This is a genomic window from Bradyrhizobium sp. UFLA05-112 (assembly GCF_053572325.1).
Genome location: NZ_JBANBK010000001.1, coordinates 56,131 through 113,256 on the forward strand (window position 1 = coordinate 56,131; position 57,126 = coordinate 113,256).

At 63.7% G+C, this 57,126-nt stretch carries 52 protein-coding genes (1 of these 52 only partly in view); 17 read left to right on the top strand and 35 right to left on the bottom strand.

Going from position 1 to position 57,126, the window contains the following annotated elements:
- Positions 1-224 precede the first annotated feature (224 nt).
- From SO180_RS00275 to SO180_RS00285, 3 genes are all read left to right on the top strand, one after another.
- Positions 225-431 carry a YdcH family protein gene (locus tag SO180_RS00275; RefSeq protein ID WP_027553252.1) on the top strand — a complete coding sequence of 69 codons (207 nt, stop codon included), beginning with the start codon at positions 225-227 and terminating at the stop codon, positions 429-431.
- A 102-nt stretch (positions 432-533) separates the two neighbouring features.
- Positions 534-749, top strand: coding sequence for a hypothetical protein (locus tag SO180_RS00280; RefSeq protein ID WP_254099836.1), 216 nt, complete (start codon positions 534-536; stop codon positions 747-749).
- A gap of 24 nt (positions 750-773) precedes the next feature.
- Positions 774-1,025: a hypothetical protein gene (locus SO180_RS00285; RefSeq protein WP_449376848.1), complete on the top strand. Its 252-nt coding sequence runs from the start codon at positions 774-776 to the stop codon at positions 1,023-1,025.
- Between the two features lie 110 nt (positions 1,026-1,135).
- Here SO180_RS00285 and SO180_RS00290 read toward each other — a convergent pair whose 3' ends face one another.
- On the bottom strand, positions 1,136-1,870 hold the full coding sequence (locus SO180_RS00290; RefSeq protein ID WP_449376849.1) for a GGDEF domain-containing protein: 735 nt from the start codon (positions 1,868-1,870) through the stop codon (positions 1,136-1,138).
- 142 nt (positions 1,871-2,012) lie between these two features.
- Between SO180_RS00290 and purE the strand changes: the two genes are divergently transcribed.
- Positions 2,013-2,501 (top strand): 5-(carboxyamino)imidazole ribonucleotide mutase, encoded by a 489-nt coding sequence (purE, locus tag SO180_RS00295; protein ID WP_449376850.1) that lies wholly within the window; start codon positions 2,013-2,015, stop codon positions 2,499-2,501.
- A complete protein-coding gene (locus tag SO180_RS00300; RefSeq protein WP_449376851.1) occupies positions 2,498-3,604 on the top strand; it encodes a 5-(carboxyamino)imidazole ribonucleotide synthase in 1,107 nt (368 codons plus the stop codon). Before purE ends, SO180_RS00300 begins: the two co-directional genes overlap by 4 nt.
- A 124-nt stretch (positions 3,605-3,728) precedes the next feature.
- On the opposite strand, the gene aqpZ is transcribed toward SO180_RS00300, so the two are convergent.
- Complete coding sequence (aqpZ, locus tag SO180_RS00305) at positions 3,729-4,451, bottom strand: aquaporin Z (RefSeq protein ID WP_449376852.1); 723 nt, start codon at positions 4,449-4,451, stop codon at positions 3,729-3,731.
- A 264-nt stretch (positions 4,452-4,715) separates the two neighbouring features.
- On the opposite strand from aqpZ, the gene rpsU reads away from it, so the two are divergent.
- Entirely contained in the window at positions 4,716-5,018 is a 303-nt protein-coding gene (rpsU, locus tag SO180_RS00310) for a 30S ribosomal protein S21 (RefSeq protein ID WP_027525171.1), read from the top strand.
- A 126-nt stretch (positions 5,019-5,144) separates the two neighbouring features.
- Positions 5,145-5,813: a tetratricopeptide repeat protein gene (locus SO180_RS00315; protein ID WP_449376853.1), complete on the top strand. Its 669-nt coding sequence runs from the start codon at positions 5,145-5,147 to the stop codon at positions 5,811-5,813.
- Between the two features lie 29 nt (positions 5,814-5,842).
- On the opposite strand, the gene SO180_RS00320 is transcribed toward SO180_RS00315, so the two are convergent.
- The 4 genes from SO180_RS00320 to SO180_RS00335 all read right to left on the bottom strand — a co-directional run bounded on the left by SO180_RS00320 (position 5,843) and on the right by SO180_RS00335 (position 9,235).
- Entirely contained in the window at positions 5,843-6,790 is a 948-nt protein-coding gene (locus SO180_RS00320; RefSeq protein WP_449376854.1) for a hypothetical protein, read from the bottom strand.
- Positions 6,791-6,883: 93 nt separating this feature from the next.
- Complete coding sequence (locus SO180_RS00325; protein WP_449377018.1) at positions 6,884-7,168, bottom strand: cupin domain-containing protein; 285 nt, start codon at positions 7,166-7,168, stop codon at positions 6,884-6,886.
- Between the two features lie 102 nt (positions 7,169-7,270).
- Positions 7,271-8,368 carry a calcium:cation antiporter gene (locus SO180_RS00330; RefSeq protein ID WP_449376855.1) on the bottom strand — a complete coding sequence of 366 codons (1,098 nt, stop codon included), beginning with the start codon at positions 8,366-8,368 and terminating at the stop codon, positions 7,271-7,273.
- 63 nt (positions 8,369-8,431) lie between these two features.
- The gene (locus SO180_RS00335) at positions 8,432-9,235 is read right to left on the bottom strand and encodes an alpha/beta hydrolase (protein WP_449376856.1); all 804 of its coding nucleotides are present in this window, start codon (positions 9,233-9,235) and stop codon (positions 8,432-8,434) included.
- A 129-nt stretch (positions 9,236-9,364) separates the two neighbouring features.
- Between SO180_RS00335 and SO180_RS00340 the strand changes: the two genes are divergently transcribed.
- Complete coding sequence (locus tag SO180_RS00340) at positions 9,365-10,285, top strand: hypothetical protein (protein ID WP_449376857.1); 921 nt, start codon at positions 9,365-9,367, stop codon at positions 10,283-10,285.
- Here the strand turns inward: SO180_RS00340 and SO180_RS00345 are convergent.
- The 6 genes from SO180_RS00345 to SO180_RS00370 form a co-directional block, all read right to left on the bottom strand.
- Positions 10,272-11,669: an NAD(P)(+) transhydrogenase (Re/Si-specific) subunit beta gene (locus SO180_RS00345; RefSeq protein ID WP_449376858.1), complete on the bottom strand. Its 1,398-nt coding sequence runs from the start codon at positions 11,667-11,669 to the stop codon at positions 10,272-10,274. The genes SO180_RS00340 and SO180_RS00345 overlap by 14 nt on opposite strands.
- 39 nt (positions 11,670-11,708) lie before the next feature.
- Complete coding sequence (locus SO180_RS00350) at positions 11,709-12,026, bottom strand: proton-translocating transhydrogenase family protein (protein WP_254099863.1); 318 nt, start codon at positions 12,024-12,026, stop codon at positions 11,709-11,711.
- 12 nt (positions 12,027-12,038) lie between these two features.
- Entirely contained in the window at positions 12,039-13,166 is a 1,128-nt protein-coding gene (locus SO180_RS00355) for a Re/Si-specific NAD(P)(+) transhydrogenase subunit alpha (RefSeq protein ID WP_449376859.1), read from the bottom strand.
- 136 nt (positions 13,167-13,302) lie between these two features.
- Positions 13,303-13,455, bottom strand: coding sequence for an aa3-type cytochrome c oxidase subunit IV (locus SO180_RS00360; RefSeq protein ID WP_449376860.1), 153 nt, complete (start codon positions 13,453-13,455; stop codon positions 13,303-13,305).
- A 152-nt stretch (positions 13,456-13,607) separates the two neighbouring features.
- A complete protein-coding gene (locus SO180_RS00365) occupies positions 13,608-16,607 on the bottom strand; it encodes a patatin-like phospholipase domain-containing protein (protein ID WP_449376861.1) in 3,000 nt (999 codons plus the stop codon).
- A 350-nt stretch (positions 16,608-16,957) separates the two neighbouring features.
- Positions 16,958-18,853 (bottom strand): M3 family oligoendopeptidase, encoded by a 1,896-nt coding sequence (locus SO180_RS00370; protein WP_449376862.1) that lies wholly within the window; start codon positions 18,851-18,853, stop codon positions 16,958-16,960.
- Positions 18,854-18,977: 124 nt separating this feature from the next.
- On the opposite strand from SO180_RS00370, the gene SO180_RS00375 reads away from it, so the two are divergent.
- Entirely contained in the window at positions 18,978-20,480 is a 1,503-nt protein-coding gene (locus SO180_RS00375) for a sigma-54-dependent transcriptional regulator (protein ID WP_449376863.1), read from the top strand.
- Between the two features lie 153 nt (positions 20,481-20,633).
- On the opposite strand, the gene SO180_RS00380 is transcribed toward SO180_RS00375, so the two are convergent.
- Entirely contained in the window at positions 20,634-21,383 is a 750-nt protein-coding gene (locus SO180_RS00380) for a pentapeptide repeat-containing protein (RefSeq protein ID WP_449376864.1), read from the bottom strand.
- Between SO180_RS00380 and SO180_RS00385 the strand changes: the two genes are divergently transcribed.
- Together SO180_RS00385 and SO180_RS00390 are read left to right on the top strand one after the other, a co-directional pair.
- A complete protein-coding gene (locus SO180_RS00385; protein ID WP_449376865.1) occupies positions 21,367-23,109 on the top strand; it encodes a L,D-transpeptidase family protein in 1,743 nt (580 codons plus the stop codon). The two genes, SO180_RS00380 and SO180_RS00385, sit on opposite strands and share 17 nt — an antisense overlap.
- A gap of 325 nt (positions 23,110-23,434) precedes the next feature.
- Positions 23,435-25,084: a peptidoglycan L,D-endopeptidase MepK gene (locus tag SO180_RS00390; protein ID WP_449376866.1), complete on the top strand. Its 1,650-nt coding sequence runs from the start codon at positions 23,435-23,437 to the stop codon at positions 25,082-25,084.
- 109 nt (positions 25,085-25,193) lie between these two features.
- Here SO180_RS00390 and SO180_RS00395 read toward each other — a convergent pair whose 3' ends face one another.
- From SO180_RS00395 to SO180_RS00415, 5 genes are all read right to left on the bottom strand, one after another.
- Positions 25,194-25,613: a DUF1801 domain-containing protein gene (locus SO180_RS00395; protein ID WP_449376867.1), complete on the bottom strand. Its 420-nt coding sequence runs from the start codon at positions 25,611-25,613 to the stop codon at positions 25,194-25,196.
- Positions 25,613-26,473, bottom strand: a complete 861-nt coding sequence (locus tag SO180_RS00400) for an AraC family transcriptional regulator (protein WP_449376868.1) — start codon at positions 26,471-26,473, stop codon at positions 25,613-25,615. Before SO180_RS00400 ends, SO180_RS00395 begins: the two co-directional genes overlap by 1 nt.
- A gap of 108 nt (positions 26,474-26,581) precedes the next feature.
- Positions 26,582-28,348, bottom strand: a complete 1,767-nt coding sequence (locus SO180_RS00405; protein ID WP_449376869.1) for an adenylate/guanylate cyclase domain-containing protein — start codon at positions 28,346-28,348, stop codon at positions 26,582-26,584.
- 86 nt (positions 28,349-28,434) lie between these two features.
- Positions 28,435-28,707: a DUF2312 domain-containing protein gene (locus SO180_RS00410; RefSeq protein WP_254099882.1), complete on the bottom strand. Its 273-nt coding sequence runs from the start codon at positions 28,705-28,707 to the stop codon at positions 28,435-28,437.
- 195 nt (positions 28,708-28,902) lie between these two features.
- Positions 28,903-29,205, bottom strand: coding sequence for a DUF1244 domain-containing protein (locus tag SO180_RS00415; protein ID WP_449376870.1), 303 nt, complete (start codon positions 29,203-29,205; stop codon positions 28,903-28,905).
- A gap of 160 nt (positions 29,206-29,365) precedes the next feature.
- Between SO180_RS00415 and SO180_RS00420 the strand changes: the two genes are divergently transcribed.
- Both SO180_RS00420 and pyk read left to right on the top strand, forming a co-directional pair.
- On the top strand, positions 29,366-29,968 hold the full coding sequence (locus SO180_RS00420) for a DUF1036 domain-containing protein (protein WP_449376871.1): 603 nt from the start codon (positions 29,366-29,368) through the stop codon (positions 29,966-29,968).
- Complete coding sequence (pyk, locus tag SO180_RS00425) at positions 29,965-31,401, top strand: pyruvate kinase (RefSeq protein ID WP_449376872.1); 1,437 nt, start codon at positions 29,965-29,967, stop codon at positions 31,399-31,401. The genes SO180_RS00420 and pyk overlap by 4 nt, the downstream gene beginning before the upstream one ends.
- A 6-nt stretch (positions 31,402-31,407) precedes the next feature.
- On the opposite strand, the gene SO180_RS00430 is transcribed toward pyk, so the two are convergent.
- The 3 genes from SO180_RS00430 to SO180_RS00440 form a co-directional block, all read right to left on the bottom strand.
- Positions 31,408-32,085, bottom strand: a complete 678-nt coding sequence (locus SO180_RS00430) for a TetR/AcrR family transcriptional regulator (protein ID WP_027521917.1) — start codon at positions 32,083-32,085, stop codon at positions 31,408-31,410.
- A gap of 144 nt (positions 32,086-32,229) precedes the next feature.
- Positions 32,230-33,465, bottom strand: a complete 1,236-nt coding sequence (locus tag SO180_RS00435) for a glycosyltransferase family 87 protein (RefSeq protein ID WP_449376873.1) — start codon at positions 33,463-33,465, stop codon at positions 32,230-32,232.
- Positions 33,466-33,557: 92 nt separating this feature from the next.
- Entirely contained in the window at positions 33,558-33,722 is a 165-nt protein-coding gene (locus tag SO180_RS00440; RefSeq protein ID WP_027521915.1) for a Flp family type IVb pilin, read from the bottom strand.
- A 333-nt stretch (positions 33,723-34,055) separates the two neighbouring features.
- On the opposite strand from SO180_RS00440, the gene SO180_RS00445 reads away from it, so the two are divergent.
- Both SO180_RS00445 and SO180_RS00450 read left to right on the top strand, forming a co-directional pair.
- Positions 34,056-35,573 (top strand): hypothetical protein, encoded by a 1,518-nt coding sequence (locus tag SO180_RS00445; RefSeq protein ID WP_449376874.1) that lies wholly within the window; start codon positions 34,056-34,058, stop codon positions 35,571-35,573.
- A gap of 103 nt (positions 35,574-35,676) precedes the next feature.
- Complete coding sequence (locus SO180_RS00450) at positions 35,677-37,179, top strand: hypothetical protein (protein ID WP_449376875.1); 1,503 nt, start codon at positions 35,677-35,679, stop codon at positions 37,177-37,179.
- A 15-nt stretch (positions 37,180-37,194) separates the two neighbouring features.
- Here SO180_RS00450 and SO180_RS00455 read toward each other — a convergent pair whose 3' ends face one another.
- From SO180_RS00455 to tolQ, 11 genes are all read right to left on the bottom strand, one after another.
- A complete protein-coding gene (locus SO180_RS00455) occupies positions 37,195-38,400 on the bottom strand; it encodes an ABC transporter substrate-binding protein (protein ID WP_449376876.1) in 1,206 nt (401 codons plus the stop codon).
- 440 nt (positions 38,401-38,840) lie between these two features.
- Positions 38,841-40,763 (bottom strand): ATP-dependent zinc metalloprotease FtsH, encoded by a 1,923-nt coding sequence (gene ftsH / locus SO180_RS00460; RefSeq protein WP_284268825.1) that lies wholly within the window; start codon positions 40,761-40,763, stop codon positions 38,841-38,843.
- A gap of 242 nt (positions 40,764-41,005) precedes the next feature.
- Positions 41,006-42,076 carry a tRNA lysidine(34) synthetase TilS gene (gene tilS / locus SO180_RS00465; protein WP_449376877.1) on the bottom strand — a complete coding sequence of 357 codons (1,071 nt, stop codon included), beginning with the start codon at positions 42,074-42,076 and terminating at the stop codon, positions 41,006-41,008.
- A 75-nt stretch (positions 42,077-42,151) separates the two neighbouring features.
- Complete coding sequence (gene ybgF, locus SO180_RS00470; RefSeq protein WP_449376878.1) at positions 42,152-43,180, bottom strand: tol-pal system protein YbgF; 1,029 nt, start codon at positions 43,178-43,180, stop codon at positions 42,152-42,154.
- Between the two features lie 200 nt (positions 43,181-43,380).
- The gene (gene pal, locus SO180_RS00475) at positions 43,381-43,869 is read right to left on the bottom strand and encodes a peptidoglycan-associated lipoprotein Pal (RefSeq protein WP_449376879.1); all 489 of its coding nucleotides are present in this window, start codon (positions 43,867-43,869) and stop codon (positions 43,381-43,383) included.
- A gap of 288 nt (positions 43,870-44,157) precedes the next feature.
- On the bottom strand, positions 44,158-44,883 hold the full coding sequence (locus SO180_RS00480; RefSeq protein ID WP_449376880.1) for an N-acyl amino acid synthase FeeM domain-containing protein: 726 nt from the start codon (positions 44,881-44,883) through the stop codon (positions 44,158-44,160).
- Positions 44,884-45,057: 174 nt separating this feature from the next.
- Positions 45,058-47,388: a putative bifunctional diguanylate cyclase/phosphodiesterase gene (locus SO180_RS00485; protein ID WP_449376881.1), complete on the bottom strand. Its 2,331-nt coding sequence runs from the start codon at positions 47,386-47,388 to the stop codon at positions 45,058-45,060.
- A 237-nt stretch (positions 47,389-47,625) separates the two neighbouring features.
- Positions 47,626-48,993, bottom strand: a complete 1,368-nt coding sequence (tolB, locus tag SO180_RS00490) for a Tol-Pal system beta propeller repeat protein TolB (RefSeq protein ID WP_449376882.1) — start codon at positions 48,991-48,993, stop codon at positions 47,626-47,628.
- Positions 48,994-49,012: 19 nt separating this feature from the next.
- Positions 49,013-49,960, bottom strand: coding sequence for a cell envelope integrity TolA family protein (locus tag SO180_RS00495; RefSeq protein WP_449376883.1), 948 nt, complete (start codon positions 49,958-49,960; stop codon positions 49,013-49,015).
- Positions 49,957-50,424 carry a biopolymer transporter ExbD gene (locus SO180_RS00500; RefSeq protein ID WP_449376884.1) on the bottom strand — a complete coding sequence of 156 codons (468 nt, stop codon included), beginning with the start codon at positions 50,422-50,424 and terminating at the stop codon, positions 49,957-49,959. The genes SO180_RS00495 and SO180_RS00500 overlap by 4 nt, the downstream gene beginning before the upstream one ends.
- Before the next feature lie 37 nt (positions 50,425-50,461).
- Positions 50,462-51,178, bottom strand: coding sequence for a protein TolQ (gene tolQ / locus SO180_RS00505; RefSeq protein ID WP_449376885.1), 717 nt, complete (start codon positions 51,176-51,178; stop codon positions 50,462-50,464).
- 643 nt (positions 51,179-51,821) lie between these two features.
- Between tolQ and ggt the strand changes: the two genes are divergently transcribed.
- Together ggt and SO180_RS00515 are read left to right on the top strand one after the other, a co-directional pair.
- A complete protein-coding gene (gene ggt, locus SO180_RS00510) occupies positions 51,822-53,537 on the top strand; it encodes a gamma-glutamyltransferase (RefSeq protein ID WP_449377019.1) in 1,716 nt (571 codons plus the stop codon).
- Between the two features lie 341 nt (positions 53,538-53,878).
- Positions 53,879-54,166 carry a hypothetical protein gene (locus SO180_RS00515; RefSeq protein ID WP_449376886.1) on the top strand — a complete coding sequence of 96 codons (288 nt, stop codon included), beginning with the start codon at positions 53,879-53,881 and terminating at the stop codon, positions 54,164-54,166.
- 23 nt (positions 54,167-54,189) lie between these two features.
- On the opposite strand, the gene SO180_RS00520 is transcribed toward SO180_RS00515, so the two are convergent.
- The 3 genes in view from SO180_RS00520 to SO180_RS00530 are tightly spaced (at most 46 nt apart) and all read right to left on the bottom strand, a layout consistent with a single transcriptional unit that may run on beyond the window.
- Entirely contained in the window at positions 54,190-54,900 is a 711-nt protein-coding gene (locus tag SO180_RS00520; RefSeq protein WP_449376887.1) for an SDR family NAD(P)-dependent oxidoreductase, read from the bottom strand.
- A gap of 35 nt (positions 54,901-54,935) precedes the next feature.
- On the bottom strand, positions 54,936-56,132 hold the full coding sequence (locus SO180_RS00525) for an ABC transporter substrate-binding protein (protein WP_449376888.1): 1,197 nt from the start codon (positions 56,130-56,132) through the stop codon (positions 54,936-54,938).
- Between the two features lie 46 nt (positions 56,133-56,178).
- On the bottom strand, positions 56,179-57,126 hold the 3' portion of the coding sequence (locus SO180_RS00530; protein ID WP_449376889.1) for a class I adenylate-forming enzyme family protein. 642 nt of this gene lie beyond the right edge of the window; only the last 948 of its 1,590 coding nucleotides appear in the window; its start codon lies off the right edge, out of view; the stop codon is at positions 56,179-56,181.

Below are 57,126 nucleotides of genomic sequence, written 5' to 3' on the forward strand. Positions count from 1 at the left end.
TGAAACTTCATATGTAATGAACAGTGAGTAAGGAACCCCGGCAGGAATCATCCATGATTTCAATGCGCCTGCGCGCGGTCGCCGCGATCCACTGAAATATCTTTGCGAGAGAACGTTGATAGGGACCCCAGATCGCTTGCGATCACGTCGCGCAAGGACGATACTTTCCACAGGCCTTCCACAGGCTTTCGTAACCTCATCGGGTTTTCCGGCTACCGCACATCATGACCAATGAAGACGAGCGCGAACTCGAAGCCGAGCTCGCCCGGTTGCAGCAGGAACACCGAGATCTCGATGCGGCGATCGATGCATTGCATCAATCGCCCGCCCCCGACCTATTGCGGTTACAGCGCCTGAAGAAACGCAAGCTGTTGTTGCGCGACCGTATCGCCTTCATCGAAGACCAGATCACGCCCGACATCATCGCCTGATCGCGGCCGCATGCCCGATGCGTTTTCCGCGATCGGATTTCTCTTGACTCAAAAAGAACAAAATAAGAACATTCAGACCTCAACCGCTTCCGGGGAAATGTCATGTCCGCAGCCGCCTTCGACAACAGCCATTATGAACAAGCCTGCGATCAGGCGATCGCGATGTGTGACGGCAATCTGCGCAGCACCATCAAGGCGCTGATCATGGCCAACGAATATCTGGAAGCGGAGCTCGAGGAATTGCAGGCGGCAATTTCGGCCGGCTGCATTCCCGAGACGTCGCGCAACAAGATGCGGAGCACCTCCAGCGCCGCGTGAGCCAACGAGCACTCGGAGCCGACCATGTCCGATGTCACCTACTATGTCGCACTGCCTTTCCTCACCGACGAAGATGGATCGCCGGTCGCAGGCGCCGCGGAGGAATGCCAGACTTCGGCCGCCGCACTGCGGCGCGCCGAGATCCTGGCGCACGGCGCCGGCCATATCGGCGCGATCGCGTTCAGCCGCAGCGGCGATCCCATGACCGGCGAGTTCGGCGACGCCAAGCTGCTGCGCAAATTCGGCAACGTGCCGGAAGACCTCAGCACGCTCTAAGAACGATACGAAGCTACACGATCGGTTGCCCTGGGGTTCACCTCTCCCCAGCAGGGAGAGGTGAAGTTCACGCCTCGACTCGCACCGATTGAGCCAAAACTCATCATCCTCTAGGTGCTGATCAGCCTGATCCGCGGCTCGTGCCGGCGCTGAGCCTTGCGCACGTACATGGCCGCGTCAGCTTCCTCCAGCGCGCGGCCCGCCTCGGCGTGAGATCCGAGCAGCGCGACGCCGGCGGAGGCGCCTGCATTCACGCGCTGGCCGCGAAACACAAAGGACAAATCGTCGATCGCCTGCTCGAAGCCTGCGGCCTTCGCCTTGGCGTCGGTCTCGCTGAGGTTCCACAACAGCAGCGCAAACTCGTCGCCGCCAAGACGGCCGACCACGTCAGAGGCACGCACCTGCCGCGTCAGCGTGGCGGCGATCGCCTTGAGGACCTCGTCACCGGCGGCGTGACCGAAGGAGTCGTTGATGGGCTTCAGGCGGTCGACGTCGAGCACGATCAACGCGCCGCGGGCGGCGTAGCGCGTCATGTAGGCGATCGCACGATGGAGCTCGCGCTCGAAGCCGCGCCGGTTCGGGATGCCGAGCAGGAAGTCGGTGTCGGCAGCAGCCTCGAGCTCGTCGATGCGCCGCTGGGCCTGGGCGAGCTTGGTGCGCAGGTTGCGGATGATCGCCTTGGCGTTCTTTGCATCGTTCTTTGCATCGTTCTTGGCCTTGCCGGTCGTCGCAGCGGGCCGGCCCGCAGGCCGGGCCGCGCGTCTGGCCGCGGGTTTGGATCGGCTCCCGCTGCTTTTCCGGCCCTTTTGCGCCTTCGCAGCGATCGCCCTTTTTGGTTTCTTCATGGGCGTCCTGCTCAATGAAGGCTTGCGGGGATTCACCAAGACAGGATAGTGCATTCCCTTCTCCTTGCCACCGCCTTGCGAGCCGCCGGCCGGAACCGTTAGTCTGGCCTATGTTTCTGCATTCCCGAGCACAATTGACGTCATGACCGCGCCGATCGCCATCATCATGGGAAGCCAGTCGGATTGGGACACCATGCGGCATGCCGCCGATACGCTCACAGCGCTCGGCGTCGCCTGCGAAAGCCGCATCGTCTCGGCCCACCGCACTCCGGAACGGTTGTTTACCTTTGCCAAGGGCGCCAAGGCCGAAGGCTTCAAGGTCATTATTGCCGGTGCCGGCGGCGCCGCGCATCTGCCCGGCATGACGGCGTCGCTGACGGAACTGCCGGTGTTCGGCGTCCCCGTCGAATCCAAGGCGCTGCGGGGCATCGATTCGCTTCACTCGATCGTCCAGATGCCCGCCGGCATCCCGGTCGGGACGCTCGCCATCGGCAAGGCGGGCGCGATCAACGCGGCGCTCCTCGCGGCGGCCGTCCTGGCCCTGTCCGATCCCGCGCTGTCGAAACGCCTCGTGGCCTGGCGCAAGGCACAGACCGACGCCGTGGCCGAGCGCCCGGAGGACAAGGCGTGACTGGCACCAAACGGGTAAAGCTGAAGCCCGGCGACACCATCGGAATCCTCGGCGGCGGACAATTGGGACGGATGCTTGCGATGGCCGCGGCGCGGCTCGGCCTGCGCTCCCAGGTGTTCTCGCCCGATCCGGACTCGCCGGCCTTCGACGTCGTGCTGAACGCGACCTGCGCCGAATATGCCGACGTCGAGGCGCTCGAGCTGTTCGCGAACGACGTCGACGTCATCACCTACGAGTTCGAGAACGTGCCGGCCGCAGCCGCGCTGGTGCTGGATGCGCGCCGCCCCGTGCTGCCCAACCGCAAGATCCTCGAGACCACCCAGGACCGACTCGCCGAGAAGGATTTCATCACCCGGCTCGGGATCGGCACCGCCGCCTATGCCGATGTCACCTCGGTCGCATCGTTGCGCGAGGCAATCGTCAGGATCGGGCTTCCGGCCGTGCTGAAGACGCGCCGCTTCGGCTATGACGGCAAGGGCCAGGCGATCATCCGCGAGGGCGATGACATCGCGAAAGTGTGGACCAACCTCGGCACCAAGTCGGCGATCCTGGAGGCTTTCGTGCCGTTCGAGCGCGAGATTTCCGTGATCGCCGCGCGCTCGGCCGAAGGCCAGGTCGAATGTTTCGACGTCACCGAGAACGAGCACCGCGATCACATTCTCAAGATCTCGCGCGCACCGGCCGCGATTCCGGACGCGCTTGCCGAAGAGGCGCGCAGCATCGCCGGCAAGATCGCCGACGCGCTCGACTATGTCGGCGTGCTGGCGGTCGAGATGTTCGTGCTCGCCAACGGCACGGGGCCAAAGGTGCTGGTGAACGAGATCGCGCCGCGCGTGCATAATTCTGGGCACTGGACGCTCGACGGCGCGTCCGTCTCGCAGTTCGAGCAGCATATCCGTGCCATCGCCGGCTGGCCGCTCGGCAAGCCCGTGCGGCACGGCGAGGTCGTCACCATGACCAACCTGATCGGCGATGAGATCAACCGCTACACGGACTGGCTCACGGTCCCCGGAGCCACCGTGCACATCTACGGCAAGGGCACGCCCAAGCCGGGCCGCAAGATGGGCCACGTCACCGAAGTGCTTCCGGCCCGCGACAAGTGAGGGGACCGCGGCGCTTCGCGATCCCCCTAAAGCGCGATGAGATTGGGATGAATCGTCATCGCGCTTTAGGTTGTTGTTCAAGCATGATCTCCACGCAAACGCGTTCGGCGTTTGTCGCGAGGGATCACGCGGTCTTCACGCCGGCGACGACGCCGGCCGGCTCTTCGCTGAGCCAGCGATAGATCACGCCGCCGAGCGCGCCGCCGATCAGCGGTGCGACCCAGAACATCCACAGTTGCGCCAGCGCCCAGCCGCCGACGAACAAGGCAGGCCCGGTGCTGCGCGCCGGGTTCACCGACGTGTTGGTGACGGGAATGCTGACGAGATGGATCATCACCAGCGTGAGCCCGATCGCGAGCGGCGCAAAACCCGCAGGCGCCCTCCCGTGCGTGGCGCCCATGATGACGAACAGGAACATCATGGTCATCACCACCTCGGTGATGAAGCACACCACCATGCCGTACTGGCCGGGCGAATGCGCACCATAGCCGTTCGACGCAAAGCCCTTGGTGACGTCGAAGCCCGGGGCGCCGCTGGCGATCACGTAGAGCAGCGTGGCCGCGACGATCGCGCCGATGACCTGCGCGACGATGTAGGGCAGGATCTGTCCGGTCGGGAACCGGCCGCCCGCGGCAAGACCGACCGTAACGGCGGGGTTGAGATGGCAGCCCGAGATGTGGCCGATGGCGTAGGCCATGGTGACGACGCTGAGGCCGAACGCCAGGGACACGCCGACCAGGCCGATACCGACCTGCGGGAAGCCGGCTGCGATCACCGCGCTCCCGCACCCCGCGAATGTGAGCCAAAAGGTGCCGATGGCCTCGGCGGCATATTTCTTCATATCCATGAGGGACTCCCCGTGATTTCCAAGACTTCCGGATCAAAGGTCCGGGAACGGCCCCGCCATTGGCGCCAAATCACCCCAATCGCGGCCGCACGGGGGCATTTTTGCCCCATTTAATGGCTTATCTTGGCCCAAATGCCCGCTTGGACGATGGACATCGCGGGTTTTGTCTGATACATCCGCGCGCTCAAGGTTAAGGGCTTGTGCTTTCTGCCATCCCCTTTGACTTACCAGAATTCAAATCCGATCCACTGAAGAGGATGCCGCGTGCAGGTTCTCGTTCGCGATAACAATGTCGATCAAGCCCTCAAGGCGCTGAAGAAGAAGATGCAGCGCGAGGGAATTTTCCGCGAGATGAAGCTCCGCGGTCACTACGAAAAGCCCTCCGAGAAGAAGGCCCGTGAAAAGGCCGAAGCCGTGCGCCGCGCGCGCAAGCTGGCCCGCAAGAAGCTGCAGCGTGAAGGCCTGCTGCCGATGAAGCCGAAGCCGGTGTTCGGCGCTGGTCCCGGTGGCGAGCGTGGCGCTGGCGGCCGTGGCGGCCCGGGCGCAGGTCCGCGCGGACCGCGCTGATTTTGCCGATCTTGCAAGATTGAGTTTTCGATGACGCGGGCCCAGGGCCCGCGTTATTGTTTGTGAGCGGTGCCTTTTCTGGGACGGGGCACTACCGATGCGGCACCAGCGCGAGCGAACCCGTAGATGGCCTCCCCTTTCCCCGAGCACAGCCCGGCACGGTCATGCCTGCCCTGGCGGCGCTCCGTCACACTCACACTGATCGCGGTTGCACTGTCCGGCTGCTCGTTCGACCTGGGATCGCTGATGCCGGAGAAGGAGAAGCCGCAGCAGGACGCGCCCAAATCTGCTACCGCGCCTGCTGCTGCGCCCGCCGAGAGCGCGGTCAGCGCCGGCACTGTCACCGAGGCCCAGAGCCATACGGCAAAGGGCCAGGCGCTCGCGAAATCAGGAGAGACGGCGGCAGCGCTCGAGGAGTTCAACCGCGCCGTTGCGCTCGATCCCTACAATGCGCAGGCGCTCTACGGCCGCGCCCTGATCTATCAGGCGAGCAACGAGCACGAGTTCGCGATCGCAGATTTCAGCGCAGCGAGCGGGCTCAATCCGCAGAAGCCGGAGCCGCTGCTCGGCCGCGCCATCAGCTATCTCGCAGTCGGTAAGGTCAAGGAAGCCGCAGCCGACCTCGACGAGGCTTCCGAGGCCGATCCGCACAATGCGCAAGTCTGGGCCACGCGGGGGCTCGCCTATGAGCGCCTCGGCGACAAGGCCAAGGCCGCGGCGTCCTACACCAAGGCCGTCGCGCTACGTCCGCGTGACGATGCCGCCCGGAGCGGGCTGGCCCGCGTCGGCGGCTGAGAACGGGATCGGAGGCGCAGCGCGCCAGATCAGTCTGGGGTGACGCCCTTCGGCAGGACCGCGTGGAACATCGACTTGACGCCCGACAGCATCTCGTCGGCAACGTTGGGCTTTGCCTTCGGCATGGGACCGGTCGCATCGGCCCGCAGATCGAGCGGCGGCGCGATCACCACCGGGACCGGGATGTCGGCCGGCGGTGTCAGCCGATTCGCATCATCGGTGCCAACGGACGCGGTGTAAGACGGGTTCGACGTCGTCGGGGAACCATAAGCCTCCGGGCCCGGCGTCGATACCGTGATTGGCGGCGGCAGCGGCCGCACGGAAGATGGGGCCGCCGTCACGAGCCGTGGCGCCTCCTGAACCCGCGGCGCTTCGCCTGCATGGGCCGTCTCCTGAGTGGAGGCCTCGGGCGATTTGCGCAGCCGCTCGATCGCCGCGCGGGCGAGATCATTGGCGTCAGGAGTCGCGGCATTCGATGCCGGAGCCTGAGTCGTCTCGGAGGCCGGCGCGGTGACGACCGGGGCACTGACGGCCGGAGCAGGCGTCGCCTTGGCCATGGCCTTGCTGTCGCGGGAAGCCGTCGGCCGGCCCCGCGGCGTAGCGGGAGTGGCGGCGGTCTCGGCGGATGAAGTCTCGGCGGGCTTGTTCTCGGCCGGCTGATCAGCGGCCTTGTTGTCAGCCGACTTCTCGGCCGCCGGCTTGTCCGTCACGGTCTTCTCGGAAACGCCCTTTTCGGAGACGCCCTTCTCGGAGATGCCCTTCTCGGAGATACCCTTGGCCTTCACTCCGGGCGCGGGGAGATTCGCGACCTCGGCAGGCTTGGCATCCTTCTTGGTCTGGGCAGGAGCGATTGCGGCGGCGGGAGTGTCGGGGGCCGGCCGGGCGTTGATGTAGTGATTGACGATGTACGCCCCGATGATCGTCGCGAGCACCGAGGGGAAGATATCCATGGAGATTTTAGTCAGGTATTTCAGCATTCCGGCCACTCCCCACACGGTCTGATGCGGGAACTTTGAGGCAATAGTAAGGGGGTCAACTGCGACGGATCGGTGGCAATTGGCACACCGCTTTTACGGTTTCAACTCTATCTCAAGGAACACGATCTCCGTTGCAGTTTCGTTAAGCACGTCGTGCGCGACACCTGCCTTGCGGAAGTAGGACTTGCCCGCCGCAAGCTGCGCCCTGGAGCGCTCGCCATCGGGGGCCACGATGGTCATCTCGCCGTCCCTGACGGGAACGATCACATAGTCCATCCCGTGAATGTGATGGCCGGTGGCGCCGCCGGGCGGCAGCCGCCACTCGGTGACCCGGACCTCGTCATTGTCGACCTGAACCTCGGAGCTGGCGGCAAGCATTTCCATTCCCCTCGTAAAGCGCGATGAATCGTCATCGCGCTTTAGGTTGTTGTTTGCGCATGATCTTTTCGGAAAACCGCTTCGCACTTTTCCGGATCATGCTTACGGCACAAAGACCATGAACACGTAGACGGCAAATACCACCATATGGACCAGCCCGAACAGGACGTTGGTCCTGCCGGTGCCGAAGGTCAGCATGCTCAGCAGAAATGTCAGGAACATCAGCGCCGTGTTCTGGGGGTTCAGGCCGAGAACCAGCGGCTGATCGAGCGCATAGGTGGCGAGTCCGACGGCTGGAATCGTGAGCCCGATGGTAGCCAGTGAGGAGCCGAGGGCCAGGTTGATGCTCTTCTGGAGATCGTTCTTGCGCGCGGCGGCGATCGCCGAGACTCCCTCCGGCATCAGGATCAGGAGCGCAACCAGGAGACCGGCAAAGGCCGGTGGGGCACCAATCATGACGGCAACGGCGTCGACCACCAGTGAGAACTTCTTGGCAAGCAGAACGACGGCGAGGAGCGAGACCAGGAGCAGGACGATGCTGAGAACCAGCATCGTGCCTGACAGATGGCTTTCGCCGCCCTTGCCGTCATCAGCCTGATTGATGAAATAATCGCGGTGCAGCACGGTCTGCGTATAGAGAAACACGCCATAGAGCACGATCGTCACGAGATCGACGAAGCCGAGCTGGAGCGTCGAATAGATCGGGCCCGGCGTCGTCAGCGTATAGTTGGGCATGATCAGCGTGATGGTCGCCAGCGCGATCAGTGTGCTGAGATAGACGTTGGAGCCTGAAACCTGGAAACCCTGCTCGCGGTAGCGCAGGCCGCCGATGAAGACGCAGAGGCCGACGAGCCCATTGCAGACGATCATCACCACGGCAAACACGGTGTCGCGCGCGAGCTCCGGCGCCGGCTTGTCGCCGAGCATGATGGTGGTGATCAGCGCGACCTCGATGATGGTCACCGCGAGCGTGAGCAGCAACGTGCCGAACGGTTCGCCGATCCGCTCCGCAATCACCTCGGAGTGATGAACGGCAGCGAACACCGTTCCGAACAGGATCACCAGCAGGACGATCGCAAACACGAAACCGCCGACGGACAGGGTGAAGCCGTATCCCATCGCGGTGACGATCAGGAACAGCAGCACCGCCAGGGCGGGAAATAGCCATGACGACCGCGGCATCGGTCCGTGTGCGCTCATGCAGACAATTCCTCAAATCAAGCCGGGGTCGATTATGCGCGAGAAGATCGCATGCGTCAGCCCTCAGCTGCCATTGATGAATCGTCGCGCGGTCTCCATGGCCCCGAAGGCATCGAGATCGTTGTGTCCGCCGCCGGGAAGTCGCACGAGGCGCTTGGGCTCGCGAGCGAGTGCGTACAGCCGCTCGCCGAGCGCGATCGGGATGGTCGGATCGTCCGTGCCATGCATGATCAGAAGCGGCGCAGTGACGCGGGCGATGCGCTCGTCCGAGCGAAACTGGTCGCGCATCAACAAGCGGACCGGGACCAAGGGGTAGAGCGAGGCGGCGACGTCGGCCATCGACGTGTAAGGTGCCTCCAGGACCAATTTGCCGATCTTGTGGTCGGATGCGATGGCGATCGCAAGGCCGGTCCCGAGCGAGAAGCCCCAGGCGACAACGCGCTCCGCCGCGTAGCGCGAGGCTGCGAAGGCGTAATCGGTCGCGGCGTCGCGCAGCAGTCCCTGCTCGCTCGGCGCGCCACTCGAGCCGGCATAGCCGCGATAGGACAGCGCGACGAGACCGGTGCCGTCGGCCGTCATGGCCCTGAAGCGACCGACAAGGCCGGCAAGATAATCCCCGTTGCCGTGAAAATAGAGGATCACGGGACGGCCGGGCTTTGCCGGCACGTGCCAGACGATCACCTTCTCGCCATCCGACGTGGTGAGCAGATGCTCTTCCGCCTCGGGAAGGCCTGCGGCGGCAGGCGCGGTAGGTTCGACGGTCGGGGCCGGAAACAGCATGTCGCGCTGCTTCACGTAGAGCAGGACGAGACCGGCGAGATAAGCAACCGCAGCGATTGCCAGGAGCCACTTCAGAACGGCCAACATCCGGAGCAAACCTTAGCTAGATCAGCTGCAGGACCGCCATTCGGGCCGGGCCCGCGACCAAGGACATAGCGCAGACGGGTGGACTAGGGGTAGGCTCGCGCTAGAGTTGCCGGCCGAGGGAGAACGTCAATGCTTAAGGAGGTAAGCTACCACGGGAGCGATCCAAAAGCCGTGCAGAAACGGCATCCCGAATACGGACGGTGGGACAAGCTAGGATTGCCTATTCTAGCCATGATCTATTGGACCGACGAGTACGTAGTCTACATAGACGAGAACTCCGACATCGACTTTCGAATGAACGGGGAAGTTGCTCCAGAGAAGGTCGCTGAATTTAATCGAATCCTGAACGAAGCATCCTCGCTCGAAATATCCGTTTCAGATGAATTCCCCCAACACACCAAGCTTCAGTGCAAGCAGTTCATTGGAGAAGCCATAGCGTGTTGCCTCGACCAAGATTTCGTCAATGCCGCTCGGATGCTCGCGTCGGCGCGGGTTTTTGTTGAAGGACGCAGCAGAGAGCTCTCGCGCATGTGGTATGTCGCAGGGTGCTGCCTTATCGCTGGGCCATTGTTGCTAGCGGGGCTTGCCGTTTGGTTCTTTCGGAACACTGTGATTCTGAGCGTCGGGCAGGCTGCATTCTGGCTCATCCTCTGCGCCGGAGCGGGTGCGCTAGGTGCGCTACTTTCAGTTATCTCTCGTGGCGGAACGCTACGGTTCGACGCATCATCCGGAAAAGCCCTTCACTATTTTGAGGGTGCTTCGAGAGTTGTTGCCGGCTCAATTTCCGGGGTCGTCGTCGGGATCGCCGTCAAATCCGGCCTCATTCTGACGCCCTTGTTTCAGGGCAACAAAGCGGGCTTCATTCTGCTTCTCTCGGCCATCGCCGCCGGCGCCGCAGAGCGATTTGCAACATCAATCATTTCAGACGTTAGCTCCATTGGTCTTAGTGGAGCTAAATCCGGGTCTTCCGAGCTGCCTGTCGACGAAGCAACAAATCGAGGGAAGACCCGAAAAACGCCTCGCCTGAGGCAGACGTCTACATCGCCTTGACGATGTTCTCGGTAACCTTCTTGGCGTCGCCGAGCAGCATCATGGTGTTGTCGCGATAGAACAGCGGGTTGTCGATGCCGGCGTAGCCCGAAGCCAGCGAGCGCTTGATGAACATCACCGTGCCGGCCTTCCAGACCTGGAGCACCGGCATGCCGTAGATCGGCGAAGTCTTGTCCTCTTCGGCCGCCGGGTTGGTGACGTCGTTGGCGCCGATCACGAAGGCGATGTCGGCCTGGGCGAATTCGGAGTTGATGTCCTCGAGCTCGAACACCTCGTCATAGGGCACATTGGCTTCGGCCAGCAGCACGTTCATGTGGCCGGGCATGCGGCCCGCGACCGGGTGGATGGCGTACTTCACCTCGACGCCTTCCTTCTTCAGCATGTCGGCCATCTCGCGCAGCGCGTGCTGGGCCTGCGCCACCGCCATGCCGTAGCCGGGCACGATGATGACCTTGGAGGCGTTCTTCATGATGAAGGCGGCATCGTCGGCCGAGCCGAGCTTTGCCGGCTTCTGCTCGCCGGTACCCCCGCCGGCCGCCGCGGTCTCGCCGCCGAAGCCGCCGAGGATGACCGAGATGAAGGACCGGTTCATCGCGTGGCACATGATGTAGGACAGGATCGCGCCGGATGAGCCGACCAGCGCGCCGGTGATGATCAGCGCGGAATTGCCGAGCGTGAAGCCGATGCCGGCCGCGGCCCATCCCGAATAGGAGTTCAGCATCGAGATCACGACCGGCATGTCGGCGCCGCCGATCGGGATGATCATGAGCACGCCGAGGGCGAGCGCCAGGATGACGTTGAGCCAGAAGAACACCGGGCTGCCGGTAACCACGAGCCCGACGATGCAGGCGACCAGCGCGACCGCGAGCGCGATGTTGATGAGATGCCGCGCCGGCAGGATGATCGGCGCGCCGCTCATGCGGGCCGACAGCTTGAGGAATGCGATCACCGAGCCGGTGAACGTCAGCGCACCGATGGCGACGCCGAGCGACATTTCGACCAGGCTCTGCGTGTGGATGTTGCCGGGGGTGCCGATGTCGAAGGCCTCAGGCGCATAGAATGCGCCGGCGGCGACCAGCACCGCGGCCATGCCGACCAGCGAGTGGAAGGCAGCGACCAGTTCCGGCATCGAGGTCATCGGCACACGGCGTGCGATCACCGCGCCGATCGCAGCACCGATGGCGATGCCGACGATGACGAGCAGCCAGGCAAGGCCGTCGGCCGGCGGATGGTTGGCAAGCGTGGTGGCGACCGCGATCGCCATGCCGATCATGCCGAGCAGGTTGCCCTGGCGCGAAGAGGCCGGGCTCGACAGCCCGCGCAGTGACAGGATGAACAGCACCCCCGCCACGAGATACAACAATGCAGAGAGATTGGCGTTCATCTCAGGTCCCCATCTGTCCCATCAGCCCGAGGTGGCCGCTTACTTGGCCTTCTTCTTGTACATCGCCAGCATGCGCTGGGTGACAAGGAAGCCGCCGAAGATATTGATGCAGGCAAAGATCAGCGCGATGAAGCCGAAGCCGCGCGCCCAGCCCGAACCGCTCGACACGTTGGCAACGCCGCCCGCGAGCAGCGCGCCGACCACGATCACCGAGGAGATCGCGTTGGTGACGCTCATCAGCGGTGTATGCAGTGCCGGGGTCACCGACCACACCACGAAATAGCCGACGAACACCGCCAGCACGAAAATCGACAGCCGGAAGATGAAGGGATCGACGACCTGTGCGACATGCTCCATGGCTTCTCTCCTCTAGGCTTTCGGCTGGAAGTTCGGGTGGATGACGGCGCCGTCCTTGGTGAGCGCGGTTGCCTTCACGAGCTCGTCGTCCCAGTTCACGGCAAGCTTCTTCTCTTTCTTGTCGATCATGGTCTCGATGAAGGAGAACAGGTTGCGCGCATAGAGGCCGGAAGCCGAGGCGGCGACGCGGCCGGCGACGTTGGTGTAGCCGACGATCTTGATGCCATCGATCTCGGCGACTTCGCCCGCCCTGGCGCCCTCGACGTTGCCGCCGCGCTCGACGGCGAGGTCGACCAGCACCGAGCCCGGCTTCATCGACTTGACCATCTCGGCCGAGACGAGCTTTGGCGCCGGCCGGCCCGGGATCAGCGCGGTCGTGATCACGATGTCCTGCTTCTTGATGTGCTCGGCGGTGAGCGCGGCCTGCTTGGCCTGGTATTCCTTGGACATTTCCTTCGCGTAACCGCCGGCGGTCTGCGCGTTCTTGAACTCCTCGTCCTCGACGGCGAGGAATTTGGCGCCAAGGCTCTCCACCTGCTCCTTGGTGGCCGGCCGCACATCGGTCGCGGTCACGATGGCGCCGAGGCGGCGCGCAGTCGCGATCGCCTGGAGGCCGGCAACGCCGACGCCCATCACGAACACTTTTGCGGCGGGCACGGTGCCGGCGGCGGTCATCATCATCGGGAAGGCGCGGCCGAAGGCTTCGGCGCCCTCGATGACGGCGCGGTAGCCGGCGAGGTTGGCCTGCGACGACAGCACGTCCATCACCTGCGCGCGCGTGATGCGCGGCATCAGTTCCATGGCGAAGGCGGCGATGCCGGCATCGGCCATCGTCTTCAGCGCAGCCTCGTTGCCATAGGGATCCATGATCGCGATGACGAGCGCACCGCGCTTGTACTGGCCAAGCTCGGACGCCTCGGGGCGCTTCACCTTGATGATGATGTCGGCATCGACAAGCGCATCGGCGCTGACGGTAGCACCGGCGGCGGTGTAGTCGGAATCGAGCAGGCCCGACTTGACGCCGGCACCGGGCTCAACGGCGATCTCGGCGCCCAGAGCCTTGAACTTCTTCACCGTATCCGGCGAAGCGGCGACCCGCGGCTCGGACGGATCGATTTCCTTGGCAACGGCAATCTTCATGAGGCCTCCGGCGGCGCGGGACAGCGCGCATGCGAATTTAGCGTTACTCCCGCAACGTTGGATACCGGTTTTAGAACCGGCTTGGATGCAAATTTTCTGAGCAACCGCCGCCCTTGGCGGTGCAGCCGACGATGGATCAGGTCAGGAAGATCGCCATCAGGATGACGATGAGCGCCACCGTGGCCGTGCCGTACTTCACCAGCTTGATGAAGCCCTCATAGGTTTGCTCGTGGGCAACGTAGTCGTTGCCATCGGCGGTGCTGTACGCCACTTCGCTATGGTCGGCCATGGATGTCCCCAGTCGAAAAGTCGAATTCCCGGCTGGCATTACCGCAATCCGCCGGACAGGGCAACGGCACAGCTGCGCAGTTTTCCCGCAAATCGGCTCATTTGGAAACCCGATTGTCGGGACCGGGGAAGCGTTCGCCGCCCAACACCATCCTACTCCTGGTCCAAAACGGCGATCATGAACGTCGCGGTCTCCGGCTCGACGTCGGCTTCGACCACAGCCAGACCGAGCGCACGGCGCACCGCGTCGACAGCCTCCTCGCCGCCATCGGTGAATCTCGCCGTGTCCGGAGCAGTGCCCGAGCCGACCGCAACGGGATGATCGCCGGCCAGGAAGCCGTGCGTCATGTGGAAACCAAGCGCGCGATAGACCTCGAACTGCTCTTCCGAGAAGAACTGGTCGCCGGTGGTCTCGTGCGGGAAGCGATTGTTTCGTCGCGCGTAATCCCGGATGTAGTCGTTTTCGTCGCCGGTGAGCGAGGACTTGATATAGACGAGATGGCCCTTCTCCTGGCCGCCGTAGTCGATGGTGCCGATCGCGACGTGAACGTGGTCCCGCGGCGCATTGTCGTGCTCGTCTGGCGATGAGGGGTCACCGGCCTTGTCTGCATTGCGCGCCATCAGTGCGCGGGTGCGTTCGCGGATCGGCGTCCAGGGCAGATCAATCCGGATCCCGAGGTCGATCCGCGCATAGCGCTGCAGCGTCATCAGCGAGGCGAAGTTCATCGGCGCATCGGCTTCCGCATCGACCGCGATGATCACCTTGCAGCGCCGACGCAACAGCTCGTAGACGCCTAGGTTCTCGATGTGGCCACCATCGGTGAGATAGACGCTGTCGCTGTTCTCGTAGAGACGCCCGGAGATTTCCGACCAGAAATAAAGCGGCGTGGAGCGACGCTGGGGCCGCACGCGCTCATCGACGTAACGCGGATTCTTCAGCCAATACCCGAGACGCACGTTGAGAAGCGCAAGCGTCGGCGTCAGCGCTCTGATCGAGTTCGAGCCCATGTTTGAGGAGGCCGCCGCGCCCGAGATCGCCATGGCAGTGGCGAGATCGAGACTCTGCTCGTCATCCTGCACCGCCCAGGTCGGGGCATAGCCCGTCGCCTCGCTGCCAACATTCAGCGCGGAAAACATGAAGAAGTCCGCGTTGCGGCCGCGCCGATTGGCAAAGTCCGAGCCCTGGATGTTCAGCGCCGTATTGATGAGTTGATAGGGCGCGTGCAAGCTCGGAGCGGCAGCCTGCCCAGCCGTTTCGGGGTCCTCCGTCCGAACCGCAAAGAGATCGCTGAGCTTCATGCGATCGAGCGGCTTGAAATCGCGCCCCTGGTCGAGGCTTGCCTCGACGCGCCCGATGTCGCCATCGGCCGAACGAGTCGGATCGAACAGGAAGGCCTTGCTCAGGCGATCGCGATATAGCCGATGCAGCGAGTTCGCATTCGGCGTCAGAAAGAACGAGATGACGAACAACACGACGCCGGCAAGGGTATAGAGGATGACCATCGGAAGGCTAAATGAGTAGCCGAGCTCGGAGGCCGCCCCCTGAAATAGATTCGGGTACTCTCTCTGAACGACGCCTCCAATTTTCTGGGCTAGGAATTCGAGCCATGCGGGGGCGTGCCAGGTCGGCGTCAGCCTCTCCGTATTCGGAACGACCGGCGGCATCGCTTTCGGCGTGATCTCGGCGGACAAGGTGCCGGTGCTGGCGTCGAACTGGATCTTGCCCGCCAGATTTCCCGCAGGCGCGTTTGATTTGGCATTGGCGAGGCACTCTCTTTGGGCCGCCGCGCCCAGAGCCGACGGGCACCTTTCGAACAGGTCGTTGGCGATGCCCCAATACGACAGATAGAGGTAGGCGACCCAGATGATCAGCGGCAGCGCGAGACCCGCGATCCACAGGGCGGCCTTGGCTACAATGGCGAGCACGAGCGAGCCCCATTGTGAGGACACGCTGTTGCCCTTCAGCACCTCTGCGAATTGCTGCCTGAATGCGGTGACGAAGACGCCGATTGGCGCGGCGATCGCCGCGAGGGACTTGATCCAGGTGATGGCGACGGCGCCGACCGGTCCGCCGAGCGCGTTGCTCTCGGCAACGTCGAACATCTGGCCCAGCATGAAGGGCTGAAATTCGAAGAAGGCGAGGACTGCGAGCAGCACGAGGAAGGTCGCGCCGGCGCTCGGCCAATGCGAGCGGAACTCCTGGCGCTTGCCCGGACTTGCAAATGATTGTTTGAGGGCCCAGCCGAAGAACAGGACAACCCCGATGATGGCCGTCGCCAGGGTCAGCGCGAAATGCTGGACCTGAAGAAAACGCGCGAAATCGCAGGCGACGCCGAGCAGCAACGCGAGACCGGCAAGATAGGCGCACACGACGCTCGGGCCGCTGCCGCGGACCGAGCGGGAGCTGAAATAGGCAAGTACGCTGCCGACGAGCAGCACCAAGGCGGCGGCAGCTCCGAAGGCGGTGAAGCCGTAACGATCGATGCTGCTGAAATCGTGCAGCTCGCACAGTTTGCGATCGTTGAAGCCGATCCCGAAGATGTTCGCGACCGTGAGGCAGCTCCGAAGCGGCGTCGACCAGATGGTGATCGCGGCAAGCAGCAGCACGACCGGCAGCGTCAGCCCGATATTGGCGACCAGGCCGCGCACGACGATCGCAATTCCTGTCAGGAGATCGCGCACACCGGCGGGGATCAGATAGTTGGAATAGTTCCGCAGATGTCCGACGGAGGGCGTGTCGCTGATCTCGGCTGCCGTGACAGTTCCGCCCGCCGGCCTCTCGCCGAATACGAACCGACGCGCGACCGTCATGGTCGCGCTGAGCGACGTCCCCATATAGCCGCCGCCCGATACCGTGGAGAGATAGTCGATCCGCCCGATCAGATTGTGATGGTTGAGCGCCTGCAGCACGCCCAGGCAAACGGCCGAGGAGCGAATGCCACCGCCGGACAAGGCGAGCCCGGTGACGTCGAGCAACTGGCAGGGTTCTAAGCTATCTGGATCGATGCGCCGGTCCGGCTCGCGGCGGGTGTTGATCGCTGCGATTTCGCCGCGGACGATCTGGTGGTGCTTTTCGCACCACGGCGTTTCCTCATCGACGGCAGCGGCGTTTCTGGCTTCTACGGCTCGCGCGGCGGGTCCTTGATCGAGCATGGGTGTCACCCCCAGGCGGAAATCGATCCATCAACAATCAGCAGTTGAAAAATATATTCTCAGTACGCACAAGATTAGTCTTGCCAGTTTTCGCGAACGTTCAATCCCACGTAGCAGGATCTCCGGTCCCGTCTCGAAGGTGGCCTGGAAACGTACCGGCTGGAAGAAGGGTGTGAAGGCTGCAAGATGCACTGAAATGCAGGGCAATGACGTCGTTCGAGACCGATTCCACCAACAAGGGAGGCGTGCGCGGTACCGCGTCCAGGAGCACATTGCCGAGTTCGCGAAAAAATGTCGCAGCCGCGGCGCCCGTCAGTCCCGTCGAGAGCCGAAGCAGCGTTCGCGCAGCTTCAGCCCATCGCCTCCAGCTCGTCGATCATCCCGGCGATGACGCTAAGACCGCCGTCCCAGAATTTCGGGTCCTTGGCATCGAGCCCGAAGGGCCGCAACAGCTCGGAGTAGTGCTTGGTGCCGCCGGCAGCAAGCATATCGAGGTAGCGCTCGGCGAAACCCTCAGCGGCATTCTCGTAGACAGCATAGAGCGAGTTCACGAGGCAATCGCCGAATGCATAGGCGTAGACATAGAACGGCGAATGGATGAAGTGCGGGATGTACATCCAGTAGTTCTCATACCCCGCCTTGATCTCGATCGCGGGACCGAGACTTTCGCCCTGCACCGAGAGCCAGATCTCGCCTAGCCGCGTCGCGGTGAGCTCGCCGCTCTTGCGCTCGCTGTGCACGGCGCGCTCGAAGGAATAGAACGCGATCTGCCGCACCACGGTATTGATCATGTCCTCGACCTTGCCGGCGAGCAGCGCCTGGCGCTGTTTTGCATTCTTGGTCTGGGCAAGGAGCCGCTTGAACGTGAGCATCTCGCCGAACACGCTGGCGGTCTCGGCCAGCGTCAGCGGTGTCGGCGCCATCAACGCGCCGTTCCTGGCCGCCAGCACCTGGTGCACGCCGTGGCCGAGCTCGTGCGCAAGCGTCATCACGTCGCGCGGCTTGCCCTGATAATTCATCAGCACGTAAGGGTGCGCCGACGGTGTGGTCGGATGCGAGAAGGCGCCCGGCGCCTTGCCGGGACGAACCGGCGCGTCGATCCAGCGATCACTGAAGAAGCGCTCGGCGATGTCGGCCATCTTGGGCGAGAAGCCGCGATAGGCCGTCAGCACCATGTTCCTCGCATCGGGCCAGGCGATGGTATCGGTCGCGGCAAAGGGCAGAGGGGCGTTGCGATCCCAGTAGGCGAGCCGCTTCTTCTTGAACCAGCGCGCCTTCAGCGCGTAGTAGCGGTGCGACAGCCTTGGATAGGCCGCGCGCACCGAGGCGACCAGCGCATCCACCACCTCGCGCTCGACGCGGTTGTTCAGATGTCGGGAATCCGCGACGTCCTTGAAGCCGCGCCAGCGGTCGGAGATGTCCTTGTCCTTGGCGAGCGTGTTGGTGATCAGCGCGAAGGTGCGCTCATTGGCCTTGAAGGTTTTTGCCAAAGCTTCCGCCGCAGTCTTGCGCTTGGCGCCGTCGCGGTCCTGCAAGAGATTCAGCGTCGGCTCGATCGCGAGCTCCTTGGGCCCGACCTTGAAGCGCAGGCCGGAGATGGTTTGGTCGAACAGCCTGTTCCAGGCCGAGTAGCCGGTCTGCGCCTTTTCCAGGAAGAGCTGCTCGAGCTTGTCGTCGAGCTGATACGGCTTCTCCTTGCGCAAATCCTCGATCCAGGGGCGATAATGCGCGAGCTCGGAAGCCTGCATCGCACGGGTCAAGATATCGTCATCGATGCGGTTGAGCTCGAGCGCGAAGAACAGAAGATGGGTCGAGGCGACCGTCAGTCGCTCTGACACATCGCCGTAAAACTTTGAAATCTTGGGATCAACGCTGTCGCCGGCGTGGACGAGCCCGGCATAGGAGCCGAGCCGGCCGGCGAGATCGTCGATCGCCTCGTACCGCCGCACGGCCTCCGCGAGCCATTTTCCGCCATCTTCCTTTGCTGTCCCTGTCGCGAGCTTGCCCTTGTAGTCGGTCTCGAACGCGACGCAATCGGCATCCATCTTCTCGAGATCGCGCGCCACTTCCGGCGCGGTGATCCCGGAATAGAGGTCGGCGAGGTTCCACTCCGGAAGCTTGCCGGTTTTGCTCACAGCTTTGCCGGAGGGTTTTGCTTTGGCGGCGGCTTTCTTGGTGTTCGGCTTGCGGAGAGCAGACGTGCTAAGAGCGGACTTGCTAAGTGCGGATTTGGAGCGCGAAGTCATCGTGTTGGAAACCTGTGTTCAACGATCGCAATGGATGGGGTCAGCAAGGTTTAAGAGTACGTTAATCGGCTTCGGCCAGAGTGCCCCGATTCGAGACAGATAGTTGTAGCGTGCGGGGAACACCATGGCTGCCAGTATTTTGATTGCCGATGACGACGCCGTCGCGCGCCGCCTGGTCGAGAACATGGTGCAGAAATGCGGCTATGAAACGATCATCGTCGATTCCGGCGATGCCGCGCTCGCCGCCCTCACCGCGCCCGACGCTCCCGCCGTCGACGCAGTCATCCTCGATCTCGTGATGCCCGGCCTCGACGGCATGGGCGTCCTGGCAAAGATCCGAGAGGCTGGCCTCAGCGTGCCCGTCATCGTCCAGACCGCGCATGGCGGCATCGACAACGTGATCTCGGCGATGCGCGCAGGTGCGGCCGACTTCGTGGTCAAGCCGGTTGGCATGGAGCGCCTCCAGGTCTCCTTGCGCAACGCGCTCAACGCGTCCGCGCTCAAGGGCGAATTGCAGCGGATCCGGCACAGCCGCGAGGGCCGGCTGACGTTCTCCGACATCATCACCCGCAGCGACGCGATGGCGCATGTGATGCGCACCGCGCAGAAGGCGGCAAATTCTTCGATTCCCGTGCTGATCGAAGGTGACTCCGGCGTCGGCAAGGAGATGTTCGCACGCGCCATCCACGGCAGCGGCGAGCGCAAGGCAAAGCCGTTCGTCGCGGTCAATTGCGGCGCGATCCCCGACAATCTCGTCGAGTCGATCCTGTTCGGCCATGAGAAAGGCGCCTTCACCGGCGCGACCGAGCGGCACGCCGGCAAGTTCGTCGAGGCCCATGGCGGCACGCTGTTTCTGGACGAGGTCAGCGAGCTGCCGCTGACCGCGCAGGTCAAGCTGCTCCGCGCACTCCAGGAGGGCGCTGTCGAGGCTGTCGGCGGGCGCAAGCCGGTGAAGGTCGACGTCCGCATCATTTCCGCGACCAATCGCAAGCTCCTGGACCGGGTGAAGCAGGGCCACTTCCGCGAGGACCTGTTCTACCGCCTTCACGTCCTGCCGCTGACGATCCCGAATTTGCGCGCGCGGCGCGAGGACATCCCGCATCTGCTGCGGCATTTCCTGGCGCGGTTCGCCGCGGAGGAGAACCGCTCGATCACCGGCATCAGCGGCGAGGCGATGGCGCATCTCTCAACGCTCGACTGGCCCGGCAACATCCGCCAGCTCGAGAACGCGGTCTATCGCGCGGTGGTCATGAGCGAAGGCGACCGGCTTGGCCTCGACGATTTCCCGCTGCTTGCCGCGCACCCGCAACAGATGACCGACGCTCCGATGGCGCCGCTGATGCTGGAGCCGGTCGCGCCGATGGCGCCCACCATGATTTCAGGTAATGAAATACCGATCGCCCCACTGCCCGCCGCCGGCTCCCTCGCGATGCTGACCAGCACCGGGGAAGTACGGCCTCTGGAGGAGATGGAGAACGAAATCATCCGCTTCGCGATCTCGCATTACCGCGGGCAGATGTCGGAGGTCGCGCGCCGCCTCAAAATTGGCCGCTCTACGCTCTACCGCAAACTCGACGAAGCCGGCGTCCAAGGATCTGGCGGCAAAAGCGGCGAGGAGACGCACTGAGCAGGACTCGCGGAACGACGTTCCCTTTATGGCCTAAACGGGGCGCAAGTCCTTCGCATTGCGGGCGATTTGAACCGTGACCGGGAAGTGACAGACAAAGGGAAAAGCGCTTGGCAGGAGCGCACAATCCGTTGCCAAGAGGCTTCCTTGAAGTCAGTTTGTCGTGAGTTGTCCCGGGTGGCGCTGGCTGCAAAAACGGGGCCTGTATATCGTCTGCGTAAGAATCGTTGCGTGCAGGCGTGCAACTTTCGAGAAGCCGGCGCGATTGGCCGAAGCTGTTAGACGATAACGAATCTGTCCAGTGAATCCGTTCCATGGGGACGGTTCACCCGAGGGGTGTGTCACGATGCGAGACTGTTTGAACAACCGTGCAGGCTTTGACCGCGTGCTGATGACGGTCGCGGCGACCTTCCTCACGGTGTCGGCCACTTCGGCGCTGGCCCAGGACCAGCCGCGCAGCAGCGCCGCGGAGCTCGCGATCGAAGCCGCGATCCCGCGCCCAGAACCGGCTAACGTCCCGCCTCCGACCGCCGCCGACATCAAGCTCGACACGACCGCGACCGTGCAGGAGCCGGCCAGGGACGCAAGCAGCAAGGAGCCCGTGAAGGCGGAAGCTGCCCCGGCGCCCGACAAGGTCGGAACCAAGCCTTCTGACGTCGCCACGACGCCTGCCACCGAGGCGCCGAAGAACGAGACGGCGAAGACCGAGCCCGCCAAGACCGAGCCTTCCAAGATTGAACCTTCCAAGTCTGAACCTTCCAAGTCTGAACCTTCCAAGTCTGAACCGGCAAAGACCGAAGCTGCGACCGCGCCGGCCGCGCCAGCGACCGCTGCAGCACCGGCCGAGCCGCCGAAGGATGTCGCGAAAGAGCCGGCCGCCGAACCGGTGAAGGCCGCGAGCAACGTTCCCGCCGCCGATCAGCCGGTTGCCGACAAGATCAAGGACGCGCTCGGCGCCAAGAGCTCGCGTTATTTCGATCGCAAGAACGAGCGCGCCGCCGTCGAGAAGTTTTACGGCGCGCGTGACTTCGCGCCGGTCTGGACGCAAGGCGGCAGCCTCAGCGCTTCGGCTAAGGGCGTGATCGCACGGCTGAAGGATGCCGCGTCCGACGGGCTCAACGCCGCCGACTATCCGGTGCCGGATTTCGCGGCAGCCACGACGCCCGATGCGCTCGCCGAGGCCGAGCTCAAGCTCACCGCCAGCATGCTGGACTATGCGCGCCAGGCGCAGAGCGGCCGCATGCACTGGTCGCAGGTCAGCGCCGACATCCTTTATCCCGAGCATCCGGTCGACCCGAGCGAGGTGCTGACCAAGGTCACGACCGCGTCTGATGCGTCCATAGCACTCGACGGCTACAACCCGCCGCAGAAGCTCTACAAGGAGCTCAAGGCGAAGCTCGCCCAGCTCCGCGGCCAGGGCGAAGGCCCGGTGATCGAAATCACCGACGGCCCGGCGCTGAGGTACACACCGGCGCGCGGCAAGAAGCGGGCGGAAGTCGTCGTCCAGGATCCGCGCGTACCGCAGCTCCGCGCCAAGCTCGGCATCACCGAGAATGCCAACGACGACCACTATGACGCGACGGTTGCGGAAGCCGTGCGGAAATTCCAGGACGGCGTCGAAATGAAGGCGACCGGCGTCCTCGACGCGCCGACCGTGAGGGCTCTGAACAGCCCGAAGCGCGACAGGCAGATCGACACCGTGCTCGTGAACATGGAGCGCTGGCGCTGGCTGCCGCGCGATCTCGGCGTGCCGTCGCTCGGCGATGCCTATGTCATCCTCAACATTCCCGACTACACGCTGAAGGTCATGCAGCGCGGCCAGCAGGTCTGGACCACGCGCGTGGTCACGGGCAAGCCGGGGACGCACGCCACCCCGCTGCTCAGCGAGACGATGAAGTACATCACGGTCAACCCGACCTGGAACGTGCCGCCGTCGATCGTCTACAACGAATATCTGCCGGCGCTGCAGCAGGACCCGACCGTGCTCCAGCGCATGGGCCTGCGCCTCGAGCAGAACCGCGACGGCTCCGTGCACATCTCGCAGCCGCCGGGTGAAGCCAACGCGCTCGGCCGCGTCCGCTTCAACTTCCCGAACAAGTTCCTGGTCTATCAGCACGACACGCCGGACAAGTACCTGTTCGCCAAGGAAGAGCGCGCCTTCAGCCATGGCTGCATGCGGGTGCAGAACCCGGATCAGTACGCCTCCGTGCTGCTCAACATCACGATGCCGAACGAGCACTACACGCCGGAGCGGATCCGCAGCATGTACGGCTCCAGCGAGATCGATCTGAAATTCCCCACCCCGATCCCGGTCAACATCACCTACCAGACCGCGTTCGTGGACGACGGTGGCAAGCTGCAACTCCGCAGGGACGTCTATGGCCGCGACGCGACCATGATCAGCATCCTGAAGAACAGCCGTGGCAAGGACCTCGAGAACGTCGTCGCCCATTCGCAGCCGAGCTATTCGCGGCCTGCCACGACCCTGCCCTCTGGCGTCGCGGTCGCCAATAGCGGCTTCGGAGGCGGCTTCTCGTCCGGACCGTCGTTTTTCGAGCGGCTGTTCGGACCGCCGACCCCGCCGCCGGCTCCGGTCGGCCGGCGCCAGCAGCGCGTTTTCACCCGCTGATCCCTACCGGCCGGGCTCGCGCCAAAAAGAAAATTCGTCAATGAAATCAACGATCCCGTCGTCCGACGGGATCGTTTAACGTTAACCATTGTCCACCAGCCCCGCCGCGGGGGGCGTTTTTTCGCCACACTCGACCGGTTAGGTCTGTACCCTGACTTGGGTTTCGACTTGGGTTTTCGACTTGGGATCCCTCTTGGGATCTCGTTGGGTTGGGGGCGGGAAGGTAAACCTCAAATTAACCTTCTCGCTTTAAGAAAGCGTTCATCCTCTTTCGCGCGCTAGCGGGGTTGGCGGGAGAGAGTCCATTTGAACGCTCGTCGACTGGGTGGGCTCATTCGTGCTGACTGGTTTCGCACGCCAATTCGTTGCGGTGTCGTTGTCCCATGCGGGAGTCATGGCCGGTTCTCGGATCGGCCTGACCTCGCTGCTTTTGCTTGCCGGCGCCGGCAACGTGCACGACGCGACCGCGCTGAACGAGACCCGCACCCTCTCCTTCCACCACACCCATTCCGGCGAGGACCTCACCGTCACCTTCAAGCGCGACGGGCGCTATGACGAGGGCGCGCTGAAGCAGCTCAATCACTATCTCCGAGACTGGCGCAGCCAGGACGAGACCGTGATGGACCGCCACCTCTTCGATATCCTCTGGGAGGTCTATCGCGACGTCGACGGCAGGCAGCCGATCCAGATCGTCTCCTCCTACCGCTCCCCCGCCACCAACGCCATGCTTCGCCGCCGCTCCTCAGGCGTGGCGCGCTTCAGCCAGCACATGCTGGGGCATGCAATGGACTTCTACATTCCGGGCGTGCCGCTGGAGCAGATCCGCTTCGCAGGGCTCCGCCTGCAACGCGGCGGGGTCGGCTTCTACCCGACCTCCGGTTCGCCTTTCGTGCATCTGGACACCGGCAGCATCCGGCACTGGCCGCGCATGACGCATGACCAGCTCGCCCGTGTCTTCCCGGACGGACGCACCGTACACCTGCCGACCGATGGCACGCCGCTCAAGGGCTATGAGCTCGCCAAGGCCGACATCGAGCGGCGCGGCAATGGCGATGACGCCGCGACGATCGGCAAGCCGAGCTTCCTGGCAGCGTTGTTCAAGGGCAAATCGGCCCCCGCCAGCGACGAGGATGACGAGGGCGCACCGGCCGTCAGTGCCAAGCCTGTAGCGCCGACCGTGGTGGCCGCGGCAGCGCCTGCCAAAACCGCTGAGAAGCCCACCGATCCGGTGCCGACGCCGCGCGCCAAGCCGCAACTTCCGGCCGCGATCCAGCTCGCCGCGGCCGACATGCAGGTCGTGCAGGCGCCCAAGCCGAAGCCTGCTCCCGCCGCCGACAAATCGACTGAGGTCAAATCAACCGAAGCGAAACCGCAGACGCCCGCCGACATCATCAACGCCCGCGGCTTCTGGGATGCGCCGGCGGCTCCGCAGCAGGCGACGCCGGCCCAGGTCGCGGCGCTCAGGGCGCGCCAGGCACTGGCCTCGGCGACCGATCCGCAGGCGACCGCAAGCGTTTCTTCATCGGCCTATCAGGCGCTGGCCTATGCGCCGGCCGCCGCCCCACCGGTCGACCGTGGCAACGTCGTCGCCGCCTCCGCGCCGATCCCGCGCGCGGCCCGTCCGCTTGCTGCGACCCGCAACCTCGCCCCCGCCACCGAGATCAACACCGTCGTCACCAAGGGCGAGCAGGGCATGATCGCGACCTCGACGCGACTCTCGGCCGCCAAGGGCGAGAGCATGTGGCTCAAGATCGTGATGCTGGCCCCGAGCGCCAGCCGCGCGATGTCGGTGACGCTGATGGGCGATATCGACATGATCGCGATGCGCGCCTACTTCATCAAGCCGCAGGCCGTCGTCGCGATGGGCTTCACCGACGATCCGATGCAGGGCATGTCCTGCGACAGCTTCTCGGGCTCGGCGACCGCCAAGCTCGAAACCACGTCCTTCGTGGTCCGCACCGCCGCGCTGCGCTGACCACTTCCCGCGACATTGCTTTCGTAGCCCGGATCGAGCGCAGCGAAATCCGGAGTTGTTGCGCGCTGAAAGATTCCCGGATTACGCAACGCTCCATCCGGGCTGCGAACTATCTCCGGCCGCGGCGATCGAGATGATATGTGAGCGCCAGCGACAGGCAGACCGCGAGCGGCTGCTTCGCTAGCGTGCCCGAAACAGGCAGCAGCAATGCCCGGTTCTGGCGATATTCGAACTGATCCGGAAAACGCTCGCGAAACGCTTCGATCAGCGTCGTCTTGCAATTGAACAGGACAGCGGCGTGATCATCGGACTCTTTCACGCGGCCGAGCCGTATGGTGCTTCCGCTTCCGGAATGTTCGGTGAGATAGGCCGGCTCGCCCCATTTCAACGTCTCGGTCAGCGCACCGACGTCGTCGAGCGCCCTGGCGGTCGCGAAGATGAGCTTGCGCACGTCGAGAAGACGCCGGCGGATCGGCGGTGGAAAGGCTTCGAAGGCGCGGCTCACCTCGCGCGGTAGTGGGGGCACCATCACGGCCGATCGCTCAGTGGCAGATGGATGGCGGTGAGGAGATCGCTGGGCGCTACCTCCATCGGATTGTTGCGATACGTCTCGAAGATGGGTGCATCGTCGCTCTCATGGCCTGATGATGGCAACCAAACGCCGAGCAGCCAGCGATAAGCGTCCTTCATGTCGGCGTACGGCCCCCTATAGGAGAGCCGCGCGTACACGCCACCGCGCAAGGTCATGGCTTCCAGAGAGGACGGAACAATCACGTCATCCGCAACCGGCGTACACGCCTTCGAGCGCAATTGATCGACGGCAACGAGATCGGGATCATCCAGGAAAGCTGCCCGCATCTCCTGGCCGGGCTTGAGCAACCGGCGAGATCCCAGCTCCGAGAATAGGCGTGTCATCGCCTTGTCGATCTGCATGTAGGATCCAACATGTAGCGCGGCCGCACAGCGCGTCGGAGGCAGCGCCACGATGTCGACGGGAAACTCTTCGGCGTCCTGCTCACGCGTCGCGGCCTTGAACGCCGCGTGGCTGCCATTGGCGCGGTAGTCGGCCGGCGTCATGCCGTAGGCGTCTCTGAACGCGCGCGCAAAGGCGTCAACGGCGCCATACCCGGCCCGCTCCGCTATCGCCTTGATCGGCTCGCTCGAATTGGCGAGACGGTCCGCAGACCGAAGCAGGCGCAGGCGACGCATCGTTGCAGTGATCGTCTCCCCGCGCATCGCCACGTAGATGCGATGCCAGTGATAGCGCGAGATGCACGCGATCTCGGCGAGGTCGTCGAGGCGAATGTCATCGTCCAGATGCGCATAGATGTGGTCGACGACACGCGTCAGGCGCGCCTCATAGCTTGCTTGCGTTTGCGGTCTATTCATCGGCCCCGATCTCGATCTGCCCTGCGACAGTATCGCACGGAGCATTCCGACAAATCTTGCGGATTTGCGGGTAGCGGCTGCATCGGCAGCGCGCCGGTAGCTCAGCAATCAGGCCGGCAGGCCGGCCCCGCGAAGGCCCGTCTCGTAGCGCTGACGGTCGACCTCGCGCTTATAGTGCTGGCTGATGACATGATTGGCGACCGAAAATGCCGGCTCGCGCTTGAGAACCTCGGCCGCGTGGGCGCCGGCCGCAACCGAGTTGCCCATCTGCGCGAAGATCGCGGCGAGGAAGGCATGATGGGTATGGTCGGGCCGCGTGATCCGTGAAAAAGCTTCGGCGGCTTCGGCATATTTCTCGGCACAATAATAGGCTCGCCCGAGATGGCTCCAGAAGCGTTCGGGGTGATAGGGATTGAGCCGCATCGCCTTCTTGATCCAGTCGATGCCTTCCTCCGGCCGGCCTAGCCAGGTCAGCAGCTCGCCCTGCTGCACCACCACGAGATCATAGTTCGGGTTGAGCGCGAGGGCCCGTTCCTGATGGTAGGCAGCCCTGTCATGGTCGTCGCGGTTCAGATTGAGCGCGGCGAGGATGCGATGGACGTCGCTGTCATTGTCGTCGAGCGCCAGCGCGGTCTCGAGCTCGGACGACACGTGCTGGAAGGTCAGGTCGCGATCCGCACACCAGCCGTAGACCCAGGTCTGGCCGAGGACGCATGCCTTCCAGGCGTGCGCATGGGCGTAGTTCGCGTCGAGCGAAAGCGCGCGGTCGAGCAGAGACTGCGCGTGCGCATTGTCGTCGCGGTTCGAGCGGTGGTGCAGGATCTTGGCGGCCAGCACGCATTCGTAGGCCGCCATATTGTTGGTCGGCTTGCGTTTCGCGCGATCATGGCTCGCCGCCTCGACGCGGCCGGGCAGCGTCGCGGCGATCGCGCGGGTCATCTCGTCCTGGATCGCGAAGATGTCCTCGAGCTCGCGGTCATAGCGATCGGCCCAGATGTGCCGGTCGGTCTCGGCGTCGATCAGCTGCACGGTGACGCGCACGCGCCCTCCCGCCTTTCGCACGCTGCCTTCGACGACATAGTCGACGCCGAACTCGCGGGCGACGTCCAGCACCTTCACCGCCCTGCCCTTGTACACGAAGGTCGAGTTGCGGGAGATGACCAGCAGATCGTGGAAGCGCGACAGCTCGGTGATGATGTCTTCGGTCAGGCCGTCGGCAAAAAACTCCTGCTCCGGATCGCCGCTCATGTTGGCGAAGGGCAGCACGGCGATCGAAGGCTTCTTCGAAACGCCCGGCGCGGGCGCGGTGTCCGTCGCCCCGTCCAGCGCGCCCGCCATCTCCTGGTTCAGCCGCACGCGGAAGACGCGGATGGGTCGCGCGATGTTCTTGACGTTCTGCTCGCCCAGATCGTCGAAGTCGATGCCATCGAGACGCTGGCCGAGCTGGTCGCGAACCGCGCTCGAGATGCAGATGCCGCCAGGTTCGGCCAGCGCCTCCAGCCGGGCTGCAACGTTGACGCCATCGCCGAAAATGTCGTTCTGGTCGACGATCACGTCGCCCAGATTGATGCCGATGCGAAACTGTATCCACCGTCCAGCCGCAACGTCGGCATTACGCCGACCCATGCGGCGCTGAACCTCGGCCGCGCAAAGCACGGCGTCGACGACGCTGTGGAATTCGACGAGCAGGCCGTCGCCCGTGGTCTTGATGATGCGTCCGCGATTGCGGCTGATAACCGGATCGATGAGCTCGATCCGGTGGGTCTTGAGGCGCGCGAGCGTGCCGGCCTCGTCGGCCTCCATGAGACGACTATAGCCGACCATGTCAGCGGCGAGGACCGCGGCGAGCCTGCGCTCTGGTCCAGGCGCATCCATTACTCGGTCCCTTCACCGAGCAGCTTAGCAGAGAAGCGGATTTTGCCTAGGTTTGGTACGCCGCAATTGAAAGGCCGTACCGGCCGTCAGAGCATTCCCAGCGCCTGCATGTACGTCTCGAGGATCGTTTCGGCCTCGGCGCGCTCGTTGGGGTCCTGCTTGCGCAGGCGCACGATGGTGCGCAGCGCCTTCACGTCGTAGCCATTGCCCTTGCTCTCGGCATAGACGTCGCGGATGTCGTCGGAGATCGCCTTCTTCTCTTCCTCCAGCCGTTCGATGCGCTCGATGATGGAGCGGAGTTGATCCTTGGCGAATTTCGTGGCGGGCGCTTCTTCGTTGACGGCGGTGGCAATGGCCATCTCGTACTCCTGATGGAACTGGCAAGGTGAGGTAACGCCGGCGTCCTCGCACCGCGCGTGCTGGTTTGACCCTTAGGTTTGCCAGCCGTTACGTCAAGGCAGCATCGCGCTCGTCCACAGCGCACCCACATCTTCGTGTCGCGGCGAGCCAAAAACCGGTTGTGCTGCGAACGACTCTACCCCTCGAAGCGGGGCTCAATGCCCGGGATGGACCTTCTTCATGGCCTCGAGCTGCTCAGGCGTGGCCGTGCCCTGGTACTTCGCCTTCCAGGTCTCATAGGGCATGCCGTAGACTGCTTCGCGGCTCTCGTCCTTGCTGAGAGCCACCCCCTGGGCGTCGGCGGCGTCCTTGAGCCAATTCGACAGGCAATTGCGGCAGAAGCCGGCGAGATTCATCAGATCGATGTTCTGGACGTCGGTCCGCGCCTTCAGATGCTCGACCAGGCGCCGAAAGGCCGCCGCTTCGAGCTCTGTTCTGGTTTTGTCGTCGATTGTCATGACGATGACCTCGCTGTCCGGACTGACCGTTACGGGACTAGGTAGGCCTTTGTCACAGATTTTGCCATATCCCGGTGCAAACGGGACCCTTGGACGGTCGTTGGGCAGTTCCCGCGCTCTACGCCAAATCGTCAATGATCTGATATAGCTTCCCGCGACAATGATCGCCGAATCTCCCGCCTTCCAGCGCCTCTCCACATGGCTCGTCCGCCTCGCCCCGGCGCTGGCGATTGCGTTGCTGTGCCTGTCGGCGAGCCCCGCCTCGGCCGACTTCCGCCTCTGCAACAACACCTCGAGCCGGGTCGGGATCGCGCTCGGCTACAAGGACGCAGAGGGGTGGACCACGGAAGGCTGGTGGAACATCTCGTCCCGCTCCTGCGAGACGCTGCTGCGGGGCACGCTGGTCGCCCGCTACTATTACATCTACGCGATTGATTACGACCGCGGCGGTGAATGGTCGGGCCAAGCGTTCATGTGCTCGCGGGACAAGGAGTTCACCATCCGCGGCACCGAGGACTGCCTCGCCCGCGGCTACGACCGAACTGGCTATTTCGAGGTCGACACCGGCGAGCAGCGCGCCTGGACGGTGCAACTGACCGACGCCAACGAACAGCCTTCGCAGCAGCGGGTACCTGGCCTGCCGGGACCGGTTGGCCCGGGTGGCGGCGTTCCGGGTTTGCCCAATAGCCCGCCGGGTGCTACGCCCCCGGGCTCGCCTGGCCTCGCGCCAGCACCCCCGCCCCCGCCTGGAAATAAGCCATGAGGCGACTTCGCCGTATCAAGATTCTCGCGACCCTGGGACCTGCCTCTTCGGACCTCGCGACGATCCGCCGCCTGTTCGAGGCCGGTGCCGACATCTTTCGCATCAATATGAGCCACACCCCGCATGACAAGATGCGGGAGCTGGTGGCGACGATCCGCAATGTCGAGTCCAGCTATGGGCGGCCGATCGGCATCCTGGTCGACCTCCAGGGACCGAAGCTCCGGCTCGGCTCGTTCGCCGAAGGGGCCGTGCAGCTCCAGAACGGCCAGACCTTCACGCTGGACTCCGACAAGGCGCCGGGCGACACGACCCGCGTCCACCTTCCGCATCCGGAGATCCTGGCTGCGCTCCGGCCCGGCCATGCGCTCCTGCTCGATGACGGCAAGGTGCGGCTGATCGCGGAGCAAACCACGAAAGAGCACGCGGTGACGCGCGTCGTGGTCGGCGGCAAGATGTCGGACCGCAAGGGCGTCAGCCTGCCCGATACCGACCTGCCGGTCTCGGCGATGACGCCGAAGGACCGCGCCGATCTCGAGGCGGCGCTGGTGACCGGCATCGACTGGATCGCGCTGTCCTTCGTGCAGCGTGCCGACGACGTCATCGAGGCCAAGAAGATGATCCGCGGCCGTGCCGCCGTGATGGCCAAGATCGAGAAGCCGCAGGCGATCGACCGCCTCGCCGACATCATCGAGGCCTCCGATGCGTTGATGGTGGCGCGCGGCGATCTCGGCGTCGAGCTGCCGCTGGAGCGCGTGCCGAGCCTTCAGAAGCAGATGACGCGGATGGCGCGCCGCGCCGGCAAGCCGGTGGTGATTGCGACCCAGATGCTGGAATCGATGATCCAGGCGCCGGTGCCGACCCGCGCCGAGGTCTCCGACGTCGCGACCGCCGTCTATGAAGGCGCCGACGCCATCATGCTGTCGGCCGAATCGGCTGCCGGCAAGTTTCCGGTCGAAGCGGTCTCGACCATGAACCGCATCGGCGAGGAGGTCGAACGCGACCCGACCTATCGGTCCGTGATCATGGCCCAGCGGCCGGATCCGGAAGCGACAGTGGGCGATGCGATCGCGGACGCCGCGCGCGTGATGGCCGATACGCTCGACCTGCCGGCACTGATCTGCTGGACCAGCTCCGGCTCGACCGCGATCCGCGTGGCGCGCGAACGTCCAAAGGCGCCGATCGTCGCGATCACGCCGAACATGACGACGGGACGCAAGCTCGCGGTGGTCTGGGGCGTGCATTGCGTGGTGGCGGAAGACGCGCGCGACCAGGACGACATGGTCAACCGCGCCGGCCAGATCGCGTTTCGCGATGGCTTTGTCCGCGCCGGCCAGCGCGTGATCATCGTCGCGGGCGTGCCGCTCGGCATCCCCGGCACCACCAACATGGTGCGGATCGCCTCCGTCGGCCCCGAGGGCGACGCGAATATGTGAGGGGCCTTAAGCCCCCACCAATGCCTTCGCCGGCAACACCGTCTGCTGCACCACGAGGCCACGGGCGCGGGCATCCATCACGCCAACGGCACGCAGCGCCAGCAGCGTGACCGTCTGTACGGCATCGCGCAGCTTGACCGGATCCTCCAGATTGTCGGGCGCGAGCGGCCCGACCAGCGCCTCGTGCAGCGCCCCGAGCAGCGCCGTTGCCGCCAGGGCAGTATCCTGCGCCGGCAGGTGGCCGGCACGCACGGCAGCGTCGATCCGGGAGGCGATTTCGCCCGCGATTTCGCGCCGGCTCGCAAGCCTGGAGGCACTGACATCGACGTCGACGGGCTCGGCCAGAATGCCCCAGGCGAGCTTGCGTTGGGAAAGCGTGTGCACCGCAACCGTGGTAACGGCCGCCGCCAGTGCCGAGGACGGACCGGGCGCGGCGTCGGCCGCCCGGCGAATCGCGGCGAGTTCGTCGCGCGACACTTCGGCAATCAGCTCGGAGATCAGATCGGCTTTCGAAGGGAAATAGCGGTAGACCGTTCCCGCCGCGACGTTGGCCCTGATCGCGACCGGGGCGATCTGCACCGCCACCATGCCGCCTTCCGCTGCCGCCTCCCGTGCCGCCGCCAGAATGGCGCTGCGCCGGGCAGCTAGGCGTTTCACCACTTGATGGGTCCGCCGGTAAACCATGGCGCGCTTCCTGTCCCCACGCGCCTGGCCGCGCGTTTCGGCCGAACGATTCTTCACTGTTTTCGCTGCAAATCGCCCGCAAGAACTGAACAACTATTCAGAGCGGATGACAAGACCTCAAATGTGCGAAGTTGATCTGCCAGCTCAAGACGCGGCAGTGGACGAGGCGAGGCCCGCCGGGGACGCCGGCAGCTCACGCCAATCGGCGACCGCACGGGCGACGATGAGCGCGGCAACGATCAGCGTCGCCGCAAGCCCGACGGGGATTTTCAGAAACGGGAAGCTCGCAAGCAGCGCAAGCATGAAGCCGAGCGCACAGGGCTCGTAAGCACGGAAGCCATCATCATATCCGGCACGCACAAGCCAGGCGACAGGAATGGCCAGCACCGCGAAATCATACATGTACGTGTAGGGCGAGCACAGCAGCGTGCCGGTCGCAAGCGCAGCCGCCTTCAGCGCGTAAGGCACCTTGCTGCGCCACATCAGCACGAGCCCGATCGCGACGGCAGAAGCCACCACCGCCTGCAATGCCCAACCGAGCGTCTCGCTACCGCCAAGACAGCGCACCATCGCGAACACGCTCTGAAGCCTCAGCCAGGATTCCGCCCCCTCAGAGAGAACCGCCTTTGAGATCATTGGCATCCAATGCAAGAATGCGACCCAACTCTCGACGCCAAACACGAGCATCGACGTCAGCACAACGCACACCGCGGTAATAGCCGCCGAGACGAAGACTTTCCATTCTCCGCTCGCGACAAGGACAAGCGGAAACAACAGGCCGTATTGCGGCTTGTAGGTGAGAAGGCCCAGACAAATTCCAGCAAGCACCTGATGACGCGGCAACAGATACAGCGTGCCGCCGATCAGGCTGGCAGTCAGAAAGCCGTTCTGCCCGATCGCAAGATTGTCGAAGGTCGCGGGAAACGCAATCGCAAGCATGACACCGAAGCTGCGCCCGACGATCGCGCGCATCAGCGCGACATAGGGCAGCATGCTGGCGAAGGCCCAGCCCGCGAAAGCCACGGCATAAGGAAATTGCGCGAGGAAGGCGGCGACGAACAGGAACGGCGGCGGATAATGCCACGCGAAATAGCCGGAGAAATCCTGCCCGAGCACGGCGACCTCGACCTGCTTCTGCACCTGCCAGTCCCACGCCTGTATCGCGTTGCCGTCGAGCGCCAGCCTGCCGGCGGCCCACACGTTCACGAAGTCGGTGGGGTTACCCAACCCGTTCGCGTCGTAGATCCAGGAGTGCGAGATATAGGCGAGCGGGAAATGCAGCAGCGTGAGAACAAGCAGCACGAGGCAGACGTTGAACAGCACGGACGGGACCGAGCCTGGCCGCAGGCCTGACGGCGGACTCAAAGCGAGTTCGGCCATGCTGCATTCCCCTCAACTCGTCGCGCGCAGCGGCTGAAATGAAAGAGCCCCGGAATCCCGGGGCTCTTCGAATTCACGTCGATCGTCCAAACTTACTTCAGGCTGGACGAGATCGAGCCGAACTTGGAGTTCAGCGAGGTGCCGAGGTTATTGACCACGGTGATGATGGCCAGCGCGATGCCGGCGGCGATCAGACCGTATTCAATAGCGGTGGCGCCGGATTCATCCTTCACGAAGCGCGCAACGAGGTTTTTCATAGACTGCTCCAAAGAGTACACAAGGCTACAACTAGTCTGGTCTGACCGGCTTCCCAGCGCCGCGCGACCATGGAACCGACCGTAGCGACAAAGAATTGCACCGCAGTTAATTCGTCCGCGGAAACATGCAGCGGTTTGCGTGTATTCCGTGATGGTAAACCGAAATTGAAAACAACCGGTTAAATCGTCCGGAAACGAGCGAGCGCCGTCGATTTACCTGAATTTATATCTGGCGTGATCTAACGGGCACCGACAGCCGTAAGTGCTGCATCGAACGGAGGCGTGGTGTCCATTTCAACTGCCATTGGCGTCGAAAGCCAAAGCCGCAACAGGATGCTGCTGCCGATCTGCCTCGGCGCCTGCACTTACCTGTTCTTCTTCGCAATCGGCGATTACCTGCTGCAGGATTCCGATACGTATTGGCACATCAAGATCGGACAGTGGATCATCGACAATCGCGCGCTGCCGTATTCGGATGTTTACTCGTTCACGCGGCTGGGTGAACCCTGGACATCATCTGCCTGGCTTTCGGAGGTGCTCTACGCCGCAGCGTATTCGTCCCTCGGCTGGGGTGGACCGGTCATCCTCGCCTCGCTGGCGATTGCTGCGACGGTGGCGATCTCCGTTTACCTGCTCACCGCGCATCTTGGGCAGGTCCGCGCCGTCGCAATCGCGATGCTCGCCCTGGCGATGTCGATGCACCACCTCATCGCACGCCCGCACGTGCTTGCGATGCCGATAATGGTCGCATTTGTCGGCGGGTTGATGGCCGCTGCCGACCGTCGCAGCGCGCCGTCATGGCTGTTGCTGCCGCTGGTGCCTCTCTGGGTCAGCATTCACGGAGGTTTTGTTCTCGGGCTGGTGTTGATCGGCCCTATCGGCCTGGAAGCGCTCTGGGCCGCAAAGTCCGAGCAACGGCTCAAATTGGCAATACGCTGGGCGCTGTTCGGAATAGCCGCGGTCGCAGCGACCTGCGCCACGCCCTATGGTTGGCATTCACCACTTGGCGCGTTCAAGATCCTCGGTCTCGGTGAACTTCTCTCGAACATTTCAGAGTGGAAGTCCGCCGACTTCAGCTCATTCAGCTTCTTCGAAGGTGCACTGCTGTTCCTGATCGGAATGGCGTTCTACAGGGGACTGGTCCTGTCGCCGCCCCGCATCATGCTCTTGTTGGGCCTGATCTGGATGGCATTGACCCACAACAGACATATCGAAGTGTTTGCATTCCTGGCACCGCTCGTTCTGGCGAAGCCGTTCGTTGAGCAGTCAGTTCTCGCAGGAAACGCCGCCATCCGGCAGAATCAAGAACGTTCTTCGCCCTACATTACGATGCTGGCGGTTCTGACGATTGTCGCCGCTGGCTCGACATCGACCGTATCCTATCTCGCGCGTCATTCCTTCACGTTCGGACAGGCGCACACCCCCGCAGCCGCAGTTGAGGTTCTGCAGCAGCAGCATGTGTCGCGAATCTTCAACCAGCCAGAATTCGGAGGCTATCTTATTAGCCAGGGAATGCGGCCGTTCATGGATGGTCGCGCCGAGCTCTACGGCGAAAAGTTCGTCATGAGGTATGCCAAGGTCATTGAAGGGCGCAACGTCAAAGACCTGCTTGCATTGCTCGACGAATACAAGATCGAAGCAACGTTGTTCTTTGCCGATTTTCCCGCTCCTCAGATTCTGGACCACATTCCCGGCTGGAAGCGGATCTACACCGATGATCGCTTCGCCGTGCACATCCGCGAAAATCGTCCGCAAGCCGGTGCAGCCGCCGCTCTCGAAAGCCCAAATGAGCCGGCAACTCGCCCGGCGCCTGTAGTTCTTGAGGCGCCCGCCCCTCCGGCTACTCGCTAAGGATAGCGAGGGCGGGTGCCGACTGACCGGAAATTATGACCACCATGATCCACTACCGGCGCCAGAGCTGATGGACCGGAGCAATCAGGGCAACGATACGGGAATGTCCCTTTCCTTCACCACAAGCGTTACGATGCAGAGCCGCGCGCGAGTTCTGGTGCCGCTCTGCGTCGGCGCGGGCGCCTATCTCTGCTTCCTCTTTGTCGGCGACACGCTGCTCCAGGATTCCGACTCGTTCTGGCAGATCAAGATCGGGCAATGGATCCTCGATCATCGCGCGCTGCCCTATACGGACATCTACTCCTTCACGCGGCCAGGCCAGCCCTGGATATCCACCTCATGGCTGTCGCAAGTGCTGTTCGCGAGCTCCTATGGACAATGGGGCTGGGCGGGACCGGTGATCCTCACCACGGTTGCGATCGCGCTCACTGTCGCAATCTTCGTCTATCTGCTCGACGCCCATCTCGAACTTCCGCGCTCGGTGCTGTTTGCGATGCTGGCGCTGCTTTTGTCACTGCATCACCTGCTCGCTCGTCCGCACATCCTGGCGCTGCCCGTCATGGTGCTGTGGGCCGGCGTGTTGATGGCGGCCGCCGATCGCAGGAGCGCACCGTCATGGCTCTGGCTGCCGTTGATGGCATTGTGGGCGAACCTGCATGGCGGCTTCGTTCTGGGTCTGGCGTTGATCGGTCCGATCGCGCTCGAGGCGGTCGAGCATGCCGAAAAAGGACGACGGATTCAGCTATTCCTGCGCTGGATGCTGTTCGGCATCGCCGCGCTGGTCGCAAGCTGCGCCACGCCTTATGGCTGGAGGACGCTATGGGGCGCGACCAACATCCTCAACCTCGGCGAACTGCTGACGGTCATCTTCGAGTGGATGCCAGCGAATTTCGCCTCGTTCTCGGCGTTCGAAGGCGCGCTGCTTGGCCTCATCGCCATCGGCTTCTATCGCGGCATCGCGCTCTCGGCGCCGCGGATTTTCCTGATCCTGTTCCTGACCTGGAGTGCGCTGACGCATGTCAGGAGCATCGAGGCATTTGCGTTCCTGGTGCCGCTGGTGCTGGCAAAGCCGCTTGGGCAATTGTCGCCGCGCTCCGCATCGGACTCGGGCAATGACGAAATCTGGCCGGCCCGCTACGTCACCGTAACAGGCGCGCTGATGATCCTGGCAGCCAGCTGGACCTCGACGGCGATCTATATGGGACATCACCGCTTCGCGTTCACGATGTTCCAGACGCCGGTCGCTGCGGTCGACCTGCTCGAGCAGCGCAAGGCGCAGCGGATCTTCAACGCCTACCAGTTCGGCGGCTATCTGATCTCGCGCGACGTCCCGGTCTTCGTCGACGGCCGCGCCGAGCTCTATGGCGAGAAATTCGTGATGGACTTCTTCAAGGCGACGGAAGGCAAGAAGCCCGAACTCCTTCCGCGCCTGCTCGACGAGTACAAGATCGACGCGACGCTGCTCGTTGCCGATGCGCCGGGCCCGCAGATCCTCGACCAGCTCAAGGGCTGGAAGCGGATCTACGCGGACGACATCGCGGTGATCCATGTGCGGGACGACGCGGCAGGCGCGGCCGCCGCGCCTTCGCCCGCGACATCGAAATGAGCGGACGGGCGCTCTTCAATTCCCCGTCTGCAATTCGCCAAAACGCTCCCAGCTCTTGCCGTTGAAGCGCATGAACTGCATCTGATCGACCGGCACGTGATCGGTCGTGCCAGTGTTGATCTTGATGCCGGGTAGCAGCATCGGCAGCTCGAGATCGTGGATCGAGAACGCCTGCTTCAGGATGTTCTCCGTCGACAGATCATCGCCGCAGGCCTTCAGAACCGCCTCCAGCGCCATCGCGCTGTTGTAGGAATTGACATAATTGGTGTCGTGCTGATCGGCTTCGGGCACATACTTTGTCATGAACTCCCGCCAGCCCTTCACACCCGCGTCGTCCCTCCAGGCAGGATCGTCGGGGTCCTTCACATAGGCGGTGGAGAGAATGCCGACGCCGGCCTCGAGCCCCGCCGGCTCCATCACGGTCGACACCCAGACCGCGACATTTGAGAGAAACGTCATCGGCCGCCAGCCGATCTCGAAGGATTTTCGGATCGCTTGCGCCGCGAATTTGGGCGTCGCCGCGATCACGAAGACGTCGGCGCCTGATGCCTTCAGCTTCACGATCTGGGAATCGATGGTCGGATCCTGGACCTCGTAGGTGGCACCGGTGACGACGGCATCGTATTTCTCGCCGAGAACATCCTTCAGGCCTGCGAGGTAGTCGCGGCCATAATCGTCGTTCTGCGAGATCACCGCGAACTTCGCGGTCGGGTTCTTGGCCAGCGCATAGCGCGCATAGAGCCGCGCCTCGTAGCGGAACGGCGCCTGCACACCCATCGTCGCCTGCGGATATTGCGCGATATCGGCGAACTTCGAGGCGCCCGACGCCAGGAAGAGCTGCGGGACGTTCTTGCCCTGGAGATATTTTGCGATCGCCGTGTTGTGCGCCGTCCCGATGGAGGAGAAGATCAGCGCGACCTCGTCGCTCTCGACCAGCCGCCGCGTCTGCTCCACCGTCTTTGGCGGTGCATAGGAATCGTCGAGCGAGATCAGATTGACCTTTCGGCCGTTGATGCCGCCTTTCTCGTTCAGCATCCTGAAATAGCCGACCTCGCCCTTGCCAAGCGCACCGAACGCCGACACCGGCCCGCTATAGGGCATGGTCTGGCCGATCCTGATCTCGGTGGCGGTAACGCCGCGCATCTCGGCGGCGATGGAGGCCCCGGTCAACATCAGGAATGAAACGGCGCCAAGCGCACCCAATGCCGTCGCCAAACGCATCGACCTCCCCCTCCCCTTTGCCTGGTGCGGTCAAGCCGCGCCTTTGTTTGAGGGAACATGCCATGAGAGCCGACGGGACGCCAATCATTACAGCGTCGGGATCGTAGGGTGGGCAAAGCGTCAGCGTGCCCACCACTTCCATGCTGATCCCCGAGAGACGGTAGGCACGGCGCAAGAGCGCCTTTGCCCACGCTACGGAGCTGCGCTGCGTCCGGAGCACACGGCCTGGGTTTCGCGTACAGCTGCACAACATCGTCATTGCGAGCGCAGCGAAACAATCCAGAGTCTTTCCGCAGAGGGATTCTGGATTGCTTCGCGCAGCCTGTCATCGGGCCGCGCTTCGCGCGGACCCGGTGGCTCGCAATGACGACGGGGGCGGAGTTGCCAACAAAAAACGCGGCGTTGCCGCCGCGTTTTTCAATTCGATCTGCCGCTTGCGGTTACGCCTGCGGCTGCGGCTCCAGGCCGGGATCCGGATCGGGCCGCGGGCGCGACTTGCCGGCCGGCGGCACGGCCGAAGCGCGCGGTGTGCTCGGCTCGAGCACGGACTCGCGGTTCGGCTTCTTGCCCTTGAGGAGATCGACGATCTCATCTCCCGTCAGCGTCTCGAACTCGAGCAGGCCCTTGGCCAGCGTCTCGAGGTCGGCATGCTTCTCGGTGAGAATGCGGGTCGCCTCCTTGTAGCCTTCCTCGACGAGGCGCTTGATCTCGGAGTCGATCTTCTGGACCGTCGCTTCGGACGCGTTCTGCGTCCGCGACACCGACATGCCCAGGAACACCTCGTCCTGGTTCTCGCCGTAGGAGACCGTGCCGAGCTCTTCCGACAGGCCCCAGCGCGTCACCATCATGCGGGCGAGGCGCGTGGCCTGCTCGATGTCGGAGGCGGCACCCGAGGTCACCTTCTCGCGGCCGAAGATCAGCTCTTCGGCGACGCGGCCGCCCATCATGATGGCGAGGCGCGAGGTCATCTGCTCCAGCGACATCGACAGCTTGTCGCGTTCGGGGAGCTGCATGACCATGCCGAGTGCGCGGCCGCGCGGAATGATGGTCGCCTTGTGGATCGGATCAGTCGCCGGCACATTGAGGCCGACGATGGCGTGGCCGCCCTCGTGATAGGCCGTCAGCAGCTTCTCTTCCTCGGTCATGACGAGCGACTTGCGCTCGGCGCCCATCATCACCTTGTCCTTGGCTTCCTCGAACTCGGCCTGGGTCACCATCCGCTTGTTGCGGCGGGCCGCGGTCAAGGCAGCCTCGTTCACGAGGTTCATCAGGTCGGCACCGGAGAAGCCGGGCGTGCCGCGCGCGATGGTCTTGAGGTTGATATCCGGCGCCAGCGGCACCTTGCGGACGTGAACCTTCAAAATCTGCTCGCGGCCGACGACATCAGGATTGGGCACCACGACCTGACGGTCGAAGCGGCCGGGACGCAGCAGCGCGGGATCGAGCACGTCGGGACGGTTGGTCGCGGCGATCAGGATCACGCCCTCGTTCGCCTCGAAGCCGTCCATCTCGACCAGCAACTGGTTCAGCGTCTGCTCGCGCTCGTCATTGCCACCGCCGAGGCCGGCGCCACGGTGACGGCCGACGGCGTCGATTTCGTCGATGAAGATGATGCAGGGCGCGTTCTTCTTCGCCTGCTCGAACATGTCGCGCACGCGCGAGGCGCCGACGCCGACGAACATCTCGACGAAGTCGGAGCCGGAAATGGTGAAGAACGGCACGTTGGCTTCGCCCGCGACCGCGCGCGCGATCAGCGTCTTGCCGGTGCCGGGCGGGCCGACCAGCAGCACGCCGCGCGGAATGCGGCCGCCGAGCCGCTGGAATTTGCCGGGGTCACGCAGGAATTCGACGATCTCCTGGAGGTCCTGCTTGGCCTCGTCGACGCCGGCGACGTCCTCGAAGGTGACGCGGCCATGCGCCTCGGTCAGCATCTTGGCCCGCGACTTGCCGAAGCCCATCGCCTTGCCGGCGCCGCCCTGCATCTGGCGCGACAGGAAAATCCACACGCCGATCAGCGCGATGAACGGCAGCCAGGAGACCAGCAGCGAGACGAACCACGGCACGTTGTCGCCCGGCGGCTTCGCCGTGATCTGGACCTTGCTGTCATAGAGGCGCTTCACCAGCGTCGGATCGTTGGGCGCATAGGTCTGGAAGCTCGAGCCGTTGGTGAAGGTCCCGTGAATCTCCGGCCCCTGGATGACGACGTCGCGTACATTGCCCCGATCGACCTCACTCAGGAGTTGCGAGAAAGCGATATCCTGGGAGGAGGCGCGCTGGCCGGGATTCTGGAAGAGCGTGAACAACGCCAATAGCAGCAAGACAATGATGACCCAGAGGGCGAAATTGCGCAGATTGGCGTTCATCGATCTTCCTTCGTGGTCGCGCGGATCGCGGCCCTATTCCTTGGGCAAGCTAGAGAAAATCCCCAAGGAATCCTCTCGGTTAGACGAATACAATTTAGGTGCCGCCCCGGTCGCTGCCAAGGGAACGAGATGGGACTATTTATCCCATCTTAGCCCGATTCCCGCTGAAATAATGGCGGGTCCGGCTGGGTTTTTCCGGGCTGGTTAAGGTGTTCTGAGGGATGGGACCGAGCGCGCCGGTGTCATGATCCGCCCCTGACACGCCGGGCCGGCGCCGGCGCGATCAGGATGCGCCCCCGGGACAGGCTGATGAGGGCCCCCGCGAGCGTCTGCTTGATCTGCGCCCGACTGGTTCCGACGTTGCGCCGGCCCGTGCCCTCGGCGATGCCGCGGTCAAGGACCGCCAAGAGAGCCTCGATCTTGCCCAGTTCCGCCGGCCCCTCGTGCCCAACGGCGTCGATCGCCCGCATCAGGAGCCGCAGGCGCACCTCCTCGGGCAATGCAGCGAAGGCCGAGACCTCGAAGCTTCGCGCAGGCGCATCGGGCAGTGGGCGATCGCGATCCCTCAAAGCGAGGAAGCGCTCGGCGCCGTCGGCCAGCACGTCGATGGCGGCATTGGCTCGGGAGAGCCGCGTGGCGAGCCGGGCCAGGCTGCGCGCGCTGCCGCCCTCGGCGGCAAGCTGCGGCAAAAGCGCCCGCAGCCGTGGGCGCGTGAAGGCGGTGTCGCGGTTGGTCGGATCGTCAGCGAAAGCGATATTGGCGCGCTTCAAGGTTGCGATGAGCTGCGCCTTCGGCACGTCGAGCAGCGGACGCGCCAGCGCGATCCCGTCCCGCTCCGTGATGGGCGCCATCGCGGACAGGCCGGCGATGCCGCTGCCGCGCAACAATCGCATCAGCAAAGTCTCGGCCTGGTCGTCTCGGGTGTGCGCGGTGAGCACATGGGTCGCTCCGGTCGCACGCGCGGCCTGCATCAGCAGGCGATAGCGCGCGTCACGCGCAGCGGCGGGCACACCGGTCTTCGGCTTGGCGCCGGTCCAGCGCATCGTCCGATGCGGCAGATCGAGCGAGCGCGCCAACTGCTTGACGTCGCGGGCCTCGCGCGCCGCTTCCGGTCGAAGGCCATGATCGATGGTGACGGCGATGAGCTGCGGGCCGCGAGTGAGGCTCTTGCGCCAGCGCGCGGCAAGCCACATCAGCGCGACCGAATCCGGACCGCCTGAAACCGCGAGCACGAGCGCCGGCGCGCGTCTCAGATCGGCGAAGAGCAGCTTCGCCTCGCGCGCCGAAATCGGAGAATTGTCGTCGTCTGACATGACGCTGCCCGCAGGATGGCGCGCCTATTTAGCGCAGGGTCATCCGCATTGTCAGCGCTCAATGAGATAGAGCGGCTAGCACTTCACCCGCTTCTGCTCGCGATCGACGGCAGCCTTGACGCCGGCGGAGGCGCGCGGGAATTTGCGGCCGACCTCGCCGAAGGCCGCGCAGGCGGCTTCCTTCTCCTTCAACGCGGCCAGCGACTGGCCGAGCCGCAGCAGCGAGTCCGGGGCCTTTGCAGACTTCTCATACTTCGTGGTGACGGCGAGGAAGGCCTCCGCGGCATCACGATATTGCTGACGCTGGAAGTAGCTCTCGCCGAGCCAGTATTGGGCGTCGCCGAGCAGGGGATCGCTCGGATATTTCTGCGTGAAGCTCTTCATGGTCTGCTCGGCCAGCGCATAGTCCTTGCGCTGCATGTAGCCGATGCCGAGATCGAACTCGTCGCGCGGCGATTGCGATGGCGGCTGGGTCGCCGGACCGCCGCCCGCGGCCGGCGCCGGATAACCGGGCTGCGCCGCCGGGTAGCCGGGCTGCGCGGCCGCTTGCGGATAGCGGCCGCCGGTGTTGGCGAGATCGAGTGGCTCGCCGGCGCCGCGGCCGCCGGGCGCACCGGCCTGGGTGCTCTGCTGCATCGGCATCTGACCGCCGCCGAGCGCGCGCGGCGCGCCCGGTGCACTCGGATTCTGGTTGGGATCAAACGCATCACCGCGGCGGCGAGTGCCGGGCGCTCCAGGCGCCGGCTGCTCCTGCACGATCGGCGCGGGCGCCGCGACCTGCGGCTCATAGGCTGGCTGCTGCACCGCCTGCTGCTGTTGCCGATAGCCCGGCGCTGCTGGCACTGCCGCGACATTGGGCTGTGCCGGCGCCTGTCCGGGCGCCCCTTGCGCGCCCCCCTCGAGCTGCCGGAGGCGCTCCTCGAGCTGGCGGTTGCGATATTGCAGCTCTTCGTTCTGGCCAGTGAGCTGGCGGAGCTGGTTCTCAAGCCGTTCGATCCGCATCTCCGGGTCGGCATCGTCCGACTGCGCGAAGACGGGCGAGCACAGCGAAAGCAGCGCGGCGATCGCCACAGTGCCGGTAAAAGCCTGGAATCTGGATGACATCTTGCCCTGACGACGAAAGCGACGTGGCGCACGGCGGACAATTCGCCGCGCGAGACATAGGGAGACGGAGTACGCCAAAAATGTGACTGGTACCAAGGGCTTTCTAAGACCTGATCCGAGAAACGAAACCGGCGCCCGAGGGGGCGCCGGCAAATCAGGTTTCCTTGATCAGGTTTCCTTTGGCGGAACAGCGCGTCGTTTTAGGAGCTAGCGTTCAGCACGGTGACGGCACGACGGTTCTGCGACCAGCAGGAGATGTCGTTACAGACGGCGACCGGCCGTTCCTTGCCGTAGGAGATGGTGCGCATGCGGTTCGGGTCGATGCCGCGCGAAGCCAGGAACGAGCGCACCGACTGGGCACGACGCGCGCCAAGCGCGATGTTGTATTCGCGGGTTCCGCGCTCATCCGCATGACCTTCGATGGTGAAGGTGTAGCGCGGATAGCTCTGGAGCCACTGCGCCTGCTTCTCCAGCGTGACGATCGCCTGCGGCGTCAGATCGGTCTGATCGCTCTCGAAGAACACGCGGTCGCCCACGTTCACGACGAAATCCTGCTGGCTGCCCGGCGTCGCGGCGTTGGCCATCGCATCCGAAGCAAGGTTCTTGTTGGCGCAGGCGCCCATCGACAGCCCGACGGCAAGCACCGCGACCAGCTTCAATCCCTGGAGGATACGCATAGGATGTTTCATTCCGGAGCCTCCGCGCTCACGTTAGTCCACTGCTGTCCGGTCTACAGGGGGTTGGTTAAGCGAACGTTCCGTCAACCTTGATGGGACGTTGCCACGGCCGGTCAAATGCCCCCGATCGGCGAAAAGCAACCGCGATGGTTAATGGGTTGTAAATGTGGCGCGACGGTGAAGGCAAGCCGCGTTGGCCGGCAGAAGGCCTGTTTTGCCCGAAATTTGGGCCTGTCGAGCCAAGATGAACAGGAAAAATGTCGGCGGAGCGGCGCGGTTGGCTCACCAACCTGCGGCGAATCAGGCGTGGGCTGCGTCCGCCACCAGCACCCGTCGTTGCGCGGCCTGACGCTCACCGCGGCGCCCGAACAGCATTCGCCGCTCGAAAGCGGTCGAACGCATCACCGGATAGCGTTCAAAGACTCTTTTCCGGAAGGTCGGGAAATCCGCCGCCATGAGTCCGAACGGCTTCGTGAGGCCTGGAACCAGGCGAGGCTCGGCGATGGTCGCGTGCAGGAAAACTCGCCGATAGAAAGCTTGATGCTCGGCACGCACGATCGCGAGGCCGACATCGGCTTTGAAATGCTCGCAGGCCATATAGGCGATGCGCAGCGTCAGATAGGGCAATTCCGGAACCCGCTTCGCCTTGTCGGGATCAGCGACAAAACGCGTCGGATCGATCATGACCTCGCCACGGTCAAGTCTTGGAAGCAGAATGTCGGGAAACACGTCGGTTGAGGTGGACGCGCGCCATTCCGAGGTCAGCACACTGATGCGCACGGAGCTACAGAGCTCGCCCTGGAGATAGACACCGAAGGTCCACGAGTTGGGCAGATCGTCATATCGGTCGGTGACGCGGCTGTCCGGACTCTCCTTGACGGCCCCTTCCCGCAGATATGCGCGATAGCGGAGGTTGTAGATCTCCTCCTTCTCCTCGTGGGTTTCGGCGAGGCGGTAGTCGACCTCGGTCAGGAGATCTGCTCCCGGTCCAACAGCCGAAATGACCGATCGGGCTGAGGACTGCATCCAAACTCCTTACGCACCACCCACCGCGACGCGTGAAAACAACTTCAACGCGCGTGACAATTCATTAACACCTTCTTAACCGCGACGCAAAGCAATCGATCAATTAGGGTTAACCCGTACGACTACGGAGTCCCATGGCAACACACTGACGCTGTTGGAAATTTCGAGAAACGATTACGCGAAGGATCGCGATCCGACAACCTGGAGCCCGTCTTCGCCGCGGCGACCATGAGAGGCGTTGAGGAGCTGACGCATCCGTACCGCAGGGACCGGGCGACTGAATAGATAACCTTGCGCTTCCGTAACGGTGCCGTCGGCGCTGATCAGCTCAAGCTGCTCGTTGGTCTCGATACCCTCGACCACGACCGCCATGCCGAGATCGGCCGACAGCCGCGCCACGCCGCGCAGCAGCGTGAGCGGCCGGTCGGTGTCGATGCCTTCGAGGAAGGAGCGGTCGATCTTCACCTTCTGCATCGGGAAGTTATGCAGGTAGCTGAGGCTCGAATAGCCGGTGCCGAAATCATCGAGCGAGATGCTGACCCCGAGCGCGTGAAGCTGGGACAGGATGTCGTGGGTGAGCTGGGTGTTGCGCAAGAGCGAGGATTCGGTGATCTCTATCTCCAGCCGATGCGCCGGAAGCCCCGAGACTTCCAGCGCGTAACGGATTTCGCTGAGCACGTCGCGCTGGTGGAATTGCTGCGGCGAGAAGTTCACGGCAACGCTAACGCCTTCGGGCCACTTCATGCATTCCATGCAGGCTCGGCGCAGGATCCAGCGGCCGAGATCGACGATCAGGCCCATATCCTCGGCAACCGGGATGATGTCGACCGGAGAGACCGTGCCGCGCACCGGATGATTCCAGCGCAGCAGCGCCTCGCAGGTGGTGATCTTGCCGGTCTTCAGATTGACCAGCGGCTGATAGAACAGCTCGAACTCCTCATTGGCGAGCGCCTTGCGCAGATCGAGCTCGAGTATTCGGCGAGCCTCGACCGTTGCCGCCATCTCGTCACGGAAGAAGCAGAAGGTGCCGCGGCCGTCGGCCTTGGCGCGGTAGAGCGCCATGTCGGCGTTCTTCAAAAGCGTATCGGCGCTGGAGCCTTCGGGCGAAGTCAAGGCGATGCCGACGCTGGCGCCGATCTCGACCAGGTGATTGTCGATGCGATAACGCTCGCTGAGCCGTTCGACGATGCGGCGGGCAAGCGCGGCAGCATCCTCGGGCGAGTTGAGGTTCTGCTGGAACACGACGAACTCGTCGCCGCCGAAGCGGGCCACGAAATCTTCGGGGCGCAGCATCTCGCGCAGGCGGTTCGCCACCGCGCACAGGAGCTGGTCGCCGCAGGGGTGGCCGAGCGTGTCGTTGACCTGCTTGAACTGGTCGAGATCGACGAACAGCAGCGCAGAGAGGCGCTCGGCATCGTGCGAGATCGCGAGCAGCCGCTCGATCTCGTCGCGGAAACTGACGCGGTTCGGCAGCGCCGTCAGCTCGTCATAGCGCGCCAGGTGGCTGATCTTGGCTTCCGCATTGGTGCGCTCGGTGATGTCCTCGAGCAGGAGCACCGTGCCGCCGCCGGCCATCGGCTGGAACGTCCACGACAGCGTGCGGCAGCGCTCCAGATCGGGATCGGTGGTGACGATCTCCTTCATCTGCGCGCCCTTGATCTCGGCGAGGATCATGTCGCCGCTGTCCGCCGAGATCGAGTCGGAGGCCACGCAGGCCGCGATGACGTCGGCGGCGCTGGCGCCGCGAGTGACGAAATTCTCCGGCAGCACCATCAAGTCGCTGAAGCGATGGTTCATCACCGCAAGCCGTCCGTCGGCGCGGAACATGCAAAGGCCGTGCGGCATGTTGTTCAGCGCAGTATCGAACTGACTCGCCAGCGCAGATTCACGGAAACTCGAGGTCAGAGCCTTGACGAAGATCGCATGCAGGCTGAGGTTGATGTTCTTCAGGCCGATGAAGAACAGGACGAGCAGCACGGCGAGCCCAATGTAGTAGAATCCGCCATGCAGCAGCAGGGCGAGCGACATCGGACCGCAGGCAAGTATGACGTGCCATTGGATCACCCGGGGCTGGCCGTAGTTCCGGGCCGCTCCGCCGGCCGTGTAGCCGACAGTGACGGCGACGCAGAGCATGTTCGCAACCGGATCGTCGTTGTTGTAGATGACAACGAAGCACCACAGGCCGAGCACCCCCGCATAGGCGAGCGCGCCGAGCCAGTAGCGTGGCTCCAGATGCCTGGCCTGTTCGAACGTCAAAGCCAGCGTTGGGTCTTCGTACGCTCGCATCTGAAACGCGCGCGCAGTGCCAATGGCAATGATCAGAAACGCGATCGGCCAAAGCAAGACGTCGCCAGTTTTCAGCGCCGTCATGACGGCGGCCACCGCGGTACAGGCCGAGCCGATGAAGATCGCCCAGAAATTCTGCACCATGGAGTTGATGAGAGCGGCGTAGAGTATGGGCTCCAGCTCGTCTCGATCACTCTGCTTCTGGTCGGCCAGTTGCATTGGCTTGTTACGCATCCTGTTTGGAGCGTACTTTTACCCAGCCGAGATGAAGTCTTTCTGAGGGAACATCGTTAAAGCCGCGTTGTTTTGAACCTTCAGCGAACGAATTTTTGCTGAAATATCAAACAACTGGGCAAGCTTTGCCGGGCACAGGGTGAAGGAAAGCTTGCCGCAATCGAAGAAAGCGAAAACTCGGCGCTGTTTTTCGAAAACTTCGCGCCGATGAACGCCGTGGATTTATTGGCCCGCTGTCGAGGACAGCAGCGGCGACCAGGCGGGGTCGGATGCGTAGCCCGGTGTCGGCACGCGCTGCTCGTTGCGCCCCGAAATGTCGACGCTGAACAGCGACGGTCCACCATTCCCGCCGGGATCGCGGAAGAACATCACGACGCGGCCGTTCGGCGCGAACGTCGGGCCTTCATTGTGGAAGCCGGAGGTGAGCAGCCGCTCGCCGGAGCCGTCCGGCTTCATGACGCCGATCGAGAACTGCCCACCGCCTTGCCTGGTGAAGGCGATGTAGTCGCCCTTCGGCGACCAAACCGGCGTCGAATAGCTGGCGTTGGTGTCGTCCTTGGAGAAGGAGATGCGCTGTGCCTGTCCTCCGCCCGCCGCCATCACATAGATCTGCGACCTGCCGCCGCGATCAGACTCGAAGCAGATGCGGGTGCCATCCGGTGAGTACGAAGGAGATGTGTCGATCGCCGGCGTGTCGGTGAGGCGCGTGGTCGAGCGCGAGCGCAGATCCATTACGAACAGGTTGGAATTACCGCCCTGTTGCAGGCTCATGATGACGCGCTGGCCGTCCGGCGAGAACCGCGGTGCGAAGGTCATGCCGGGGAAATTGCCGACGATTTCGCGTTGGCCGGTCTCGATGTTGTAGAGATAGACCTTCGGATCGCCCTGGCCGAACTCCATGTAGGTGATCTCTTGCGAGTTCGGCGAGAAGCGCGGCGTCAGCACGAGGTCCGAGCCCCGCGTCAGATAGCGCACATTGGCGCCGTCCTGGTCCATGATCGCGAGCTTCTTGACGCGACGCTCCTTCGGTCCGCTCTCGTCGACGAAGACGACGCGGCTGTCGAAATAGCCCTTCTCACCGGTGAGCCGCTCATAGATCTGGTCGGAGATGATGTGGGCGATGCGGCGCCAGTATTCCGGCGAGGTGAAATATTGCTGGCCGGTGAGCTGCTGTCCCGAGACGACGTCCCAGAGGCGGAATTCTGCCTTGAGGCGACCGTCCGGCTGGCGCGTCATGCGGCCGGTGACCAGCGCCTGCACGTTGATCTGCTTCCAGCTCTGGAATTGCGGCGCGACGTCGATGTTGGTGATGCGCTCCAGATAAGCGGCCTGGTCGATCGGATTGAACAGCCCCGAGCGCTTCAGGTTGTTGGTGATCACCTGCGTCACCCCGGCACCGACCTCGCCGTCCGAGGGTGAGCCCGCCACGAAATTCGGGATCGCGATCGGAATCGGCTGGAATTCGGTTGGGTCGACCTTGAGGCGCCCCTCCTGTCGCTGTGCAAGGGCGGCCTGGCCGGCCAGCAATGTGGCAGTCGAGCCTGCCGCCATCATGAATCCACGTCGCGTCAGCAATGGCATCTTGTTCATCTGAGTTATTTCTTTTCGCTTACAGCATGTCTTTGAGGCCGAACGTCATCGGAATGTATTTCCAGGTGTCGTATTGCGACTTGGGCAGGAACGCATAGGCCTGACACTCCTCGACCGCGCGCTTCGCGCTCTCGGCCATCGCCGTGCCGACCGAGCGCGACGGCCCGCGCACGGCGACGATCACGGGCGAGGAGGCAACCGTTCCATCGGGCCGCATCTGGATGTCGATGTCGACCTCGAACTGATCGGCATCCTGGCCATTATAGGGGAATCTGAAGCAGCGCCTGACGGCAGCGACGAACGCGCCCTTCCAGGTCGCGACGATCGCAGTGTCCTTGCCGTTCTGCGTTCCCAGCGCACTGGTCGCATTCGGCGTCGCGCCGGTCATCTCGTGCCGCGTCGGATCGCGCTTGTCCTCGAGCTTGGCCATGATGTCCATCGGATTGAACGGCCGGTCCTTCGGCTTCGGCGGCTGCGGCTTGGCAGCTTCCTGCTTCGGCGGCGGAGGCTTCTTCTCCTTCTCCGGCTTGTTCAGGGCTTCGGCGATCGGATCGACCTTTTCCTCGGGCTTCTTGTCGGCCGGCTTGCTCTCTTCCTTGGTCTTGCTTTCCTGAACCGGCTTCGGTGGATCAGGCTTTTTCTCGACGGGCTTCTCCACCGGCTTCGGCGGCGGCGGAGTCGTGTTGGTCTGAATCAGCTCTTTCTTGGTGGTGATCTTGCCCTGGGACTCCTCGGGCGGCGTCACTTCGGGAGCGACCTTGTCAACCTTTGGCTTTTGCTTGTCCTTTTCGGCGGTCTGCACGCCGGCGGTTGCCTTGGCCGGCTGATCCAATGAAATATCGACCGGAATGACGGATTCTTCCGGAATTTCGAGCGCGCGCGAGCTAAAGGAGATCAACCCCCAGCCGATCACGAGGACGTGGAGGACAATCGACGCAACAACAGTCTTGTCGACTTTGACCTTCATCCCTGCTCCGGGATAATCACGATATTGGCCTTGAAGCCGGCGGCGCGCACCTGCCCTAACAGCTTCATCATGTCGGTGTAGCAGACGTCCTTGTCGCCACGCAGATAGACGACCCGGTCGGCGTCGGACCGCGTGTCCTTGATCGCCTCGATCTTGGACTGAAGATCAGTAGCCGAGATCGGGCTGTCGCCGAGATACAATTCCACGTTCGAATTGCAGCCGCCGGTCGTCCGCTTCACTGACAGCGTCAATGGCGGCGCGTTCGAGGAGATCGACTTGCCGCCGTTGGCGACCGGCAGATCGATGTCGATGTTCGATGTCATCAGCGGCGCTGCGACCATGAAGATGATGAGCAGCACCAGCATCACGTCGACCATCGGCGTGACGTTGATTTCGGCCATGACCGATTTGCGCCGGCTGCGGCGGCCGCCGCCACCGGACGAACTGGCTACGTTCATCGCCATGATCTAAAGCCCACGATCGTCGTCTCTATAGCGTCCATCACCCACGCTCGTCGATCTGACGGGACAGGATGGCTGAAAACTCATCCGCAAAACCCTCGAGCCGCTGGGCCTGCCGGTTCACCTCGGAGGTGAACTTATTGTAGAAAATAGTGGCAGGAATGGCGGCGATAAGGCCGATTGCGGTCGCAAACAGCGCCTCCGCGATGCCGGGGGCCACCACCGCCAAAGAGGTATTTTTCGAGGCCGCGATCGACTGGAAGCTCGACATGATGCCCCAGACGGTACCGAACAGGCCGACGAAGGGGCCGGCTGAGCCGACGGTCGCGAGCACCAGCAGACGCCGCTCCAGCCGCTCGATCTCGCGCGCGATCGACACGTTCATCACCTTCTCGATCCGCATCTGCAGCCCGGCGACAGAACGCGCGTGGCTCTCGAAGGAGCGCTTCCACTCACGCATCGCGGCGACGAAGCAGGCCGCCATCGAATGGGTCGGCTTGGCCGACAGTGTGCGATAGAGCTCCTCGATCGACTCGCCGGACCAGAATGCCTGCTCGAAACGGTCCATCGAGCGGCGGGTGCGGGCATAGAGGAAGATCTTGTCGATCGCGATCGCCCACACCCAGACCGAGCAGGACAACAGTCCGAGCATCACCGCCTTCACGATCCAGTGAGCCTGCCAGAACAGCGCGATCAGCGACACGTCGGCGGAAGCAGCAACCGGCAGGGCTGACTGAGCGACGTCGGCCGGATTCATAAGCGGTATCCTCTCAAGGCGATCGTTCCATGTCCTCGGCGCGCAAAATCGCTGCCGGTTCCCCAAAGCCGCGCGGGTCGCGCGCACCTGCCAAGCCTGCGCAAAGCCTTATCTTTTTGGATTGCAGCGGCCCGTCCGAAGCCGGCCGTCTGCTTTCCTTGCCAAGATGTCAAAACTAAGGGCCTCGACTAAGCCTTTGGGCGCGACTTGCCGACCTTACCAGACGCCGACGATAGTTAATGCGGGGTTAGCGCGGGCGCATTTGGCTGCCGGAATGGTAGGCTGGGCAGAGGTTTGGCCGGGATGGATGCGGCAATTCGCCCGGCGAGAGCCGTCGTCTAGAGGGAGCGCAGTCAGGCCAGGGCAGGGTCGGTTCCCTCCCGCTTTGCGGGCGAGGGCCAGGGAGGGGAGGACTCCCTCCCGAAATCTTCGCAATGACGGAGCCACCTTTTCCTGGGCTACCCCCCTGCCCCACCCTCCCAGCAAGGGGCGAGGGAGCGCGGCTTGCCCTGTGGCTACGCCAAGTCGTCACCTTCCATTTCACAATGGGCACGAGCTGATAGGGTGCGCTCACTGATAACAATATGCGCCGGGATCACCGGCCCTCCCAAGGAGCGTTCCCTTGCAAAATCCAACAACAAGCATGCGGTGCATGGTCGCCGCGATCATCTCAGTCAGCCTCACAACGTTCTGCCCCGCACGTGCAGCGTCGGTCGCCCCGGTCGCAGCGGAAAACGGCATGGTGGTATCCGCGCAGCATCTGGCGACACAGGTGGGCGTGGACGTGCTCAAGCGCGGCGGCAATGCCGTCGATGCGGCGGTCGCGGTCGGCTACGCATTGGCGGTGGTCTATCCGGCAGCCGGCAATCTCGGTGGCGGCGGCTTCATGACGATCGAGCTCGCCGACGGCCGCAAGACCTTCCTCGATTTCCGCGAGACGGCCCCGAAGGGCGCGACCGCCAACATGTATCTCGACAAGGATGGCAACGTCATCAAGGGCATTTCGACCAAGGGGCACCTGGCGGTGGGTGTGCCGGGATCTGTCTCGGGCATGGAGTATGCGCGCGAAAAGTACGGCACCATGAAGCGCGCCGACCTGCTCGCTCCCGCGATCCAGCTCGCCGAACAGGGCTTTGCGCTGGACCAGGGCGACATCGATTTGTTGCATACCGCCACCACGGATTTTCAGAACGATCCCGCGTCCGCCGCCATCTTCCTCAACAACGGTCAGCCGTTCCAGGTGGGCGAAAAGCTGGTGCAGTCGGAACTCGCCAAGACCCTGCGCGAGATCAGCAGCAAAGGCACCGACGGCTTCTACAAGGGCTGGGTCGGCAGCGCCATCGTGGCATCGAGCCAGGCCGGCAAGGGCCTGCTGACGCAGGACGACCTTGACGGCTACAAGACGCGCGAGCTCGCGCCCGTCGAGTGCGACTATCGCGGCTACCACGTGATCTCCGCACCGCCACCGAGCTCGGGCGGCGTCGTCATCTGCGAGATCCTGAATATCCTGGAGGGCTATCCGCTGAGAGAGCTGGGCTACCACTCCGCGCAGGCCGTGCACGTCCAGATCGAAGCCATGCGCCACGCCTACGTGGACCGCAACAGCTACCTCGGCGACCCGGACTTCGTGAAGAATCCGCTCGACCGCCTGCTCGACAAGAATTACGCGACCAAGATCCGCGCCGTGATCGATCCGAACAAGGCTGGCGTCTCCAAGGACATCAAGCCGGGCATAGAGCCGCATGAGGGAAGCAACACCACGCACTATTCGATCGCAGACAAGGACGGCAACGCGGTTTCGGTGACGTACACGCTGAACGACTGGTTCGGTGCCAACGTGACGGCGGCCAAGACCGGCGTGCTGCTGAACGATGAAATGGACGACTTCACCGCCAAGGTCGGGGTGCCGAACCTGTACGGCCTGGTGCAGGGCGAGGCCAATGCCATCGCTCCCGGCAAGCGGCCGCTGTCCTCGATGAGCCCCACCATCGTCACCAAGGACGGCAAGACGGTCATGGTGGTGGGCACGCCCGGCGGCAGCCGCATCATCACGGCTGTGTTGCAGACCATGATCAACGCGATCGATTATGACATGAACGCGCAAGAAGCCGTCGACATGCCGCGCATCCACCAGCAATGGCTGCCCGACCTCACCAACGTCGAGGACTATGCGCTGTCGCCGGACACCCGCAAGATTCTGGAAGGCATGGGCCACAAGTTCGGGCCGCCACAGCCGGCCAACCATCTGGCGGTCATCATCGTCGGCGCGCCGTCGCTGAACGGCAAGCCGGTCGGCAACAACCGCTACTATGGCGCCAACGATCCCCGCCGCAACTCGGGGCTGGCCGCCGGGTATTGAGAGGCTTGTCGATGCGCAGGGTGGGCAAAGCGACTTGTCCGCCGCAGCTCGAAGAGCGAAGGCGCAAGCGTGCCCACCACTTCTGTCGCAATCGCGAGAGATGGTGGGCACGGCGCTGACGCGCCTTGCCCACCATGCCAGGGCGTCGTTCGGCGGAGAGCGGCAAGCTGCGAACCTCGCTATGCAGTTTGTGCCACGACCGAGGGTTTGTTTCACCGGTCGATCGGCAACAGGCTCTATTGTCTTTGCCTGCAAGCCGCCTGACGATGCGGGGGTGGGCCGCTCGTCAGACGACTGCAGTGGCTGGCGAACTGCCCGACGACCACGTACGGGAGATCCGCATGGAACAGATTCTGATCAACCTCGTCTCAGGCGCGCTTGGTGGAATTGGCGCGGGCAAGTCTTCGCCGACATTTGATCTCGGAATGGCCGGAAACGTCATTTCAGGTCTGGTCGGCGGCGGAGTGCTCGGCCAGGTCATTACGTTGCTGCTTCCGTCCATCATGGCCGCAGCCGAATCTGGAAACTTGAGCGTTGGCGGCATCGTGTCACAAGTCGTCGCCGGTGGCGCCGGCGGGGCGATTCTCACCGCGATCATCGGCGCCATCAAGAACAAGGCGGCCGCCTGATCGGTGAGACGAGGGACAAGACTTCACCACTTCTCCTTCGACGTCCGCACGTCGAGCTCGAACGACCAGGCCCGTTCAGACTGCCGGTAGAGGAAGGCGAACGCATCGACGATGCCTTCGATGCTGATCAGGCTGTCCTGCCGGCTTGCAGCATCGGGGAAACGGTTCATGATCTTGTCGCCGGCGATCGCGCCGTCGACGATGACGTGGCCGACATGGATGCCGTCGGGCGCATATTCCTTGGCCATGGCCTGGGCGAGCGTGCGCAGGCCCGCCTTTGCGGAGTTGAACGCGCCAAAGCCCGGGCGCCCGCGCAGCGAGGCGCTGGCGCCGGTGAAGAGCAGCGTGCCGGTCTTCTTCGGCGCCATGCGGCGCACCGCCTCGCGGCCGAACAGGAAGCCGCCGAAGCAGACGACGCGCCAGGCGTTTTCGAAATAGTCGGCTTCCATCTCGATGATCTTGCCGGGCGTGTTGTTGCCAGCGTTGTAGATCGCGAGATCGAGCTCGCTGCCAGCGATATCGAACAATGCGGCGACGTCGCCCTCCTTGGTGGCATCGGCGACGAAAGGAATGGCCTCTCCTCCGGCGGCGACGATATCGCGCGCAACCGACTCCAGAGTGCTCGGCGTGCGTCCCGCCACGATCACCTTGAGCCCGTCGTTTGCAAAACGCTTGCAGAGCTGGGCACCCAACCCTCGGTCCGGGCCCACACCGATCACGATCGCCGTCTTCATGGTGTTCTCCCAAGATTGGAAAGGCGCGCCGGCGTTCAGTTGCCCTCTGCGTTCAGCACGTCACCAAACTGCTCCCAGGAACTTCCGGTCCAACGCTGCAGCTGCAATTGCGTATAGGCCATACTGTTGTCAGGCCCCGTGTTGATTGTCACCCCCGGAATGAGCGTTGGCAGGGAAAGGCCGCGGATGTTCCGCGCCTGCCTGAGGATGTTGTCGCGCGAAAGATCGTCGCCGCACTGCCTCAACACCTGCTCCAGGATCTGCCCCTGCTGGGTCCCGAACAGATAATTGGCGTCGCCGATATCAGCGCCCGGCAGGTATTTTGCGAAATGCGCGCGGTACCAAGTCATGCCGGGGTCATCTGCCCATCTCTTGTCGCCGGGGTCCTTGAGCATGGTCGCGGCGATGATGCCCACGGCCTTCTCCTGTCCCGCCGGCACGATGGTCGAAGAGACCGAGGTCGACACCAGGTTGATCAGGAACAAGGGCTTCCAGCCGATCTCGTCGGCCTTCTTGATGGCCTGCGCCGCGAACTTCGGCGTGCCCGCGAACAGGAACGCCTCGGCGCCAGAGGATTTCAGCGACACCATGTGGGACTCGATGGTCGGCTCGCTCACCTCATAAGAGGACGCGATGACTTTCTTGTCGAAGCCGTCCTTCAGATAATCTTTGAAGGCGCTGATGAAGTCCCGGCCGAGATCGTCGTTCTGATAGAGGATCGCGATCTTGGCATTCGGCTTGGTCTGCGTGATGTAGCGCGCATAGATGCGCCCTTCCGTGGTGTAGCTCGGCAACCCCGTGGTGGTCATGGGGAATTCGGAGAAATTCGTGAACTTGGTCGCGCCGCTCACGACGAAGAGATGAGGTACCCTCTTCGCGTTGACATATTTGATGGTCGCGCCGATTCCGGGCGTGCCGAGCGGGCTGAACAGGAACGCCACCTCGTCGCTTTCGACGAGCTTCCTGGTCTGCTCCACCGTCTTCGGCGGACTATAGGCGTCGTCATAGGTGATCAGATTGATCTTCCGACCATTGACGCCGCCGCGATCGTTGATCGAATTGACGTAGGCGATCAGACCCTTGCCGGTGTTGCTCAAGGGAGAAGCCGGACCGCTGAACGGAAACGTCGCGCCGATCCTGATCTCGGTTTCGCTGACTCCGGGCGTTTCGCACAACACGGCGCCGGTGGTCGCGGCAAACAGAACGGCAGTGGCTAAAAGTCTCTTGAACATCGAAAGCTCCTCTTCCCCGTGAGATCATGCACGCGCTGCACGCCGCTCAACCCGTCGTCGCCAGATCGTTCGTCCTCGTGCCCGCAATCGCGAGCTCGCGAAGCCTGTGCTTGAGGATTTTTCCGGTCGAGGCCGCCGGCAGCGCATCGAGCACGATCAGCTCGGTCGGCCGCTTGTAGGGCGTAAGCTCGCCCGCAGCGTAAGCCTTCAGCGCCTCCGCATCGACGCTTGCTCCGGGCAACAGCTGGACGAAGGCGACGACCTCCTCGTTGCCGTCCACGGGACGCCCGACCACGGCCGACTGCACGATCTCTTGATGCGCATTCAGGACCGCCTCGATCTCCGCCGGATAGACGTTGAAGCCGGAACGGATGATCATCTCCTTGGTGCGTCCGACGATGTAGAGCTGCCCCCGCTCGTTCACCCGGCCGAGATCGCCGGTATTGAACCAGCCGTCGCGATCGATCGCGGCCGCCGTCAGATCGGGCGCGCGATAGTAGCCGAGCATGATATTGGCGCCACGTACATGCAGCTCGCCGACTTCGCCGATGCCGACCTGGCGCCCGTCGCGAGCGACGATCCTGTGCTCGACCCCGGGCAGGAACGGTCCCACGCTCTCGTCTGCCGCGGGATCCTCCTCGCGCACGGCGGCAAGGCCCGGCGAGCATTCGGTGATGCCGTAGCCGTTGAGTAGTGGAATGCCGAACTCGGCCTCCATGCGGCGCTTGAGGTCTAGGTCGAGCGGCGCGCCGGCCACGCCCATCAGGCGGAGCTTTTCGCACTTGAGCTTCGCGATGCCGTTGACGGTCTTGTATTCGAGCAGGCGTTGATAGGTTGCAGGCACACCGAACAGCGTGGTGATCCCTTCCTCCGCGAGCGCGCGCGCGAGCGCCACAGGATCCGCCTTTGACACGACATGCAACGCGGCGCCGTGCATCAGTGTCGAGATCAAGAGGATCGAATAGCCGACGATGTGCGACATCGGCAGCACACC

Excerpts from the sequence above, each read along its gene's own strand:
- SO180_RS00275 (WP_027553252.1), top strand. The coding sequence starts at position 225 with ATGACCAATGAAGACGAGCGCGAACTCGAAGCCGAGCTCGCCCGGTTG.
- SO180_RS00280 (WP_254099836.1), top strand. The coding sequence starts at position 534 with ATGTCCGCAGCCGCCTTCGACAACAGCCATTATGAACAAGCCTGCGAT.
- SO180_RS00285 (WP_449376848.1), top strand. The coding sequence starts at position 774 with ATGTCCGATGTCACCTACTATGTCGCACTGCCTTTCCTCACCGACGAA.
- SO180_RS00290 (WP_449376849.1), bottom strand. The coding sequence starts at position 1,870 with ATGAAGAAACCAAAAAGGGCGATCGCTGCGAAGGCGCAAAAGGGCCGG.
- purE (WP_449376850.1), top strand. The coding sequence starts at position 2,013 with ATGACCGCGCCGATCGCCATCATCATGGGAAGCCAGTCGGATTGGGAC.
- aqpZ (WP_449376852.1), bottom strand. The coding sequence starts at position 4,451 with ATGGATATGAAGAAATATGCCGCCGAGGCCATCGGCACCTTTTGGCTC.
- SO180_RS00315 (WP_449376853.1), top strand. The coding sequence starts at position 5,145 with ATGGCCTCCCCTTTCCCCGAGCACAGCCCGGCACGGTCATGCCTGCCC.
- SO180_RS00320 (WP_449376854.1), bottom strand. The coding sequence starts at position 6,790 with ATGCTGAAATACCTGACTAAAATCTCCATGGATATCTTCCCCTCGGTG.
- SO180_RS00325 (WP_449377018.1), bottom strand. The coding sequence starts at position 7,168 with ATGCTTGCCGCCAGCTCCGAGGTTCAGGTCGACAATGACGAGGTCCGG.
- SO180_RS00330 (WP_449376855.1), bottom strand. The coding sequence starts at position 8,368 with ATGAGCGCACACGGACCGATGCCGCGGTCGTCATGGCTATTTCCCGCC.
- SO180_RS00335 (WP_449376856.1), bottom strand. The coding sequence starts at position 9,235 with ATGTTGGCCGTTCTGAAGTGGCTCCTGGCAATCGCTGCGGTTGCTTAT.
- SO180_RS00340 (WP_449376857.1), top strand. The coding sequence starts at position 9,365 with ATGCTTAAGGAGGTAAGCTACCACGGGAGCGATCCAAAAGCCGTGCAG.
- SO180_RS00345 (WP_449376858.1), bottom strand. The coding sequence starts at position 11,669 with ATGAACGCCAATCTCTCTGCATTGTTGTATCTCGTGGCGGGGGTGCTG.
- SO180_RS00350 (WP_254099863.1), bottom strand. The coding sequence starts at position 12,026 with ATGGAGCATGTCGCACAGGTCGTCGATCCCTTCATCTTCCGGCTGTCG.
- SO180_RS00355 (WP_449376859.1), bottom strand. The coding sequence starts at position 13,166 with ATGAAGATTGCCGTTGCCAAGGAAATCGATCCGTCCGAGCCGCGGGTC.
- SO180_RS00360 (WP_449376860.1), bottom strand. The coding sequence starts at position 13,455 with ATGGCCGACCATAGCGAAGTGGCGTACAGCACCGCCGATGGCAACGAC.
- SO180_RS00365 (WP_449376861.1), bottom strand. The coding sequence starts at position 16,607 with ATGCTCGATCAAGGACCCGCCGCGCGAGCCGTAGAAGCCAGAAACGCC.
- SO180_RS00370 (WP_449376862.1), bottom strand. The coding sequence starts at position 18,853 with ATGACTTCGCGCTCCAAATCCGCACTTAGCAAGTCCGCTCTTAGCACG.
- SO180_RS00375 (WP_449376863.1), top strand. The coding sequence starts at position 18,978 with ATGGCTGCCAGTATTTTGATTGCCGATGACGACGCCGTCGCGCGCCGC.
- SO180_RS00395 (WP_449376867.1), bottom strand. The coding sequence starts at position 25,613 with ATGGTGCCCCCACTACCGCGCGAGGTGAGCCGCGCCTTCGAAGCCTTT.
- SO180_RS00400 (WP_449376868.1), bottom strand. The coding sequence starts at position 26,473 with ATGAATAGACCGCAAACGCAAGCAAGCTATGAGGCGCGCCTGACGCGT.
- SO180_RS00405 (WP_449376869.1), bottom strand. The coding sequence starts at position 28,348 with ATGGATGCGCCTGGACCAGAGCGCAGGCTCGCCGCGGTCCTCGCCGCT.
- SO180_RS00410 (WP_254099882.1), bottom strand. The coding sequence starts at position 28,707 with ATGGCCATTGCCACCGCCGTCAACGAAGAAGCGCCCGCCACGAAATTC.
- SO180_RS00415 (WP_449376870.1), bottom strand. The coding sequence starts at position 29,205 with ATGACAATCGACGACAAAACCAGAACAGAGCTCGAAGCGGCGGCCTTT.
- SO180_RS00420 (WP_449376871.1), top strand. The coding sequence starts at position 29,366 with ATGATCGCCGAATCTCCCGCCTTCCAGCGCCTCTCCACATGGCTCGTC.
- pyk (WP_449376872.1), top strand. The coding sequence starts at position 29,965 with ATGAGGCGACTTCGCCGTATCAAGATTCTCGCGACCCTGGGACCTGCC.
- SO180_RS00430 (WP_027521917.1), bottom strand. The coding sequence starts at position 32,085 with ATGGTTTACCGGCGGACCCATCAAGTGGTGAAACGCCTAGCTGCCCGG.
- SO180_RS00435 (WP_449376873.1), bottom strand. The coding sequence starts at position 33,465 with ATGGCCGAACTCGCTTTGAGTCCGCCGTCAGGCCTGCGGCCAGGCTCG.
- SO180_RS00440 (WP_027521915.1), bottom strand. The coding sequence starts at position 33,722 with ATGAAAAACCTCGTTGCGCGCTTCGTGAAGGATGAATCCGGCGCCACC.
- SO180_RS00445 (WP_449376874.1), top strand. The coding sequence starts at position 34,056 with ATGCTGCTGCCGATCTGCCTCGGCGCCTGCACTTACCTGTTCTTCTTC.
- SO180_RS00450 (WP_449376875.1), top strand. The coding sequence starts at position 35,677 with ATGTCCCTTTCCTTCACCACAAGCGTTACGATGCAGAGCCGCGCGCGA.
- SO180_RS00455 (WP_449376876.1), bottom strand. The coding sequence starts at position 38,400 with ATGCGTTTGGCGACGGCATTGGGTGCGCTTGGCGCCGTTTCATTCCTG.
- ftsH (WP_284268825.1), bottom strand. The coding sequence starts at position 40,763 with ATGAACGCCAATCTGCGCAATTTCGCCCTCTGGGTCATCATTGTCTTG.
- tilS (WP_449376877.1), bottom strand. The coding sequence starts at position 42,076 with ATGTCAGACGACGACAATTCTCCGATTTCGGCGCGCGAGGCGAAGCTG.
- ybgF (WP_449376878.1), bottom strand. The coding sequence starts at position 43,180 with ATGTCATCCAGATTCCAGGCTTTTACCGGCACTGTGGCGATCGCCGCG.
- pal (WP_449376879.1), bottom strand. The coding sequence starts at position 43,869 with ATGAAACATCCTATGCGTATCCTCCAGGGATTGAAGCTGGTCGCGGTG.
- SO180_RS00480 (WP_449376880.1), bottom strand. The coding sequence starts at position 44,883 with ATGCAGTCCTCAGCCCGATCGGTCATTTCGGCTGTTGGACCGGGAGCA.
- SO180_RS00485 (WP_449376881.1), bottom strand. The coding sequence starts at position 47,388 with ATGCAACTGGCCGACCAGAAGCAGAGTGATCGAGACGAGCTGGAGCCC.
- tolB (WP_449376882.1), bottom strand. The coding sequence starts at position 48,993 with ATGAACAAGATGCCATTGCTGACGCGACGTGGATTCATGATGGCGGCA.
- SO180_RS00495 (WP_449376883.1), bottom strand. The coding sequence starts at position 49,960 with ATGAAGGTCAAAGTCGACAAGACTGTTGTTGCGTCGATTGTCCTCCAC.
- SO180_RS00500 (WP_449376884.1), bottom strand. The coding sequence starts at position 50,424 with ATGGCGATGAACGTAGCCAGTTCGTCCGGTGGCGGCGGCCGCCGCAGC.
- tolQ (WP_449376885.1), bottom strand. The coding sequence starts at position 51,178 with ATGAATCCGGCCGACGTCGCTCAGTCAGCCCTGCCGGTTGCTGCTTCC.
- ggt (WP_449377019.1), top strand. The coding sequence starts at position 51,822 with ATGCGGTGCATGGTCGCCGCGATCATCTCAGTCAGCCTCACAACGTTC.
- SO180_RS00515 (WP_449376886.1), top strand. The coding sequence starts at position 53,879 with ATGGAACAGATTCTGATCAACCTCGTCTCAGGCGCGCTTGGTGGAATT.
- SO180_RS00520 (WP_449376887.1), bottom strand. The coding sequence starts at position 54,900 with ATGAAGACGGCGATCGTGATCGGTGTGGGCCCGGACCGAGGGTTGGGT.
- SO180_RS00525 (WP_449376888.1), bottom strand. The coding sequence starts at position 56,132 with ATGTTCAAGAGACTTTTAGCCACTGCCGTTCTGTTTGCCGCGACCACC.